Consider the following 57,671-nt stretch of genomic DNA (forward strand, 5'->3'; position numbering starts at 1 on the left):
TCTTTCCACGCTTAAAATTTTAAAAATCGTGTCTTGACAAAGGGGTCCACCTTAAAGGTCCGGGTTATTGAGAGGGCCCTCGAGCTACATAAACCCGATCCCCGGGACCCCATAGATGTTTTGGCCAAAGTAGGTGGATTTGAAATCGGCGGGATAGCAGGACTCATCTTAGGGGCGGCGTACCACCGGGTACCGGTGGTTATAGATGGGTTTATATCTTCTGCAGGGGCTCTCCTTGCTCAAGGGTTAGCCCCTTCTTGCGTGGATTACATGTTCGCCGGGCATCTCTCTAAAGAGCCGGGGCATAAGTTTATGCTGCAGAGATTAGGCCTTAAGCCCCTCCTCGACCTTAACTTAAGGTTGGGAGAAGGTACCGGTGCTGCCCTGGCTATGAATATTATAGAAGCCGCTGCCCAGGTGATAGGTAAGATGCTCACCTTCGAGGAAGCAGGGGTGTCGAGAAGCAAATAAAGGGAAGGAGGAGTCTTTACAAATATGTCATATACTTCTTGGAGTGCTCGGAGAATAGCCTATATAGCCATGTTTGTAGCCCTCTCGGCGGTAGGTGCCTACCTAAAGGTGCCCAGCTTTATCGGGACTCCGGCTCTAGATTCCTTCCCCGGTTTCCTCGGTGCCCTATTGCTCGGTCCTCGTGATGGAGCCCTCATAGCCTTTTTAGGGCATCTATTTACCGCACTGACGGCCGGATTTCCCCTGACCCCGCCCCTCCACCTATTTATTGCGGCTGGCATGGCTGTCATCACAGCCCTTTTTGCTTTCCTTGCTTCCTATTCCGTTCCTGTCGGTGCGGTAACGGCCATATTTTTAAACAGCGTTCTCTTGCCAGCTTTATTTATTCCTTTGCCAGGGTTCGGGAAGGGCTTTCTTATCGCCGTTTTAGTTCCCCTTTTAGTGGCTTCTACCCTTAATATTGTTGTGGCTCTATTTATTTTTACCAGCCTGCGGTCTGTATTCCCCAACAGTTGGGTGTTGTTGCGACGGCGGAAGGAGAGTAGGCATGAGCATAAGGAAATACCGGGATCTCACTTTGATAGATCTTAGCGATGATAAAGTCTTAGTAATAGCTTGCGATTCTTGCGGAGCAGTAGGGCCTAAGGAGGGGGATGTGGTAAAGGTTCCCGGGTATGTAGTAGGCCGTTTTACCAGTCGTGTAGCCCTGATGGAAGTCCTGGCTGCTGGGGCATGGCCGATCTGCGTTGTGGATACCTTGTGTGTAGAACCCTTCCCTACCGGAGCTGACGTACAGCGCGGAATTATAGATGAATTGCGGTTTTTAAGGGTGGATCCAGAGGCTTTGCTTACTGGAAGCACAGAGAAGAATATACCCACTTCCCAATCAGGAGTAGGAGTAACCGTTATCGGCATAGCTTCTAAAGAACAGTTGCGGATCGGCCGCTTGAGGGCCGGAGATTCCCTTGCGCTTTTCGGATTACCCAAGGTAGGAACTGAGGTTTCTCTGGGCGATCCGGAGATAGCGGACTTATCGACAATAATGCTCTTACTTTCCAGTAACCAAGTAAGAGAGATAGTCCCGGTCGGCTCGCGGGGCATAAAAGCCGAAGCTGAAACATTAGCTCTACTCAACGACCTGGAGCTTGTATGGTACGGAATCTCGGATGAAGTAGACCTTTACAAATCGGCCGGTCCTGCCACCTGTCTATTGGCGGCCGGGGAGGAGGCTACTTTAAAAGTTCTGGGAGAGAAAGCTAAAAAGCCCTTTCTTTTGTTAGGTAATTTGATTCCCAATTCTAAAGTCTAGCCTCTCACCAATACTACATGAAGACCTTCTATGTCAATAGGGGGACTGGCCGGGTATGAGCGAAGATGCTGTAGTTCAAATCAAGCGTCAGGTAATAGAGCCTTTAGAGAAGGAGGATCCAGGCGCCTGGCTTAAGGCGGGGATACCGCTACCACTTCCCACTTGGAGTTGACACTAACCCTGTCAAAGCTTTAACCTTGACGGCCCTGAAAAGAGAGGATATAATAAACCCATGGGCGATGTCCTAGACCGCATGACACGGATAGGCAGGCTGTACGATTTTTATGGACCTTTGCTTACTCCCAAGCAGCGGCAGTGGCTTGAGCTGCATTACCATCATGATCTCTCTTTAGGAGAGATCGCTGCGGAGTGCCGGGTAAGCCGTCAGGCCGTCCATGATGGCCTACAACGTGCGGAAAAAGCCTTAGAAGATTACGAAGCCCGCCTGGGCTATTTAGAAAGATATTTAAGGGAAAGGAAGAAGTTAGAAGAAATAAGACGTGAGCTACATAACTTCCGTGAGAAAGGATCCTGGGAAAACTTCAATAAGGCCTTGGAATTGCTGGAACAGCTTCTTGGATGGCCAGCAGGCGGGGGTACCCCGGAGCAAAAGGAGGGATCATGATGGCAATATTTACTTCACTGGCCGAAAAGCTGCAAAATACTCTACGGAAACTTAAAAGTAAGGGAAAGCTAAGTGAAACGGACGTAAACGAAGCTTTAAGGGAAATAAGGCTAGCCCTCCTCGAGGCAGATGTTAACTTCAAGGTGGTAAAGGAATTCTTAGCTAAGGTCAAGGAACGTGCTGTGGGGCAAGAGGTTCTCGGGAGCCTCACACCGGGCCAGCAAGTTGTAAAGATAGTGTACGAAGAACTGACGAATTTAATGGGAAGCGAAGGGAATAAGCTTAATTGGGCAAGCCGTCCGCCCACAGTTATTGTACTGGCTGGTCTTCAAGGTTCTGGAAAAACTACTACAGCGGCTAAACTTGCCTACTTTTGTCAGAAGCAAGGCCGGCATCCGTTGCTGGTGGCTGCCGATGTTTATCGTCCGGCCGCAATAGAGCAGCTAAAAGTGCTGGGACAGCAGTACCGGCTTTCTGTGTTTAGTATGGAGGGAAGACATGATCCGGTGGATATTAGCCGCCTGAGCGTGGAGCAGGCGGTAAGTTCGGGGTATGACACGGTAATAGTGGATACGGCGGGACGCCTTCACATTGATGAAGAGATGATGGGTGAACTTAAGGCTATAAAGGAGGCTGTCCAGCCCCATGAGGTATTGTTGGTTTTGGATGCCATGACCGGGCAGGATGCAGTGAAAGTGGCGGAGGCCTTCCACCAGCAGGTTGGACTAACGGGGATAATTTTAACCAAGCTAGATGGCGATGCCCGGGGCGGTGCGGCCCTTTCTGTACGCGCCGTTACCGGTTGCCCTATAAAATTTATCGGCGTGGGAGAAAAGGTGGAAGCTTTAGAGCCCTTCCACCCGGACCGTATAGCGGGCAGGATCTTGGGAATGGGAGATGTTTTAACTATAATTGAAAAGGCTCAAGCTGCCTTTGACCAGTCTCAGGCCCGCGAGTTTCAGCGCAAGATCCGGCAAAAGGAGTTTACGCTGGAGGATTTTCTGGCGCAGTTAAAGCAAATAAAGAAGATGGGCTCTTTAGACGAGCTTGTAAGTTTATTTCCGGGGAGCGGCCCCTTCAAACAGTTAAAGGACCTTCAATTTGATGAGCGCGAGCTCCTCCATATGGAAGCTATAATCCAGTCTATGACGCCTGAAGAAAGACGTAATCCCTCTATCATTAACGCAAGCCGGAAAAGGCGTATCGCTGCAGGAAGCGGAACTAGCGTGCAAGATGTAAATCGGCTGCTCCGCCAGTTTGGTGAAGCCCAGAAGTTAATTGAGCGCTTGGGCGAGGTTAGCTCGAGTAAAAGGTTTAAGGGGAAGGGATTGTTTCCCTTTTTAAGTTAAACTTACAAAGCTAAAAATCGGGGCAGTACCGGTTTACAGCTTAAAATAGCTTAAACTTTGTAAGGAGGTGAAAAGGAGGAGTGGCCACCCGGATAAGGCTTAAGAGGATGGGTGCTAAGAAATCTCCCTTTTACCGGCTAGTAGTAGCTGATGCGCGTGCTCCGCGGGATGGCCGGGTCATAGAAGAGCTTGGATACTACAATCCTGTGTGCGAACCAGAGGAAATAAAGGTGGATGAAGAGAAAGCTCTCCGGTGGCTTAGAGTGGGAGCCCAGCCCTCAGAGACAGCCCGAGCACTTTTGGAGAAGGCAGGGGTATGGCAGAAATTCCTGGCTTCTAAACAGGCTAAGTAGTTAACTCATAGGAGGTGCCAACAGGTGAAGGAACTAGTGGAAACTTTGGCTAAGGCTTTGGTTGACAATCCAGACCAAGTAAGTGTAACTCAGATTGAAGGGGAAAAATCGGTGATTTTAGAATTGAGGGTGGCGCCCTCAGATATGGGAAAGGTTATAGGTAAGCAGGGTCGGATCGCCAGGGCTATCCGTACCGTGGTTAAGGCAGCGGCTGCCCGGGAGGGCAAACGGGTAGTGGTGGAGATTATTTAACGTTATGGATACAAAACGTGTAGCAGTGGGAAAAATATTGACAACCCACGGCCACCGTGGTGAAGTTAAAATCTGGCCGTGGACGGACTTCCCGCAGCGGTTCCGGCCGGGTACCAAGTTGTGGTTACGTTCCCGCCAAGGGAGCGAGCGGGTAACGATAACCAGCAGCCGTCCCCACGGCAGGCACCTTATTCTTAAGTTTGCAGAGATACCTGATATGGCGGCAGCAGAAAGATTGCGTAATGCTATTCTGGAGGTAGATCCGTGGGAGGTAGAACCTCTACCACCCGGCCGGTATTATGTTTTTCAGCTTATCGACTGCGAGGTATTTACGGTAGAGGGAGAGTTCTTGGGTAAGCTTAAAGATGTCCAGAAAACAGGTGCAAATGATGTATTTGTGGTAGTTACTCGAGAGGGTAGGGAGATTTTGCTTCCTGCCTTAAAAAAAGTGGTAAAAGAGATAGATATACACAAAAAAATTATCAAGGTTAAGCTGCTACCCGGGCTTCTGGATTGAGGGGGAAAGCTAGAGTGCGGGTGGATGTTCTAACCATTTTCCCCCGTATGTTTACAGGCCCCCTGGATGAAAGTATTATCAAGCGCGCACGGGAAAGGGGTATACTGGAAGTAAATCTAATAGACATACGGGATTTTTCCTTGGATAAGCACCGTACAGTAGATGATTATCCCTATGGCGGGGGGCCGGGGATGATCCTCCGGCCGGAGCCAGTCTTCCGCGCAGTGGAATCACTCCTTGAGAAGGAGCCCGGGAAAAAACCGCCCATAATCCTTTTATCCCCGCAAGGGGAAGTGTTTAACCAAGCCATGGCCCAGGAGCTGGCCAAGGAAGAATGGCTTATCCTCATATGTGGGCATTACGAGGGAGTAGACGAAAGGATAAGGGCTTATCTTGCCACCCGAGAAATATCGATAGGGGATTACGTCCTAACGGGCGGAGAGCTACCGGCCATGGTTTTGATAGACGCCATAACGCGGCTGTTACCCGGAGCAGTAGGAGCTGAGGATGGGCTTAACGAGGATTCTTTTTCCTGGGGTATTTTGGAATATCCACAGTATACCCGTCCCCGTTCATTCCGGGGATTAGAGGTACCTGAGGTTCTCCTTTCAGGCGATCACGAAAAAATAAGGGTCTGGCGCCGTAAGAAGGCTTTAGAGAGGACCTTGCTCAAAAGGCCGGATCTTTTAGAAAAGGTTTCATTAACGGAGGAAGATCGCCGTTTGTTGGAGGAGATTGTAAAAGAGAATCGAGGAATGATATAATACGGAAGGAGGGTAAGGTATGAACTTATTAGAAAGTGTCGAAAGAGAACAAATGCGGCAGGATATCCCCCCTTTCAAACCTGGGGATACGGTCCGAGTACATGTAAAAGTAATTGAAGGAAACCGCGAGCGTACTCAGGTATTTGAAGGAGTAGTCATCAGTCGCAGGGGGAAAGGGTCGCAGGAAACTTTTACTGTACGGCGGATATCTTACGGTGTGGCAGTGGAGAGGATTTTCCTTTTACATTCTCCACGTATCGAGCGGATTGAAGTAGTACGGCGAGGAGATGTGCGCAGGGCCAAGCTTTATTACCTGCGTGAACGCAAAGGCAAAGCAGCGCGGATAAGAGAGGAAAAATAGCGTAAAGGAACAAGGGGTGGAGAAAGTTACCCCTTGTTTGGTTTTAAAGAGGTGGCGAGGATGAGCGTGGTGGAAGAAAAGAAGGGGGGTTTTTTAACTGAAGTTCTACAGGCCCTCATAACGGCTGCTATATTAGCCTTTATAATCAGGATGTTTTTAATAACTCCCTTTTATATTCCTTCCCGGTCCATGGAGCCGACCCTTTATCCAGGAGACCGGATTCTGGTCAACCGCCTCGCCTATCGCTTTGGCGAACCTCAGAGGGGAGATGTACTGGTTTTCCGCTATCCGTTGGATCCTAGCCGGGATTATGTGAAGAGGGTTATTGCCGTGGGCGGTGACACTATCGAAGCTAAACAAAATAAGATTTATGTTAACGGGCAAGCACTGGAGGAAAGTTATGTCCCTCCAGGGGTGGTATACAACGATTTTGGCCCCATCAAGCTGCCCCCCAACACTTATTTTATGATGGGCGACAACCGTAACATAAGTGCGGACAGCCGGGTTTGGGGGCCTTTGGAAAGAAGGCTTATTATCGGTAAGGCTGTATTGATTTACTGGCCTTTAAATCGTTTGGGGTTTATTAAGTAAAGATGCTTACGTCCTTCGATATTAAGCGTTACTTGAAAATAGTAGACGTAGTCTTGGAAGTAGTGGAGGCCCGTTTACCTGCCTCCAGCCGGCCCTCTGAGCTGGCAAGCGTGCTTAAAGCGAAGGAAGCCATACTGGTCTTGAACAAAGCAGATCTTGCCAATCCCCTGGCTACCAGGCGCTGGCTGGATTATTATAGGGCGCAGGGACAGTTAGCGGTAGATATGAATTCTCAAACAGGAGAGGGTTTGCCCGGACTGAGGCAACTTTTACAGAAGTTAGCGAACGATAAAAAGGAGAAACTCAGCCGGCGGGGCATTTTACACTCACCTCTAAGGGTAATGGTAGTAGGTATTCCTAACGTAGGTAAATCTTCTCTGCTGAACCGTCTCGTAGGTCGAGCAGTGGCGAGGACAGGGGACCGGCCCGGTATCACCCGGGGTCCCCAGTGGGTACGAAAGTTTCAAGAGTGGGAGGTTTTGGATACCCCCGGGATCCTGGGTATTTCCCAAAAACACGAAAGAATAACTCTCCTCCTTTATGCATTAGGCTGCATCCCCGGCCGGGAAGCTCCTCCGGAGAAGGTAGCAGAAGAGTTAATTTATGTTTTACAAGAGCAGGGCTGGCGGAGGCAAGAGGGTTTTGAAGAGATTCTAGATAGCCTGGGAAGAGAACGCGGTTTTTTAAAGCCCGGAGGAGAGGTGGACCGTGTAAAAGCAGCACAGCTTCTCCTCCGGGAATTCCGGCAGGGGAAACTAGGAAGGTTTACCTTGGAGTGGCCGCCTTAGGTATAGTTTGTTTTGTGAAGAGAGGCGGTGAGGGCTCCGGTGAAGGAAAAAATAACGGTTTTGATTGCAGATGATCACCCTTTGATGCGGGAAGGGATAAGGAAGATTCTTTCTTTGGAGCCTCGCATAGTAATTGTTGGTGAGGCTACAGATGGCCGTGCGGTTATAGAACTGGCCAGGGAGCTTAGGCCCCGCATCATCCTGATGGATATAAATCTACCTGTGCTGAACGGACTGGAGGCTGCTAAAGTTATACGCCGCGAGGTGCCCCAGGCGGAAATTATAGTCCTTACCATTCACGAAGAAGAAGAGTACATAATGGAACTTTTTAGAGCCGGTGTGGCGGGGTACCTACTCAAAGACATAAGTGCAGAGGGATTGATCGAGGCCGTATTGCAGGTGGCTCAAGGAGTACCCGTCATTCATCCAGGAGTGACCAGGAAGATGGTACGTCTCCTTACGGAAGTTTCCCAGGCAGGCCGGACAACCCCGGAAACAACCCTTACCCGGAGGGAACGGGAAATTTTAGCCTGCGTGGTGAGGGGGGAATCCAATAAAGATATAGCTAAACGCTTGTTCATTAGTGAAAAAACTGTTAAGAACCATCTGACCCGCATCTTTCGTAAAATTGGAGTACAGGACCGTACGCAGGCAGCGATTTACGCCTTGAAACACGGGCTGACTGATGGTACTCTAGAGTAAGGTGGGTACCGTTGGGAGAGGAGCTCTATCTGTGGGAACAAAGATTGGTAGCCCGGGGTATAAGGTACATAGCCGGCGTGGATGAAGCAGGCCGCGGGCCCTTAGCGGGTCCGGTGGCCGCAGGCGCCGTGATATTACCCCCGGGTTTATTTTTGCCTGGGCTTAAGGACTCCAAGAAGCTTTCACCGCGGGAGCGAGAAGTCTTAGCAGCGGAGATTAAAGCGAAAAGCCTTGCCTGGGCTATAGGCTGGGCTTCGGTGATAGAAATAGATTGCTTGAACATTGCGGTGGCGTCTCGTTTGGCTATGCAGCGAGCAGTGGCTGCTTTAAAGCTGGAGCCCGAACATATTTTAGTAGATGCTTTTACCCTCCCGGGCATACGGATAGCCCAGACGCCTCTTATCAAAGGAGACGCTTTAAGCGCCTCCATAGCTGCGGCTGCCATTTTGGCTAAAGTGGCCAGGGATAAACTGATGGAGAGTTATGACAGGGTTTTTCCGGGCTACGGGTTTGGGAGGCATAAGGGTTATCCTACTATGGAACATCGGGCTGCCTTAGCTGCTTACGGCCCCACACCTATTCATCGGAAAAGTTTCAAATTGGACTGGTAGTTAAGAAGAAGGAATTTACCCGGAAATAGCGAATACATAATACGGTCTTATTTCTATCCGGCTTGGGGAGGTGTTCAAAAATACTATACCAGTACTTGACCGTTGTTGTTTTCCTTGTGGGAGCAGCGGTTGTGGCCTGGGCAGCGTTGGCCGTAAACTGGCTGTTGCGCCCCAAACGGCCGCAGGTTGGTGACCAGAGAGAAACCTATGAATGCGGGCTTAAAACCCAAGGACCGACCTGGGTTCAGTTTAGAATCGGGTATTTTCTCTACGCCCTGATCTTCTTACTTTTTGACGTAGAAACCATTTTTCTTTATCCTTGGGCTGTTAAATTTCAGGTCTTGGGATTGTTCGCTTTCATAGAAATGCTTATTTTTATAGGGATTCTGATCCTTGGCTTATGGTACGCTTGGAAGGAGGGGGGCTTAGAGTGGCTGTAATAAGGCTTAAGCCCCAGGAGCCGGAAGTTCCCCAGAATATTATTTTTGCTTCAGTAGAAAAGCTCTTAAATTATTGCCGGGCACACTCCTTTTGGCCCCTTACCTTCGGCTTGGCCTGCTGCGCCATTGAGATGATGGCTGCAGGTTCAGCCCGTTACGACATTGCAAGATTTGGATATGAAGTATTCCGTCCTTCACCGCGGCATGCCGATCTCATGATCGTGGCCGGAACGGTGACTAAGAAAATGGCTCCGTTAGTAAGACGCTTGTACGACCAGATGCCGGCGCCTAAGTGGGTTTTGGCTATGGGTAGCTGTGCCATCAGCGGAGGGCCTTTTGTTGACTCTTATAATGTAGTCCCTGGAGTGGATACTATCGTTCCCGTAGATGTTTACGTTCCAGGATGTCCTCCGCGGCCGGAAGCTTTAATCTACGGGCTACTAAAACTAAGGGATAAAGTAAAAAATCCTAAACTAGCGCTGGTGAAGCCAAGATGAGAGAAGGACTTAATGTAAAGGATTTAGAAAAGTTGAAGGAGCGTTTCCCCGGCGTAGAAGTTACGGAAGGTATCGATATGAGTACCCTTTGGGTACCGGTAGGACGATTGGTAGAAGTTATGCAGGTTCTGAAGGAAGATTACGGGTTTAACTTTTTAGCTGACCTTACAGGAGTAGATGTGCCGGCAGAAGAGGCGATAATTTTGGTATACCATTTGATGTCCGTGCCAAGCGCTCGGGAAACTAGGGTTAAGGTGAAGCTCCCGCGTAGCGAACCGCGTGCGCCCTCGCTGGTCAGCCTGTGGCCCGCGGCGGAAGTTCAGGAGAGGGAGGCTTTTGATCTTCTGGGGATCATTTTTGAAGGGCACCCCAATTTAAAGCGTATCCTTTGCCCGGATGATTTTGAGGGACATCCCTTGCGTAAGGATTTTACCTTACCCAAGGAAGCCGGTTGGGATCGGAATGGAGGGGACGGCCGCAGCTATCCCCAAACAGAGGGGTTCTGTCAGGGTAGAGCAGAAAGGGGGGAGAGTTAATGAAGCCTAATACTTCGCTGGTTACAGAGGAAATAACGCTTAATATGGGCCCCCAGCACCCCAGCACTCACGGTGTCTACCGCGCGGTTCTTACTCTGGATGGGGAAAAGGTGGTGGGAGTAGAAAACGTCATAGGGTATCTCCACCGGGGTATCGAGAAGTTGGCTGAAGACAGAACCTATACTCAATTCATCCCCTATACCGACCGGTTGGATTATCTGGCCGCCATGCTGAATAATTTAGGTTACGTCCAGGCCGTGGAGAAGTTGATGGGGATTGAGGTGCCGGAACGAGCAGAATATTTACGGATTATCATGGCAGAGCTTTCCCGTATAGCCAGTCACTATGTTATGTTAGCCTCCATGGCTTTGGACCTTTCGGGTTGGACTGCATGGTTTATACCTTTCCGTGATCGTGAGCGGATTTTGGACCTCTTTGAAATGGTGTGCGGCTCCCGTCTGACTTTAAGTTATATGCGCATTGGAGGGGTGGCTGCAGATATACCGCCCGAGTTTGTACCGGCCTTAAAGAGTTTTCTAGCTGAACTTCCCCGAGGACTAGAGGAATTTAATGGTCTGATTACTAATAATGAAATCTTTAAGGCCCGCTGCCAGGGGGTGGGCCGGATAGATCTTGAAACGGCTCTGGCTTACGGCATTACAGGACCCAATTTGAGGGCTTGCGGGCTGCCCTTCGATTTGCGCAAAGTAAAGCCCTACGGGATTTATGATCGCTTCGATTTTGAAGTCCCTGTCCGCCATAATGGCGATACCTACGACCGTTTTGTTATCCGGGTGCTGGAGATAGAGCAGAGCGCGAGGATAATTGAGCAGGCCCTAAGGGATCTGCCAGAGGGTCCTATTATGGCCAAAGTTCCCAGGGTTATAAAACCTCCGCAGGGAGAAGTTTATCACCAGATTGAAGGGGCTAAAGGTATCTTGGGATTTTACGTAGTAAGTGATGGTTCGTCCAAGCCCTATAGAATCCACATCCATAGCCCGTCTTTTGTAAATTTAGGGGCTTTCCCTGTCATGGCCAAAGGAGGCACCATCCAGGACGCTGTAGCTACGCTGGCTTCTATAGATATAGTTCTAGGTGAAGTGGATAGGTAGGCCGCAGTGCCTGAGACGGGATGGAGGTTGAAAGAATATGCTGGATGCTCTTCTTTCAAGTTGGGGATTACCCCTGTGGGCGGTAACTACCATAAGGGCACTCGTATATCTACTGGGGGTTTTAGCTTTTGTCTTTCTTAATGCCATTTATCTAATCTATTTGGAGCGAAAAATCAGCGCTTATATGCAGCAGCGCCTCGGGCCTAACCGTGTTGGTCCTCGCGGTATATTTCAGTCTGTGGCAGACGCCATTAAGCTGTTATGCAAAGAAGATATAATTCCCCGGGAAGCGGACAAGTGGGTATTCCTTGTGGCACCTATAGTCATTTTTATTCCGGCTATAATGGTCTACGCTATTATTCCTTTTGGTCCGGGTATGATCGCTGCCGACCTGAATATAGGAGTGTTTTACTTTCTTGCCGTGGCTTCTACTACAACTATAGCCATACTCATGGGTGGCTGGGCGGGAAACAATAAATATTCTCTTTTGGGGGCCATGAGAACGGTAGCCCAGATGGTAAGTTACGAGATACCTCTGGTGTTCTCTATCTTAGGAGTAGTCATGCTTGTTGGCTCCTTAAAAACCTCGGATATTGTAGCGGCCCAGAAGGAAATTTGGTTCATCTTATTGCAACCGGTAGCGTTTCTTATCTACTTTATAGCTGCAACAGCGGAAGTAAACCGTGGACCTTTTGATCTGGTGGAAGGGGAGCAAGAGATCATAGCGGGCCCCTTCACTGAATTTACCGCTATGCGTTACGCCCTCTTCTACCTGTCAGAGTATACCAATCTTCTCAGCGTCTCGGCTTTGGCAGTGACGCTTTTCTTAGGTGGGTGGCAAGGGCCCTGGTTGCCTCCGTGGTTGTGGTTTATCATTAAGGTTTATATAATGATCCTCCTTTTTATGTGGGTAAGATGGACTTTCCCACGCATCCGGATAGATCATCTCCTGCAGTTTAACTGGAAATTTCTACTACCACTTTCTTTAGTTAATATCTTGGGCACTGGTATAGGTATCAAAGTATACCAGGCCTTGATGACAGGCGGGTGGTAAAATTGTTCGGGCAGGGGCTCCTTAAGGGTTTAAGTATAACATGGCGCTTAGGCTTCGGTAAGGCCATTACCGAACAGTATCCAGAATGGCGCCCTAAGCTTCCGCCCCGTTCACACGGTTCCTTTGTTTTGGAAAAAGAAAAGTGCACGGCTTGTGGAGTATGCGCCGATGCTTGTCCCAATAATGTGATATCTATAGAAAGCCAGCGGGCGGAGAAAAAGCGCCGCCTGACTAAGTACACCATGAAGCTCTGCCAGTGTCTTTTTTGCGGCCTGTGTGTCGAAAGCTGCCCGAGCGGAGCGTTGCGCTTTCGTCCGGATTTTGAACTAGCCTGCTATAATTTTGAGGACACTATTCATGTGCTGGCGGAGGAGGTTGCCTTAGAAGGGGAAGGGGCGAGTGGGGAACCTTCTAGTGTTAAGGAAGCTGGCGTATCTTAAGGTCTTTGGAGGTGGAAAAAGGAGTGGGGGAATATGGGTAGTACCTTGACCTTAGTGGCCTTCTGGATATTGTTCGTTCTGGTGGTGGCCTCGGCCTTAGCCGTTGTTTTACTTCGTAATATCGTACACAGCGCGCTTTATCTGGTTTTAAGTTTTGTCGGAGTAGCAGGCATTTATATACTGCTGGAGGCGGAGTTTTTGGCTGCAGTGCAGATTCTAGTTTATGTGGGAGCAGTCTCTGTTTTGTTAATCTTCGGTGTGATGCTTACAAGGCGCGGAAATATTAGGCAAAGCAACCTTTTTAACGCATTTAGTTTAGCGGCTGGGGTTGTGTCTTTAGCTCTGTGCGTTTTGATAATTTTAGCCTTGGCTCGCACCCCGGCCAGCCTACCCCTTGGTTCCTGGCCGGTGGATACCGTAGGGGCTTTGGCTGAAGCCTTCCTGGGGCCCTTTGTAGTTCCCTTCGAGGTAGCAGCTATTTTGTTGCTAGTAGGGATAGTGGGGGCTATATTGATCGCCAGAGAGGTGAAGGAGGACAAGTGATTACTTTAAATCATTATTTGATGCTTGGCGGAGTCTTGTTTGTTATCGGCCTTTTCGGTGCCTTGGCCAAAAAGAATGCGATAGCTGTGTTGATGGGGATCGAGCTTATGCTTAATGCGGTAAATATTAACCTGGCGGCTTTCAACCGTTTCTTAAATCCGGATAAAGTGGTAGGATTAGTTTTTGCCATCTTTGTTATTGTTGTGGCAGCGGTAGAGGTAGCAGTAGGGCTGGCTATTGTTATTAACTTGTACAGGCAAAGGCTTAATACTAGCGTAGATGAGGCCGACTGGCTTAAATGGTAATTAACTATGCTTGTCGAAATAAGTGAGGTAGGTGGAAGAGGTCATGATCCGATATGCTTGGCTGGTACCTCTTTTTCCGGCCCTTGCTTTTCCAGTGATAGCTTTTATTACCCGCAGGCTTAGAACCCTTAGCGCCCTGGTGGGTATAGGAGCTATAGCAGCATCCTTTGTGCTATCCCTTGGTATTCTATGGGAGACATTAACCTCAGGTGTGACCATGGAAAAGCCTGTAGAATATGCCCTGAGTTGGTTAGCCCTTCCGGGAGCTAAAGATTGGGTTCTTAAAATCGAGGCCGGAGTTTTAGTAGATCCCCTCTCGGCAGTTATGCTATTGGTGGTTACCCTAGTAGCCCTGCTGGTTGAGATTTATTCCGTAGGTTATATGCACGGTGACCCAGGTTTTAGCGTGTTCTTTGGATATTTATCTCTTTTCAGCGCATCGATGCTGGGCTTAGTTTTAGCGAATAACTTCTTTATGATGTTTTTCTTCTGGGAACTGGTGGGGTTGTGTTCCTACCTTCTCATAGGCTTTTATTTTCACAAACCCGAAGCAGCGCGTGCCAGCCTTAAGGCCTTTGTGGTCAATAGGGTGGCCGATTTCGGGTTCATGCTGGGTTTCTTTTACCTCTTCCTTATGTTTAAGACCTTTAACTTCCGGGAGCTTGCTGAAGCCCTTCCGCATGCTCCCCATATGGGCCTTTTGGCCGTGGCCGCTACACTGATTTTTGCAGGACCCATAGGGAAGTCGGCCCAGTTCCCCTTACATGTGTGGCTGCCTGATGCCATGGAAGGGCCTACGCCCGTCAGCGCTTTGATTCATGCGGCTACCATGGTGGCAGCAGGTGTCTACCTCTTGGCGAGAGCCTTTGTATTGTTCGCCAGCATACCTGAAGTCTCTTTGCTTGTGGCTTATGTGGGCGGGTTTACAGCCCTTTTTGCTGCTACCATAGCGTTAACGCAGCGGGATATCAAGCGTATTCTGGCTTACTCCACCATGAGCCAGTTGGGTTACATGATAATGGCTATGGGTGTAGGAAGCATGACGGCTGGAATGTTCCATCTTACTACCCACGCTATTTTTAAAGCCTTGCTTTTCCTGGGAGCGGGCAGTGTCATACACGCGCTACACGAGCAGGATATCTTCCGCATGGGTGGATTGGCCAAAGACATGAAAGTTACTACAGCAACCTTTGTCTTGGGTGCCCTGGCCTTGGCAGGCATTCCGCCCTTAGCCGGCTTTTGGAGCAAGGATGAGATACTCCTAGCTGCTTACTCCAACGGATATACAGGTCTTTATATCCTGGGTACGGTAGTGGCTTTCTTAACGTCGTTCTACATGTTCAGGCTCATATTTGTAGCCTTTTTTGGCAGGCGCCGGGCTGGTCTCCATGGTCACGAATCTCCTAAATGTATGACCGTGCCGCTTATTATCTTAGCTACATTAACTGTGGTAGCCGGCTTCATAGGGGCTCCCTTTGTGCCCCACGGTTTTAGTTCATGGGTTTACTTCGGAGAACCCCATCACTTAGAACCCAATTATTTCGTAATGGTAACATCTACTTTAGTGGCTATTCTGGGGATTTACCTTGCCTGGCTTATCTACGGCAAAGAAGTTATTTCTGCGGAAGCCTTGGCCCAGAGGTGGCGGAGTATCCATACCGTGCTTTATAACAAGTACTATATAGACGAGGCATATCTCTGGTTCTTCCGGCGTGTGGTGCTGGGATTGGCCGAAGCCTTCCACTGGCATGACCGCCATGTAGTGGATGGAATTTTTGATGGGGTAGGGGATACGGTGCGCTGGTCGGGTTATAGGTTGCGCTACCTGCACTCCGGAAGCCTCCCCGTTTACGCCCTAGTATTTTTCGCCGCGGTAGTAGTGTTCGTCCTCTGGGTAGCAACTCCGGTGATAGGAGGGATAAGATGAGCTTTCCGCTTTTGACAGCTATACTCCTTGCTCCTGTAATAGGGATTATACTCATACTCTTTATACCCGAAAGGGAGCAGCTTACCATAAAGATTACGGCAGCAGTAGCCACCTTTATATCTTTAGTACTTTCTATCTATGTTTATGTAGCTTATGATCAGGCAGCCGGCGGCCTACAGTTTTTGGAGGACAGATCCTGGATACCTGCCTTAGGCGTTAATTACTCTGTAGGAGTGGACGGGATAAGTCTTCCGATGGTTTTACTTACCGCCCTGGTGATTTTTACCGGGGTATTCGCCTCCTGGGATATGACCCACAGGGTAAAAGAGTTCTTCCTTTTCCTGCTCATGCTTGTGACGGGAGTGTTCGGGGTATTCATCTCCCGGGATCTCTTCTTTTTCTATCTCTTCTTTGAGGTGGCCGTCATTCCCATGTACCTCCTCATCGGTATATGGGGTAGTACAAGGAAAGAGTACGCAGCTATGAAACTAACCCTTTACCTCTTAGTAGGTAGTGCCTTCGCGCTAATCGGGATAATCGCCCTCTACCTTTACGCTGCCCGCCAACTCGGATACCTTACCTTTGATATACAGACCTTAGCCACTGTACAGTACGATATAGCTTTCCAGAAGTTTGTGTTCTTCCTTTTCCTCATAGGCTTTGGTGTACTGGTACCCATCTGGCCCCTGCACTTGTGGTCTCCAGACGGTCACGTAGCGGCGCCTACTGCGGTAAGTATGCTACACGCAGGTGTACTTATGAAGCTGGGTGCCTACGGCTTGATACGGGTAGGGGTTTTCTTCCTTCCGGAAGGGGCTAAATTCTGGGCTCCCTTGATCGCTGTGCTTTGTATAGTTAATGTGGTCTACGGTGCCATGATAGCCATGGTCCAACGGGATCTTAAGTTTGTCATTGGCTACAGCAGTGTCAGCCACATGGGTTACGTCCTCTTAGGTATAGCCGCACTTAATACTTTAAGCCTAAGCGGAGCTGTAACCCAGATGTTTGCCCACGGCATTATGACGGCCCTCTTCTTTGCCTTAGTGGGAAATATATACCATAAGGCGCATACCAGGGAGATTGCGCGCTTTGGCGGGCTGGCCCATCAGATGCCCCGGGTGGCGGCGGGGTTCTTAATTGGGGGTTTGGCTTCCTTGGGATTACCAGGTCTGCATAACTTTGTGGCCGAATTTCTGATTTTCCTTGGGGCCTTTACCAGAGAACAGGGACTTTTTGGAGGACTTTTGACCTACCGGACCTTGGCTATACTGGCTATCTTAGGAATAGTTATTACGGCCACCTATGTCCTCCGGGTGGTACAGCGGACTTTCTTTGGGCCCAGGAAGGAAGCCTGGGACCATTTGGAGGATGCCCGTGGAGTTGAGATGGTGCCCATTGTGGTGTTATGTGCTACTCTTATACTGTTTGGTCTTTTCCCGTCGCTCATGGGAGACCTAATATATAGCGGTGTGGCTCCCCTAGTAGCTAAGATCGAGGCCGCCGGGACCGTAGGAGGGATCTTCTGATGCCTGTCTGGGAACTTTTGAGTGTGGAACTTCTGACGGCCTTCTTAGGGCTTGGGCTCCTAGTTTTGGGACTTTTGGTACCTAAAGGGCAAAAACGTGGTCTTGGATATCTGGCCGCGCTGGGGTTAGTGGGCATAGCTGCTTTAGCCTTTGCCTTACGGGAAGCCCAAGGTGTGGTCTGGGAAGGGTATATCATTGATCCCTTCGGGACCTATTTTAAGCTTTTGTTTCTGTTTGCAGCTATTCTTACCTGTGTATCATCGTTTGAATATATTGGTCGGCTGGGCAACGGAGAAGGAGAATATTACGCTTTGATCATATTGTCCACGCTGGGCATGATGATTTTGGCCTCGGCGGGCGAACTTATTACCCTGTATCTGGGTCTAGAGCTTATGACCATAAGCTTTTGCATTTTGGCAACCTACCGTAGAGGGGATATGAAATCGGCCGAAGCCGGTATTAAATATATAATACTCGGGGCCCTATCCTCAGCGATTCTACTGTACGGGCTAAGTCTCCTTTACGGGAGCACGGGCAGTACCCTTATCAAGGACATAAGTTTAGTAGTAAATAGTGGTGGCGTCACACCCCTTATGGTAGTAGGGATGATTTTCTTGTTGGGTGGCTTCGCCTTTAAAATGGCTGCCGTACCCTTCCATATGTGGGCGCCGGATGTGTATGAAGGTGCACCCACCCCGGTTACAGCCTTCCTTTCTGTAGCTTCCAAGGCCGCAGCCTTTGCCGCATTTTTGAGGGTGTTCTTCGTGGCGTTGGGTGATAGCCATCCCCTCTGGGCAGAGGTTATAGTAGCTCTAACCATCTTAAGCGTAGTGGTCGGAAATTTGGTAGCCATACCGCAGAAGAATATAAAGAGGCTTTTGGCGTATTCTAGTATTTCCCAAGCGGGCTACCTTTTGCTAGGGATAGTCGCTTTTTCTACCCTGGGCGTAGGAGCGATATTATATCATTCAATGTTATATGTTTTCGCCAATATGGGCGCCTTTATGGTGGCGACCGTCTTCTATAATGCGGACAAAAGTGACGAGATCCAGGATTATGCCGGGCTGGCTCGACGTTCGCCCCTTCTTGCGGCGGTTATGCTTTTCTCACTTTTATCCCTGGCCGGGATACCCCCCCTGGCCGGGTTTGTTAGTAAATTTTATTTGTTCATGGCCGTAATCGACCAGGGTTATATCTGGTTAGCTATTTTAGCTGTACTGATGAGCATGGTATCGGTATATTACTACCTGCAGGTGGTTAAAGTAATGTACTTGGGAGATCCTCCCCCAGGAAGGCCGGCTATTGAGGTACCGTTAGGGGTTCAGATAGCCTTAGCCTGTTCCTTGGCGGTACTATTCCTTTTCGGCATATACCCCACACCACTCACTAATTACGCGTTTAGTAGCGCGGCAGCCTTCTTTCATTAGGGGGTAATCTTATTGAGATGCGCAAGGCGGCGAAAAGGCTGGGAGGGTGAGGAGATAGCGGCCACTTTTCTTAAAGCACAGGGATATTACGTTAGGGAGCGAAATTTCCGCTGCCCCTTGGGTGAGATAGATATTGTGGCTGAGGAAGGCGGGGAGATTGTATTCGTAGAGGTGAAGGCCCGCTCTTCCTCCGCCTTTGGATTTCCTCAAGAATCTGTTGATATGCGTAAACAGGAACGTCTGCGGCGTGTAGCCAGTTTCTATCTTAAGGAAAGGAAGTTGTTCGGGCGTCCTTGCCGTTTCGATGTAGTAGGAGTATGGTTGAACGGCCGGGGGGATGTCGTCAATTTGGAACTTATACGCGGAGCCTTTTAGGAGGGACACGCTATTTAGCCAAACCTTTTACTTGTAGCAAGTAGAGGGAGTTTTTATCTTCTGAGGAGGGTATCGTTCTCCCGGTCCTGTAAAAAGATGGCGGTGTATTTCTTAATATCAGCCCGCCTGTAAAGATTTTCTCCTTCCTCCCTGCAGCGCTTGCAGGTTTTGCGGGGGAGAAAGACGGCCAAAATGTGCTCCCCGCGGTCGGAATAGGAATCTATAAAGGTGAGACCTGGGCATTCGTCACATACTAAAGTTGTTTCTTTCTGAAACTCTAACAAGCCTACCGTATCATAGTAGATGTGGCGCTGCCGCGTAACTTCTTTTTTTCCTCGTACAAGTCTCGCCCGGATGTCTTCGCGGTTTCGCCAGGCTGCGTAGGTCTCTTTACAAAGGCGGGCAATATATTCGCTGATTTCCTTCGGCTGGGAAACCCGGACGGAGCTATAATCGGGTTCACGCACGTAAGAATAATCCAACCCTGCTAGAGCCAGTATTATACCTACATTAACGTAAGGCAGCGCCCCCTCTATAGAGTAGCCCCCTTCCAAGACGGCAATATCCGGTTTTAAGAGTTCGTTCAGCCGCGCGTAACCCTGGGCTGAAAAACGCATATTTGTAATGGGATCGGTGTAATGATTATCCTGCCCGGCAGAATTTATAATGAGGTCGGGCTTGAATTCTTCTAGGACGGGAAGGACTAGATTTTCGATAACGTAAAGGAAACCTTCTTCACCTGTTTCGGGCGGCAAGGGGATATTCAAGGTATACCCGCAGGCGTTAGGGCCGCCAAATTCATTTAAGAAACCTGTACCGGGGTAGAGGGTGCGCCCGTCCTGATGGAGGGATATGAACAAGGTGTCCCTGTAATGCCAGTAAATATCTTGAGTTCCGTCGCCGTGGTGGCAGTCGGTATCCACTATGGCTACTTTTTTAGGACCGTATTTTTGGCGGATGTATTCTATCATTATGGCTTCATTGTTTATGTTACAGAAGCCCCTGTTAGCATATACGATACGGTGAGCGTGGTGGCCGGGAGGCCTGATTATCGCAAAGGCCCGCTCTACCTCCCCCTGGAGGACGGCTTCGGCAGCAGTCATGGCCCCGCCGGCGGCAATGAGGTCCGATTGGGTTACACGGCTTTCTAAATCGGGCACGCAGATATGCACGCGTTCCACATCCCGAGGGCTGGCTAGCTGGGGGCGGTATTCCACGATACCTTCAATGTCCAATATACCCTCTTCCCATATCTGATCTTGGGTGTAAAGAAGGCGCTCCTCGCGCTCTGGATGGGTAGGAGAGATGGCCCAATCATAGGCCGGGAAAAATACTAGACCAACGCGGCGGGGAGCTTTAAGCATCGTGTTTATTCCTCCTTAGGAGGCCTTTTTAATGCGCTTGCTTTGGGTGTATGTTAGACTGGACTAGGTCCTTTAAGGTCTGTGGTAAGGGAGCCCACCAGGCTCATCGGTAATGGTTTATTTTGAACTTTAAGCCGTATATTTTTGCCCACGGTATTAAACCCCCTTACCACATTGAAGACTTGCTCCTCTATCACTTCGAGTTCAGGCTCCGGCTCCGTGTAGCCTATCTCCTTAAGCCGCCTTCTTAAAAACTGAAAGGCCAGGACCTTTGCCTTCTCTACGGTAAAGTGCGCAGGAATACTTTCCTCCCACCCTATCTCGGGGATAAGAACTCTACGTTGTTGAGTATCAGCAAAGACGGTGAGGCTGGCTGTCGGACGGCTTAAGGCCGCACCTATAGCATTGGCTACTCCGGCAAGCTCAGGAACTTCTACTGAAATCCCTAATGCTTTAGACAGAAAAGGCTTAAAGAAGCGTGCAGGTGTCCCGACCACTATGGCCTTGGCAGGCTGTAGTTTGCGCCCCATTAAAATTTCCCTTAGTGTGTAGACAGGCTTTTGGTTAAGCTGGTGAACAAGGTCGCCTACTACCTGAGCTATTCGTTTTGTGAATTCGCTTAGTACAGCTTCTGCAGCAGAATCTATGGATAGGTTAAGGCTATTGGCTACACTCTTTAAGGCCTTACGCGATAGTTCAGCATTCCCAAGGTGAAGAAGACCCAGAACTACTAGGGCATCCGTGGGTGTAGGTGCAGGTCCTCCTAGACAAGCCGGAGGGCCTAATCGTTCCGGACCTATATACAACTGCCCTTCCTTCACTTGAATGCAGCTGTCGCCCCCCAAACCTACAGAATAGGCCAGGAGGGAGCGAACCAGGGTGAGGTGTGGGCCTATTTTGATGCCCTGGGGCTCCAGTAAAGGTAAGCCTTCCATACAGAAGGATATATCTGTGGTAGTGCCTCCTATGTCTAATATCACGGCATCTTCTTCAGTAGGAAGCAGGGCGAGCGCTCCCATTATACTGGCTGCCGGGCCGGAAAGAATAGTTTCTACGGGGACATTTTTAGCTACGGAGAGGGCCAGCGTACCTCCGTCGGCTTTAAGTATAAAAGGCTCTGTGACTAAACCTTTCTTGGCCAGATAGGCTTGTACAGCATCAGCAAACCGGCTAAAGACGCGCCAAACAGCGCTGTTTAAATAAGCGGTGTAGACGCGCCTCGGGAAGCCTAGCCGTCCAGACAGGCGATGTCCTAAGGTGACGAAATCATAATCTCCTTCCAAGAAACGGGCTATACGTAGCTCATGAGTGGGGTTACGGGTGGAAAATTTACCAACAACAGCCAGTGAACGTAAACCCGTAGCCCTGAGCTGTTGTTTAACCCAGTTTAATTCTTGCTCGTTTAATGGGGAGGTTTCACGTCCTCGGTGATCTATGCTACCTTGGATAATAAAATTAAGCTGGCCGCATTGCAAAAAGGACGGATTAAGCCCTGGACCTGGTACTATTATCAAACCTACGGGCTCCGTTTTACCTTCGACAATGGCATTGGTGCATACTGTAGTACTTAAGTTTACCCTATCTATCCCCGAAGTATGGATGCCGTCTAACAGCTCTTCTAAAGCCTCTTCTATGGAAGCTAAAAAGTCGTGACGGGTCGGCTTTTTTACGTAACGCAATACACCATCTTGCGGAGATACGAGCACGGCATCAGTGTGGGTGCCTCCCATATCCAGGCCGACGAACATGATTTTTTTCCTCCCAGTCTATTTTACTTCTTAGGGAGAAAAGGTGGCAAGGGTTGGGCAACCGGACTGGCTGGGGCTAGGCAGTGGGGACGGGATCACGTATAATTAGGGGAGGTAAATTCGCATACAGATGGGGGTGGCTTAGTTTTGCAGCACAAGGTGACTCTGATCCCGGGAGATGGGATTGGGCCGGAGGTTGTTTCTGCGGCTCGGCGGGTACTGGAGGCAAGCGGCGTAAACTTAGAGTGGGAAGTAGTAGAAGCCGGAGAGACGGCCCTTAAAAAGTGTGGAGAGGTATTGCCTCAGGAGGTAATTGAATCTATACGACGTAACAAAGTAGCCCTGAAAGGTCCTATTACTACACCGGTGGGCACGGGTTTCCGAAGTGTAAACGTAGCCTTGCGCCAGGAGCTTGAACTCTATGCCAACGTCCGTCCTTTTCGTAATTGGCCCAACGTCCCTTCCAGGTACCAAGGAGTGGACCTGGTAATATTCCGCGAAAACACGGAGGATCTTTACGCGGGCATAGAACATATGGTAGGCGAGGATGCTGCGGAAAGCATAAAAATTATAACTCGCAAGGGTTCGCAAAGAATAGCTAGAGCTGCCTTCGAATATGCCCGGAAGAACGGGCGCCGCCGGGTTACGGCCGGGCATAAGGCGAATATAATGAAACTTACAGACGGGCTTTTCCTCCGCTGTTTTTATGAAATAGCCCAGGAGTATCCGGAAATAGAAGCTGACGACCGTATTATTGATAACTTAGCTTTACAGCTTGTACAGAAACCCGAACAGTACGATGTGCTGGTGCTTCCCAACCTTTACGGAGATATACTTTCGGATCTCTGTGCCGGACTTGTTGGCGGCCTGGGCGTGGCTCCGGGGGCTAACTTAGGGGAGGATGTGGCGGTGTTTGAGCCCATCCACGGTAGCGCTCCCAAGTACGCAGGTCAAAACAAGGTCAACCCCCTGGCCACTATTCTTTCCGGTGTAATGATGCTGGAATATCTAGGGGAAAAAGAAGCAGCCGAGCGCATACGCCAAGCTATCGTTCAAGTTTTACAGGATGGGCGGTACCTTACCTACGATCTAGGTGGAAACGCAAGCACTCAGGAGATGGCAGACGCCATTGTAAAACAGCTAACCTCGATGTAGTAAAAGGCAAGGAGACCGAAAGGGCGAGAAACAAAGATGGCTCTTTACGCCCTTGGAGACCTTCACCTAGGGAAGGATATGTCCATTTTTGGACCGGAATGGGAAGATCACGAGCAGAGGATTGTAGAAGAATGGGAAAAACGGGTTGGGCCGGAAGACACCGTGTACTTGCTCGGCGATCTCAGTTGGGCTATGAAACTGGAAGAGGCTTTGCCTCATTTAAGATTAATAAAGAGCCTGCCCGGACGAAAGAGGCTGCTTAAGGGTAATCACGATTATTGGTGGCAGACAGAGAAAAAAATGCGGGCCGCTATCCTTGACGAGGAGTTCTCCCTTCTTAAACCAGAAGTGGTAGAGGGCATGGCTATTTGCGGGACCCGGGGCTGGCTAGTTCCGGAGCACCCTCTATTTAACCATGAGACCGATGAAAGGGTTTATCGCCGCGAGCTTATAAGGTTGGAGCGTGCTCTAACGGAGTTGCTCCGTATTCGCCGGCAGGGGGAGCCTATCGTTGTAATGCTCCATTTCCCGCCGGCCCTTTCCGGGGGAATGACCGGTTTCGTAGAGATTATGCTAAAGTACGGTGTAAGCCGGTGCTATTACGCTCATCTTCACGGACCGGACCGGCGGAAGGCCCTAGAAGGTTCTCATTGGGGGATTGAATTTCATTTGGTGTCCGGTGACCATGTCGCCTTTCGCCCGGTGCCAGTTACTTAAGCGTACTGCAATTAAAAGAGGTCCCTTGAAGGAGGGACCTCTTTTAACTAGGGCGATCGAAATAGATATTTTTGCCGGTGGCCGAGAGGGGAATACCTACAGCTACTTCCGCATCTATCAATTTCAGGCGCCGTGCTACAACTCCTATACGGTACATGATGCGGTTGTCTACATTTAAGATGCTGGCCGTTTTAACGGCCGAACCTATGGCTATACCTAAGTCTAAAAGCCGCCATGCACATAATGGGCCTGCAAACTCAGGTCCTTCTTTAAGTTCATCAAGTTCGGCGCAGCGTGAGGCTCCGCAGGCTCCACAGTCAAGGCTGGCCTTTTGGGCATTTTTTAGTCCTATAAGGAGGACGGCTGCAGAGCGCCGTACGTTGTCACCGTCCCGGTCAAAGTTTTTGCGGCCTGTTTGGCGACCGTACTCTACCATGGCATCGGCTAGTTTATCCAGATCTTTACCTTCTAGTATCTCTAGGACAACGAAATCTTTGCCCGCCGCCTTGGGGGCCGTACGGGCGGCTAAAGCCATGAGTTCAGCGGCTGTACGTAGAATATTGGACATGGACCCGCCTCCTTTTTTGAAATGGTTTAAACGGTTTTTTAGAAGGTTTTTCGACAGCGGTTTGCGAAAATCCTCTACGCGGACCTAATGGTTCTGGTATAATTATCCTCGTAGAAAAGGGGCCTTAAGTGCTATGAGCGTTTTTCTGACCTTCTACGATGGAGTGGATAGTATAGGAGGTAACAAGATACTCTTAGAAGATAACGGTACAGCCGTATTGCTTGATTTTGGAACTAACTTTAAAGTTGAAGGCATGTACTTTGATGAATATCTTTTCCCGCGCCTCATTTTCGGCTTCGCCGATCTCCTGGCCTTAGGGATCCTGCCGCCCTTGCAAGGAGCGTATCGTCCGGATTTAGAGTACCCGGGTATTTGGGAAAAATTCAGCTCACATCCGGCTTATAGAAAAATAGAGATTCAAGGGGTACTTGTCTCCCATGCCCACTGGGACCACTGCGGGTATCTTCCCTATATAAGGGCAGACATTCCTATTTATACCAGCTTAACCTCCAGCCTGATTTTAAAAGCTCTCCAAGATACAAGTAGTAGCGGTAGGCTGCAAGAGGTATGTTTTATTACTCCGCGCGAGCTCAAAGACGGTCTCCTCAGGGCCACAGATTACCGCCGGGTTCCCGGGAAGCAGAGGCCCTTCGTAGTGTGGGAAAGGCAGGGATTGCCGGATGCTGCTCAAGCTTTTTGGTCGCGCTGCGAAGGTTCACGTAAGCTGGTAAGTTGTCCTTTAAAAAGTTGGGCGGAACAGGCGGAAGTAGGGGGGATAGGATTACGCTTTTGGCCCGTGGATCATTCCATACCCGGGGCGGGGGCCTTCGGGCTAAAAACTTCCGCAGGCTGGATTATCTATACTGGGGATTTTCGTTTACATGGTAAGCAGGGGGAATTGAGCCGGAAGTTTATCCAGGAAGCAGCAAATTTAAAACCGGTAGTGCTGATCTGCGAAGGAACCCATCCGGCCACTGAAAGACCCGTTACGGAAGAAGAAGTGTTAAATAATTGCCGTAAAGTAATACCCCGGGGTTCTACTTTGGTGGTGGCAGATTTCGGCCCTCGTAATATAGAGCGGTTGCTCTCATTTTTACAAATAGCTAGAGAAAAAGGGAGGCAGTTGGTTCTTACACCTAAGGATATACACCTTTTGGAAGCGTTATTCGTCAGTGGGGAACCCGGTATACCCGACCCGTATGGTGAACATGATATCGTCTTGTATGTTAGGCCTAAAGCTCAGCGCACAAGGTGGGAGGAGAACGTGCTGGATAGGTTCCGTAAGAAAGCCCAGGGGCGCATGGTAGAGGCAAAGGATATCCGGCGGGATCCTGGTAGTTACATACTTTGTTTTTCATATTATGATTTTCATGCTTTATTGGACCTGGAAGTCCGCCGAGGTATCTATATTTATTCATCCAGTGAGGCTTTTGATGAAGAGATGCTCATTGACCAGGAACGGATTAAGAATTGGATCGATTTTTTCGGTTTCGAACTGTACGGGAATCTAGGAAGAGAGCGGGAAAAATCAGGTTTTCACGCGAGCGGTCATGTCCACGGGCCGGGGCTAGAAGAGATAGTGGAAACGATCCGGCCCGAAGTACTCATACCTGTCCATACAGAAGATAAAGGTTTCTTCCAGAGGTTTAAAAGTATGTGCCGGGTCGTTTTTCCCAGTAAAGGCCAAGCCTTAGCTATAGGTTAAGTGAGAGCGTCGTTTGGGTAAGGCTTAAGTTTCTGATAGAAAAAGCAGGAAGTACTTTGTCTTTGGCGAATAGCAGTGTCTAAGGAGAAACTACCAGGGGGTTTGCAGGTGTTAGCTATTGTTAATTCTGTGGTATTGCTCGGCTTGGAGGGCCACCAGGTAAGGGTTGAAGTAGATATAAGTAACGGTTTACCGTTATTTGCTATAGTAGGACTTCCGGACACCTCGGTAAAGGAGGCCAGGGAGAGGGTAAGGGCAGCTATTAAAAATAGCGGTTTTGAATTTCCTTTGCGGCGGATAACTGTAAATCTTGCTCCTGCGGATGTAAAGAAAGAGGGGCCTATCTATGATTTACCCATAGCCGTAGGAGTCTTAGCGGCTTCGGGACAGCTTCAGGGGGGTCACTTGCCTGACAACCTCTTCATGGTAGGCGAACTTTCTTTAGAAGGTAGTTTGCGGCCCGTACCAGGTGCTTTACCCATGGCTTTAGCCTTACAGGAATCACACCCGGGTTCTACCCTGATTGTACCGGCGGGTAATGCTCAAGCTGCAGCTTTGGCTACTGGTATCCGTGTCCTGGCTGCTAGTAGTCTTTCCCAGGTGCTGGAGTTTCTTAAAGGACATGAAGAGTTACCCCGCGTATTACCGGAGCAGGGGCTTAATTTTTCTGAACCTAAAGCAGCGGTAGATTTAGCTGATATCAAGGGACAAGACCAGGCTAAGCGAGCCTTGGAGATTGCGGCTGCAGGAGGGCATAATATTCTTCTTATAGGTCCTCCAGGAACAGGTAAGACAATGCTGGCCCGCAGCTTAGCGGGATTGTTACCTGCACTTACTTATGAGGAAGCACTGGAGATTACTAAAATTTACAGCGCGGCCGGTTTGTTACCTGCAGGCCAGGGCTTGATAAGGGAGCGGCCTTTCCGCTCACCACATCACACTGCTACATTGGCGAGCATGGTAGGGGGTGGACGGATACCGCGGCCCGGGGAGGTCAGCCTGGCTAGCAACGGTATCCTTTTTCTGGATGAAATAGTTGAATTTCGCCGGGAAGTGCTGGAAGCTCTACGCCAGCCCTTAGAGGAACGGGTTGTTACTGTAGCTCGGGCTCAAGCAGCCGTCACTTACCCGGCTAACTTTTTGTTGGTCGGGAGTATGAATCCTTGCCCGTGCGGCTATTTAGGGGATGCGGTAAGATCCTGCCAGTGTACTCAATACCAAGTAGCGCAATACCGTAAACGCTTATCCGGACCTTTACTGGATAGAATAGATTTGGTAGTAGAGGTACCCCGGCTGGAGTATCGGCAAGTAGAGAGGGTTCAGCCTGGGGAGACTTCCAAACAGGTCAGGGAAAGGATAGAAAGGGCGCGCGGAAAGCAAAGAGAGAGGCTGGCCGGGGAAGGATTACGATGTAACGCAGAGATGCAAGGTCCCCAGGTAAGAAGATACTGCCTGCTTTCTCCCCCTGCCAGGAAACTTTTGCAAAGTGCTTATAACAGGCTAGCCCTTTCTTTACGGGCTTATGACCGGGTGTTAAAGGTAGCCCGGACCATAGCCGATCTAGAAGGGGCTGACGAGATAAAAGAACAACATTTGGCAGAAGCCTTGCAATATCGCCTCGTTTTTTAAGTTGAATTTTAAGGTTAAACGGTAACGGTTAAGGAAAAACTGGAGGGCGTGCGGGTATAGAACAACGTGTTTAGGTTGGAGGTTCTTCCCAAAGGGGCAGGTAAAGCAGATGAAAGGAAAACAAATGGGTTTGGCTAGTTGGGCCGTAATAATAACTGTAGCATCTTTCCTTTCTCGTATCTTAGGCTTTGTGCGCAATATGGTCATTTCAACTCTTTTTGGCCAAAATCGTTCCACGGACATGCTAAACGCCTCTTTTGTCGTACCTGATACCTTATACCTTATCCTGGTGGGGGGCGGCATAAGCTCGGCTTTCGTTCCGGTCCTTTCGGGCTATTTAGCGGAAAAGAAGGAGAAAGAAGCCGGGGAAATAATAAGCATTGCTTTTAATCTGGTTTTAGTGGTAGTTGGCGTCGCAGTAATTTTAAGCATGTTCTTTTCCCCGTTGCTTGTGCGCTTAGTTGCACCGGGCTTTAATAGTGAGGAAATCAATTATACAGCCTATTTGACCAGGATTGTACTGATGGCCATCTTGTTTCATTGTCTTAACGGCGTTCTCATGGGCACAGAGTATGCTTACCAATCGTTTCTTGGTACTACCATCGGCCCTCTGGTGTATAACGCGGCTATTATAGTTTTCGGCACTATTTTGGCCAGCCGTTTAGGAATTGCTGCTTTTGCCTGGTCCACCTTGATAGGCGCCTTCTTTAATTTTTTGGTACAGGTGTGGGGGGTGTTTCGCCTCCGCATACCTTATGTATTATCTTGGAACTTCCGGCATCCCGCTATCAGGCGAATAGGGAAGCTCATGTTACCCGTAACCATCGGATTATCCATCGCCCAGATAAATCTCTTCTTAAATCAAACGTTGATAGCTTCCTTTTTACCCCCTGGCTCCATTAACGCTTTAACCTTGGCTAGCCGGGTGGTTTTAGTTCCCATGCTTTTTGCACCTTCTTTAGGTGTTACTTTGCTTCCGACCTTGACCAGATTAGCCGTAAATAAGGAACGGGAATCCTTTAACCGTTATCTCGTAATGTCCTTAACGACTATCCTTTTCATAGCCCTTCCGGCTACCGCAGGATTTGTAGTGCTGGGTGAACAAGTCATAAAGGTATTATTTGAGCATGGTCGTTTTACAAGGCAGGATACTCTAGCTACCGCCAGTGCGCTAAAATATTACTCCTTAGGTATGGCGGCGTATGGGGCTTATGAGATGTTGAGCCGGGCTTTTTATGCCTTACAGGATACCAAGACTCCCTTAAAAGTGGGGCTGGCCACCATAGGGGTGGGTACTTTTCTTAACCTCGTGTTAGGCCCGCTTTGGGGCGTGAAAGGCTTAGCGTTAGCCTATTCCTTAGCAGGATGGTTCAATGTTTCCTTGCTCTTTTATCTTCTTAGACGGCGAGGTATAATTTCTGGTAGTTATAAGGCACTAGGGGTTACTCTGGGTAAGGGCCTGGTTGGGGCTATTGTTATGGGAGGATGTTTAAAATTTATTATAAGTGAGTTTGGATTATTTGTTTTAGAAGGCGGGATGTGGGTAGAAAGCTTTAAGCTTCTTATATCCATCGCTTTTGGGGGGGCTTTATATTTTACGATAGCTTGGTTCTTGAAGATGGAAGAGTTGGGATTTCTAACTCAGGTATTTAAGCGCCCCTTTCGACGCCGGACTGAAATATCAGAGGACGTTGGATAAGTTGAAGAGGTTATTTCCAAAGGCGGGGGTAGAGTACTTGAAGGCTCTAAAAACGTTAAGGCAACTTGATTTAATGGCTTTTTTCAGGTTTAAAATAGCTCTTTATTTGGGATGTTTAGCTGGCCTGGTATGTCGGCTTTTAGGCCGCGAGGGAACTTCTTTGCCGGGATGGATAGCTTTGCGGCTGTACCCCAATCTTTTAAGGGATCTGGCTCGAAGCATAGATAAGGTAATAATTATAACCGGCACTAATGGGAAAACCACCACTGCTAATCTTCTAGCACGTATCTTAAAGGAGAGGGCGGGCTTTGAAGTGGTCCACAACAAGGAAGGAGCTAATATGCCGGCAGGGGTGGCCGCTGCTTTGATGGCTTCGGTTTTCCGGGCTTGCGGCGCGTCAAAAAGAGTGGCCGTCCTGGAAGTGGATGAAGGTAGCCTGGGTTATATCTTGAAGCAAATTCCCGCAAATCTTATAGTGGTAACGAACATTTTGCGTGATCAGCTAGACCGCTACCATGAGTTAGAACAAACGCTGAATTATATCCGGCAAAGTTTAGCCTTCGCGCCCCAAGCTGAGCTATTGTTGAACGCGGACGATCCTTTGGTGGCTTCCTTGGGAGGGAGCCTTAGTGAAAGGTTTGTTTATTATTTCGGATTGGAGCGTACTCCCTACATACGTTTGGATGGAGGAGATGTGCAAGAAGGGCATATCTGTCCTGGGTGCCGCGGGTTATTAGTTTTTGCTTATTATCACTATAGCCACTTAGGGCACTATACTTGCCCCCGGTGTGGCTGGGGACGACCCTTCCCCCATTTTAGGGTTAAGGATCTGCAAAAACGAGAGAGAGGCTATAACTTTACTTTTGTATATCCCGGTGGAGAGGAAGAAATTTTTACCTCCCTACCCGGGCTTTATAACTGTTACAATATTTTAGCAGCCCTGGCCGCAGGTTGGGTATCAGGAGTTAATCCCAAGGAAGCGGCAGAGTTAGTGGCCGCTTTTAAACCAGGTCGGGGTAGAGCGGAAACTTTCCGGTTGAAGGGTAAGAGGTTTACTTTGTTATTAGTTAAGAACCCTACCGGGTTAAGCGAAGCTTTGCGGGCAGTGATCGAAACAAGACCAGGCGTTTATCTATTGGCCATCAATGATTTAGCTGCGGATGGCCGAGATGTATCGTGGCTGTGGGATGTGGATTGGGAACCGCTTGTTGGCTATCCGGGCAAACGTATAATTTGTTCGGGGCTTCGGGCCTGGGATATGGCGGTTTGTTTGAGATACCAGGGTATTGACCTTTCCCTGGTTAAAATTGTCCCCCAACAAGCAAAAAGCCTTAAGGAAGCTTTAAAGGAGGAAGCTGATGAAATACTGATATTATGTACTTATACCAATTTATCCTTGTACCGACGCCTTCTTATTAGGATGGGTGGCCAAAGTGAGGTTAAGGATCTGTCACCTCTACCCCGAACTGCTTAATTTATACGGAGACCGGGGGAACCTCCTGGTTCTTCAGCGCCGGGCTGAATGGCGCGGTATCGCGGTGGAGATAAACCGTATTTCCCTAGGAGATACTTTGGCTCCGGACAAATACGACCTGTTTTTCCTGGGGGGAGGCTCTGATGAGGACCAGGGGATAGTAGCGCGGGATCTGTTAATTAAAGGACCCTACCTCCAAGAAGCGTTGGCTCGAGGGGCTGCTCTCCTGGCCATTTGCGGCGGATACCAGCTTCTAGGTCGTTACTACCAGACGAGAACCAATGAAGTATTTGAAGGAGTAGGATTGTTTCCTGTTTTTACTATAGCAGGAGATAAGCGTTTAAAAGGTAATATAGCTATTGAAGTGGAAGTTTTGTCTACTCCTCTCCCTGTAGTAGGATTCGAAAACCACATAGGTAAAACTTACCCGGAAAGACCTCGGGAAGGCTTTCGCCCTTTAGGCCGCATTCTTTTTGGCTATGGGAACAATGGGGAGGACGGGACAGAGGGTTGCGTATATGGCCGGGCTATAGGAACCTATCTACATGGGCCTTTACTGGCCAAAAACCCCCATCTGGCTGATTATATTTTAACCTTGGCTTTGGAAGCCCGTTACGGGAAGGTGGAGTTAAGGCCCCTTCCTGGTGATGAGATAGAATGGAAGGCTCACGAAGCTTTTCTTCGTCGATTTTCTAAAGAAAGAAGGAGGTAATTTTTGATGGTGAAATTTGGGTTAGCTCTGGCAGGTATGATCCTTCAGCTTTTCGCATTTTACCTCCTGCTTTTAGTCATAGGGGACAAGAAGGGATAAACTAACTGGACATGAATACCTGATAAAAGGGGCAGCCAAAATTGAATAATAAGGGATCGGAACACGGCTATTGGGTGGCTTTGCAGCAGGTCCCGGGTCTGGGCTCCCAGCGGCTTCTTAAGTTAGTGGAGCATTTTGGCAGCGCTAAGGCTGCCTGGGAGGCTAAGGAAAAAGAGCTTTTAATTCTACCCTGGATGGGTAAAGTAGCCCAGGAGCTGGTAGCTTGGCGGAAAAAGGTAGAGCCACGCAGGCTTGAAGAGGAGTTATTACGTTCAAAGGTAGGGGTTTTGGTTTTTACAGATCCGTGCTATCCCCAGGAGCTAAAGAACATCTATAATCCCCCGTCGGTGTTATACTACTTAGGCGATTTGACAGCCCTGGAAGGAATTAAGGTGGCCGTGGTGGGCACGCGCCGTCCCACACCCTATGGGCTTAAAGTTGCCCAAGTCCTGGCCCGGGGTTTGGCCGAGGCGGGTATAGTTGTGGTAAGCGGTATGGCGGCAGGGATAGACGCTGCTGCCCATAGGGGAGCCCTTCAGGGGAAGGGGAAGACCATAGCTGTATTGGGAAGCGGAGTGGATGTAGTATACCCCCGGGAAAATGCCCGGTTGTATCAGGAGATAGCCGGGGAGGGGTTGATACTTTCCGAGCTTCCTCCCGGAACACCCCCTGAACGGCACCACTTCCCGGCTAGGAACCGTATAATAAGCGGCTTGGCTCGGGGAACCATAGTGGTGGAGGCGGGTGAAAAGAGCGGCGCTTTGATAACAGCCGATTTGGCCCTAGAGCAAGGGCGTGATGTTTTTGCGGTGCCGGGACCTATCACGAGTTTCCAGAGCAGGGGAACAAATAATTTGCTCAAACAAGGGGCCAAGGTAGTCACCGGGGTGGAAGATATCCTTGAGGAGTATTTTTCAGGAGAAGTCCAGGGTCCGGCCCGGAAACAGGGAGTAAGGAACACCCCGGGCCTTAAACTTTCTCCTGTAGAAGAAAAGGTCCTGGCCGCGGTAGCATCTTCTCCTTTATCCCTGGAGGAGCTCGGAGAGGCGACGGGACTTTCTATTCGAGAAATAAATATCGCGCTGACCTTTTTGGAGTTACAGGGTTTGGTTTCAAGGCTTCCAGGCGGTCTTTATGTAGGCTCCCTCCCGGACGATTAGCGCCTTAAAGATGCTTTCGGGGGTGAAATTTAGTTGGCCAAGACGTTGGTTATAGTAGAATCTCCGGCCAAGGCTAAAACCATTAGTAAATTTTTGGGCCGCGATTACTTAGTAAAATCCTCTATGGGCCATGTTAGAGACTTGCCTAAGAGCCAGTTCGGGGTAGATATAGAGCGTGGTTTTGAACCCTATTATATCACTATACGAGGCAAGGGGGAAATAGTCAGGGAATTACGGGAGGCGGCCCAAAAAACGGAGCGGGTCCTTCTGGCCCCCGACCCGGACCGTGAGGGGGAAGCCATCGCCTGGCACTTACAGCACCTTTTGGGGCTACCTGATGGAAAGTGCCGTATAGAATTTAATGAGATAACAAAACAGGCTGTACTGGAGGCTCTTAAGAACCCCCGGCCTATAAATATGGACCGGGTAGCGGCCCAGCAGGCCCGCAGGGTTTTAGACCGCTTGGTAGGATATAAACTCAGCCCTTTACTCTGGCGGAAAATAAAGAAAGGTTTAAGTGCCGGCAGGGTACAGTCAGTAGCTGTGAGGTTGATCGTAGACCGTGAGAGGGAGATCGCAAATTTTTGCCCGGAAGAGTACTGGACCTTAACGGCTTACCTTGAACCCCCCGGAGAAGGGTCTGCTTTTGCTGCCAAGCTATATAAGTTTCGAGGGGAGCCGGTCAATGTTAAAAGTAAGGAATCCATGGATGAGATTTTAGCTTCCCTTAAGGGCGCCTCTTTTCAGGTCGTGGAAGTTAAAAGAAGGGAGCGGCGGAAGAAACCCCCGGAGCCTTTTACTACCAGTACCCTACAACAGGAGGCTTACCGGCGTTTGAATTTTACCACCAGGCGTACTATGCAGGTTGCTCAAGAGCTCTATGAAGGAATAGATCTGGGACCAGAAATGGGCCGGGTGGGGCTGGTTACTTATATCCGCACGGATTCTACCCGGATAGCTCAGGTGGCCCAGCAGGAAGCACGGGAATATCTTCTTAAGCATTTTGGGCCTCTTTATATTCCGTCAGGAATACGTCGGCAGGGCGGACGCAAAGAACATGTTCAGGATGCCCATGAGGCCATAAGGCCTACTTCGGTTTGGCGGGAGCCTGATAGCATCAAAGCGGCTTTGACCCGGGACCAGTACAGGTTGTATTCCTTGATTTGGGAACGATTCCTGGCCAGCCAGATGGAGGCCGCGGTTTTGGATACCGTTACTGTGGATATTGCCGCGGGTGAGTTTCTTTTTAGGGCTACGGGATCGGTTATTAAATTTCCCGGGTTTCTTAAGGTCTTTAAAGGGGAGCGGGAACAGGAAGACTGGGAGAAAGAGGAAATGTTACCCGAGGTATATGAAGGCCAAATATTAACCTTGATATCCTTAGAACCCAAGCAACATTTTACTCAGCCTCCCCCCCGGTACACGGAAGCGACCCTTGTTAAAACTATGGAAGAATTAGGGATAGGTAGGCCCAGTACTTATGCTCCTACCATTGAAACTATTTTAAGCCGGGGGTATGTAGTAAGGGAGCAGAAACATCTTGTACCCACGGAGTTGGGTTGTATAGTGGTAGATTTACTAAAGGAATACTTTCCAGACATTATAGATGTAGAGTTTACTGCCCATATGGAAGCTAAACTGGATCAAGTGGAGGCGGGAAAGCTTTCCTGGCGGAAAGTAGTAGAGGATTTCTATGTTCCCTTTAGCAAGGTTTTAGAGCAGGCTGAGGCTAAGATAGGGGTTATTGAGCTTCCGGAAGAAATGACAGAAGAAAAATGTGAAGTCTGCGGCCGGAACCTCGTAGTAAAACAGGGGCGCTACGGCAAGTTTCTGGCCTGCCCAGGTTTTCCCGATTGCCGTTTCACTAAGCCCCTTCTTACGGGTATAGGAGTAGAGTGCCCCTACTGCGGCCAGGAGATTGTGGAGAGGAGGAGCAAGCGCGGGCGCAAGTTCTATACCTGCAAGAATTATCCAGAGTGTAATTATCTCTCCTGGGATAAACCCGCGCAAGCCTTTTGCCCGGAATGTGGCAGCCGTTTGGTGGAAAAGGGTGGCCGGCGCTCGCTGCGCTTAGTCTGTCCGAACAAAGACTGCGGTTATCAAGAAGAAGTAAGGAGGCAGGGAGAGGCCTGAAAGATGAAAGAGAAGTTAATTGTAATTGGCGGAGGTTTAGCAGGAAGCGAAGCCGCCTGGCAGGCAGCCCAAAGGGGTATAAAGGTAGAACTTTGGGAGATGCGACCTTACCAGACCACCCCGGCCCACCGGACTGGTTACTTGGCTGAGCTGGTCTGCTCCAATTCTTTGCGCTCCAATGAGTTAGAGAATGCCGCGGGGCTTCTTAAAGAGGAGATGCGCCGGGTAGGTTCATTAATTATAGAAGTAGCAGAAAAACACCGGGTCCCGGCGGGCAAAGCCTTAGCTGTGGATAGAGACGCCTTCAGCCAGGAAGTAACCTCCAGAATAGAAAACCACCCCTTGATTACCGTAGTACGGGAGGAGGCAAAAGGAATTCCGTCAGAAGGGGTGGTGATTATTGCTTCCGGCCCTTTAACATCTCCCGCCTTAACTGAAGCCCTAAAGGAGCTTACAGGAGAAGAATACCTTTACTTTTACGACGCAGCAGCCCCCATCGTTACGGCAGAATCCTTGGACTGGTCGAAGCTTTTCCGTGGTGGGCGTTATGGCAAGGGGGAAGAAGATTACTTGAACTGCCCCCTGACAGAGGAAGAGTATTATACTTTTTACCAGGCCTTAGTAAATGCGGAGCGCCACATCCCGCATTCTTTTGAAAAGGAGATATACTTTGAAGGCTGCATGCCGGTGGAGGAGATGGCTAGAAGGGGACCGGACACTTTACGGTATGGCCCTATGAGACCCACCGGTTTAATCGATCCTTCTACAGGTAAAAGGCCTTTTGCAGTAGTACAATTGCGCCAGGACAACAAAGAGGGCACCCTGTATAACCTGGTAGGCTTTCAAACCAGCTTAAAATGGGGAGAACAAGACCGGGTGTTTCGCCTTATCCCTGCCCTGCGGAACGCAGAATTTGTGCGTTATGGGGTTATGCACCGTAATACATATATAAACTCGCCGCGTTTACTTTTACCTACCCTCCAGTTGAAAGAGCGGCCGGAAATTTTCTTAGCCGGACAGATCACAGGTGTGGAGGGGTATATAGAGTCTGCGGCTATGGGGATACTGGCCGGTGTTAATGCTGCCCGGCTGCTTAAGGGGTTAAGACCTGTTGTACCCCCCCGGGAGACTGCTCACGGAGCCCTGGTCCATTATATTACAGAAGCTCGTTCCGAGAACTTCCAACCCATGAATATCAATTTTGGATTGCTTCCTCCGCTAGAGCGACGAGTACGTTCCCGCCGCCAGCGCAATCTACTTCTGTCTCAGAGAGCCTTGTCCATTTGGGAACAAGTTCTCGGTGAATTTTCACTCAATTGACTTGCTCTTTTTTCGACAATCTGATAAGATATAAAAACTGATAAGGCTTTTGGGTTCAGATGAATGGGGAGGTTGATCTTAATCAATCCGGAGTTTAAGAAGGCTTTGGAGGATTTTGCTTCCTACTTGATAGCGGAGAAAAACCTGGCTTCCGCTACAGTTGTAGCTTATCTAACTGATTTAAAGCAGTTTGCCGTTTATGTCGAGAAGACCTTAGGAGCGAAGGCAAGACCTGAAGATGTAGACCGGACCCTAGTACGGCGGTTTTTGGGCTGGCTTAATGTGTTACGGGAAAAAAGGACTACTGTAGCCCGGAAACTGGTGGCTTTGCGTGTATTTTATCGTTATCTTTTGCGCGAAGGCCGGGTAGAGATTAATCCGGTGGAACTCATAAGATCTCCTCGGCAGGAGAAAAGGTTGCCCAAATATCTCCCTTATAACGAAATAGTAAAGATCTTGGAGGCTCCTCCTCCCACTCCTTTAGGCCTGCGGGACCGGGCGCTGTGGGAGACGCTTTATGCTTCAGGCCTCAGGGTAGGAGAGCTAGTAAGCCTTAACCTAGAGGATGTAGATTTAAGTCGTGGGGAGATAAGGGTAAGGGGGAAGGGAGGACGTGAACGCTTAGCTCCCTTGGGGAGGATGGCTATAGCGGCCATTAAGGATTATTTGGCTTGCGGAAGGCCGGTACTTGCGACTAGAGGTAACCCCGGGGAGAAGGCTCTTTTTTTAAACCACCTGGGAAGTCGGTTGACGAGCCGCGGGGTAAGGCAGCGGCTAGATTATTACGTCAAAAAGACGGTAGTTGCCGCAGGTATTTCACCTCATGTTTTGCGGCATTGCTTTGCTACCCACATGTTGGAAAGAGGAGCTGACTTGCGTGCTGTCCAGGAACTCCTTGGTCATGTACGCTTGAGCAGTACACAAGTGTACACTCATGTTACCCCGGAACACCTGCGTGCGGTATACCAAAAAGCCCATCCTAGAGCCCAGCTCGCCAGAACAACGGTGGAGGAGAGAAGTAAAGATGCTTGGCAGAAATAAGGGCGTGGAGGCCACAATACATAGTACCACTGTTATTGCGGTAAAGAGGGGTGGCCAGGTAGCTATGGCCAGCGATGGTCAGGTTACTCTGGGTAACACAGTACTTAAACACCAAGCTCGTAAAGTACGCCGCCTTTACCAGGGGAATGTTCTGGCCGGTTTTGCAGGTAGCGTGGCCGACGCGTTTACCCTGTTTGAAAAATTTGAAGCCAAGTTAGATGAATACAAGGGGAACCTGCAGCGAGCTGCCGTTGAGCTCGGAAAGGAGTGGCGTACGGATAGGTTGCTGAGGCGGCTAGAGGCCCTGCTGGTGGTAGCAGACCGGGAGAGGTTACTTCTTATCTCGGGTAGCGGGGAGATTATAGAGCCCGATGACGGTATATTGGCTGTAGGTTCGGGAGGCCCTTATGCCCTGGCTGCAGCGAGGGCTTTAATAAAACATACGGATCTGAGTGCTCGAGAGATCGCCAGGGAAGCTTTACAGGTAGCAGCTTCTATCTGCATATATACCAACGAAAGCATTGTGGTGGAGGAGCTATAAGACTTGAATCGCTATAGTGAAGAGTTATAATAAAATAAGCTATAGGTAAAAACCCAGGAATTTTAATCTTTACTTAACGTAGTTTTAATCTATACTTAACGAGCTAATCTTATAAATAAATAGGAGTGTGACCAAGTGGAACTCCTTACACCACGCCAGATCGTTCAGGAGCTGGATAAATATATAGTAGGTCAAGAAGAAGCCAAAAAGTGCGTGGCTATAGCTTTGCGTAACAGGTACCGCAGGCAAAAACTACCTCCAGAACTTAAAGAAGAAGTCCTACCTAAAAACATTCTCATGATCGGTCCTACAGGGGTAGGTAAAACCGAGATAGCCCGGCGTTTAGCACGGTTGGTGGGGGCGCCCTTCCTTAAGGTGGAGGCCACCCGATTCACTGAAGTGGGGTATGTAGGCCGGGACGTAGAATCCATGGTACGCGAACTGGTGGAGAATGCGGTAAGGATGGTAAAGGCCGAAAAACAAGCGGCAGTAGAAAACGAAGCCTTAAAGCTTGCGGAAAAGAGACTGTTGGACCTTATCGTACCCCGAACTAGACGTAAGAGGGAAGGGCGGAACCCGTGGGAAGCCTTTTGGAGCGGGTTTATGGAAGGCGAGACAGATACAGAACTTGAAGATGACGAAGGGGATAAACGGGCAATATTTTGGGAAAAGTTAAGAAGGAAAGAGTTGGAAGACATGATGGTGGAGATCGAAGTAGAGGAGACCACCATGCCGGGAGTGATGTTCGGTACTTTAGGCCTAGAGGAATTGGGGCTTAATCTTCAAGATATGCTGAGTAACATATTTCCGCGGCGCAAGCGCAAAAGAAGGGTAACGGTAGCCGAAGCACGTAAGATATTGGCCCAGGAAGAGGCCGAAAAGCTTATAGATATGGACGAGGTGGCCAGAGAAGCTGTACAAAGGGTAGAACAAAATGGTATCATATTTATCGACGAAATCGATAAAATTGCGGCAAGAAACGGCGGAGTAGGGCCTGATGTTTCCCGGGAAGGGGTACAAAGAGACATATTACCTATAGTAGAGGGAACTACCGTTCAGACCAAGTACGGTCCGGTGAAAACCGACCATATATTGTTCATCGCAGCGGGTGCTTTTCATATAGCCAAGCCTTCAGATCTGATTCCTGAGCTCCAAGGACGGTTTCCTATAAGGGTGGAACTTAAAAGTCTTACACGCGAAGACTTTCAAAGGATCTTGACAGAGCCTCAAAATTCTTTACTTCGCCAGTACAAGGCATTGCTAGCTACCGAAGGTTTAGAAATTGAATTTACAGGAGATGCTATTGCGGAAATTGCCGATATTGCTTATACTGTAAATACTCAGGGAGAAGACATCGGCGCTCGCCGTCTCCATACTATTATGGAAAAAGTACTGCAGGATCTCTTATTTTTAGCTCCTGAGATGGAGAATACCCGCGTGGTCATCGACCGGAATTACGTGCGGGAAAAGCTGGGAGATGTGCTTCAAAAGACCGATCTTCGGGCGTATATCTTGTAAAAACCTTTAGGAAGGGAGGAAAATGCTTTGCAGACCTTGTTAGAAAAAACCCGGACCATAAATCGGCTTCTTCAAAGGACGGCAGGCAATCCCGTGGATTTTCAGGAGATGGCTGGTGTACTCCGGGATGTCCTGGAGGCCAATACCTATATAGTTGGTCGCCATGGGCGCGTCCTGGGATATGCTTTTGTAGAGGGTTTCACTTGTGAGATTATGGAGGAGATTGTCTTCCAATCAGAACGGTTCCCTGAGAAATATAACGAACAGCTCCTCCGTATTGACGAAACCCAGGCCAACTTCTGTCAAGTAGGGAATGCCTGTGTGTTTGACCCCGAAAAACGGTGTGTATTCAGCAACAAATTGACCACTGTGGTACCCATAGTCAGCGGTGGCCAGCGCCTGGGTTCCCTGGTGCTGTCCAAGTTTAACATCCGGTTTACAGATGAAGACCTGATCCTTGCAGAATACGGGGCTACAGTGGTCGGCATGGAGATCCTGCGGTCGAAATCCGAAAAAATCGAAGAGGAGGCGCGTAAGCGGGCGGCGGTGCAGGTGGCTCTGGCTACCTTATCCTACTCAGAATTGGAAGCCGTGGAGCACATTTTTGCTGAGCTCGACGGCGACGAAGGAATATTGGTAGCCAGCAAGATAGCCGACAGGGCGGGTATTACCCGCTCAGTTATCGTCAACGCCTTAAGGAAGTTTGAAAGCGCCGGTGTCATAGAATCCAAGTCTCTGGGTATGAAGGGGACCTATATCCGCGTGTTAAATGACAACCTCCTTGAAGAACTTCAGAAGCTCCGGAGCAGGGCTTAGAAGTTTTAAGGCCAGGGAGAAAGAAATTTACCCCTGGCCCTATTTTATTGCTCTTAAACTTGCGGGAAGGTAAACTTTGTGCTATACTTTCGCTGGTGTGCCATTACACACGCGGCCTGACCTGCAGGACGGTGCCTTTTTACGGGTCTCCTGCAAGGATGAGGGAGCGGAGGAAAAAACCGTAGGGGAGGTATCCTTAAATGGCTGTCGTTTCCATGAAACAGTTATTGGAGGCAGGGGTTCATTTCGGACATCAGACTAGGCGCTGGAACCCTAAGATGGCCCCTTATATTTTTACCGAGCGGAACGGTATTTACATTATCGATCTCCAGCGCACGGTTAAGAAATTAGAGGAGGCCTATAACTTTGTCCGGGATGTAGCCAAAGAAGGCGGCAAGATACTCTTTGTAGGCACGAAGAAACAGGCTCAAGAGACCGTTAAAGAAGAAGCTGAACGCTGTGGTATGTTTTACGTTAATGTACGCTGGTTGGGCGGAACCCTCACCAATTTTCAGACCATCCGCCGGCGTATTGAACGCTTAAAAGAACTGGAACAGATGGAGGAAGAAGGAACGCTAGAGCTCCTTCCTAAGAAGGAAGTCATGGCTTTAAGGAAGGAGAAGGAGAAGCTTGAGCGCTTTCTGGGTGGCATTAAAAACATGAAGCAATTGCCGGACGCTCTATTTGTAGTGGACCCACGAAAAGAACGTATTGCAGTAGCGGAGGCCCGCCGTTTGGGTATTCCCATTGTCGCCATTGTGGATACCAATTGCGATCCCGATGAGATAGATTATGTAATTCCAGGTAATGATGACGCCATCAGGGCGGTTAAGCTAATAACTAGTAAAATTGCTGATGCGGTTTTGGAAGGATTGCAGGGCGAAGACCAGCCCGAGGCTGTAGGCGAGTAAAGGGGGAACTGTGGATGGTTTCGGCTGAAGTTATAAAAGAGCTGCGTAACCGCACCGGAGCCGGAATGATGGATTGTAAGCGGGCTTTAGAAGAAACTGGCGGTGATATAGAAAGGGCTATTGAAGTATTACGCATGAAGGGCTTGGCTGCAGCTGCTAAAAAGGCAGGACGGGTGGCCAAGGAAGGTCTGGTGCATGCTTACATCCATGGCGGTGGCAGGATAGGGGTGCTTATCGAGGTAAATTGCGAGACAGACTTTGTAGCTAGAACAGAGGAATTTCGGGATTTGGTTCATAACTTGGCTATGCAGGTGGCTGCCTCCCGGCCGGAGTATATAAAGAGGGAAGATGTTCCGGAAGAGGTACTAGAAAGAGAAAAAAGCATCCTTCGAGCTCAAGCCCTTAACGAGGGTAAGCCCGAGAAGGTTGTAGAAAAGATTGTATCGGGCCGCTTGGAAAAGTTCTTCCAAGAAAGTTGCTTGTTGGAGCAACCTTATATAAAAGATCCGGACCGTAAAGTCAAAGACCTTATCGCGGAAAAGATCGCCAAGTTAGGGGAAAATATCGAGGTGCGTCGTTTTGTCCGGTTTGAAGTAGGTGAGGCTGTTGACCAACAGACTTGAAAAAGAGCAGTGAGGTGCTCTTTTTTTCTTATGAGGCGAAAGGAATTTTAATAAGTTTGTAGAAAAATTATGGGGAGTCACGGGGGTACTGCGAAATGCAGAAACCCAAGTATAAGAGGGTAGTTTTAAAGTTAAGCGGAGAGGCCCTGGCCGGTAACCAAGGGTTTGGTATCGATCCCGATGTTATCAATTCTATCGCCGAACAGATCAAGGAAGTACGAGATCTCGGGGTTGATGTGGCAGTAGTGGTAGGAGGCGGTAATATCTGGCGGGGGGTAAAGGGAAGCGCCCAAGGAATGGATAGGGCAACAGCAGATTACATGGGGATGTTAGCTACGGTAATAAATTCCCTTGCCCTCCAGGATGCCCTGGAGCGTTTAGGAGTCGATACAAGGGTGCAGTCTGCTATTGAAATGCGCCAGATTGCGGAACCTTACATTCGGCGCCGGGCCATTAGACATTTAGAAAAGGGAAGGGTAGTTATTTTTGCCGGGGGTACCGGGAATCCCTATTTTTCTACAGACACTACCGCTGCGTTGCGGGCTGCTGAAATCGAAGCGGAAGTGATACTCATGGCCAAGCGGGTGGACGGAGTATATGACGCAGATCCCGAACAGAATCCCCAGGCTAAGCGCTACAAAGGGCTTGATTATCTGGATGTACTGAACAGTAATTTAGGTGTCATGGATTCGACTGCTACCTCCCTATGTATGGATAATAATATCCCCCTTATAGTTTTTGGAATTAAGGAAAAGGGTAACATATTGAAGGCGGTCATGGGTGAAGAAATCGGCACCTATGTAGGAGGTAAAAGGGGATGATAGAAGGAATTTTAAAGGAAGCGGAAAACAAGATGCAGAAAGCGCTCGAAAACTTGCGTAAAGAGCTGGCCACTGTCAGGGCAGGGAGGGCTACTCCTGCACTACTGGAAAAGGTTTACGTTAATTATTATGGGACTCCTACGCCGGTAAATCAATTAGCTACTATTTCCGCTCCGGAACCCCGCTTACTCGTTGTTCAACCCTGGGATCGCTCCATGGTTGGGGAGATAGAGAAGGCTATTCTTAAATCAGATCTGGGCCTTACTCCTACCAGCGACGGTACCGTGATCCGTATTGTTCTTCCTCAACTAACGGAAGAGCGAAGGGCCGAACTGGTTAAACTGGTGAGGAAAAAGGCAGAAGAATTCCGGGTAGTGGTACGGAACATCCGGCGGGAGGCTAACGATAAGCTAAAGGCCCAGGAAAAGAGTGGCGAAATCTCAGAGGATGAAGCCCGAAGGGCTCAAGATAAGGTCCAGAAGCTGACCGATACTTACATCCAGGCCATTGACAAAGCTTTGGCTACTAAAGAGGCCGAGATTATGGAGGTTTAGAGGAGTTGCTTCCGGACTGCCTGGGCTTATCTCTGGATGAGGCCTGCCACCTCCTTCAAGGGGCCGGCTACCAGGTGGTGAATATTCTTGTAACCGGTAGTGGTGCTTTAACCAGGCAAGAGATGACAACCCGGGTTGTGAGGGTGCGGGTGGTGGGAGCTGGCCAGGTAGAGCTGGTCGCGGCTCCTGTCATAAATTTGTGGCCACCAGGGAAAGGAGGTGCAGGAGCCCATGCCCCATCGGATCACTGAAGAATGTTTGGCGTGTGGGGTGTGTGCGGACGAATGCCCCAATGGTGCGATTTCCGAGGGAGACAACATTTATGTGATCGATCCTGAATTATGTACTGATTGCGGCACTTGTCGAGAGGCATGTCCCAATGAAGCCATCGTGGAAGAGTAATGGCGCTGCCCCCTCCGCTGGAGGGGGTTTGTTTTGTATATATTTTTATCAGGAGGGTCAAAAGGGTTGCCCGAGGTTTTTTTTCCCCGGCTGCAAAAATGTGGAGTACCTGTAAAACCCGAACTTCCCCCACGCGAACTTTTGCCCCGACACCTGGCTATTATAATGGACGGTAACGGCCGTTGGGCAGTAAAACGGGGTTTACCCAGGGTAGTAGGCCACCGGGCAGGGGTAGAAACCTTGCGGGAGATAGTTAAAGCCTGCCTGGAATGGGGTATTGAGATCCTTACAGTTTATGCCTTCTCCACAGAGAATTGGAAAAGACCAAGAGAAGAAGTGGACACCTTAATGGAACTGTTGGTGGAATATCTACAAAAGGAGGCCGATGAACTCCATCGTCAAGGGGTAAAGATAGGTGCTATTGGCCGGCTTTATGAACTACCCGAAAAAGCCCAAAGGGAACTCATGCGAGCCAAGGAGCTAACGGCGAGGAATCGAAAACTTTTACTTAATTTAGCTTTAAACTACGGAGGAAGGGCAGAACTGGTAGATGCCTGCTGTGCAGTGGTTCGGGATGTACTCCGGGGGAAGCTTAGAGTTGAGGACATTGATGAAAGGGTTTTAAATAGTTACCTGTATACCGCTGGCCTTCCCGACCCTGATCTCCTCATCCGTACAGCAGGGGAAATGCGTTTCAGCAATTTTCTTTTGTGGCAGTCGGCTTATACTGAGCTTTGGGTTACCCCCGTACTTTGGCCAGACTTTCGCCGAGAGGATTTGTTAGCTGCCCTCCATGATTATGCCCGGAGGGAAAGACGCTTCGGGGGGATAAAATAAGGAAATGCTCTGGGCAAGACTTCTTGTAGCGGTGGCAGGTATACCCCTCTTATTATGGGTTGCTTATTTAGGCAGTTTGTGGTTACTGGGAGCGGTGGGTATAATATCCCTTTTGGGGTTCAGGGAGTATTGCCATCTAGTTAGACGGTGGGGGTTGAAACCTCCTGTTTTACTAGGTTATTTGGGAGTACTAACTACAGTAGCGGTTGTTTACTGGCAGAGGGAGTTTTCCCCTTATGTTACTTTTATTTTGCTTTGGATTTTTTTGGGCGGTTTTCTTCTACAGTTTCCCTACTATTCTTTGGCCGATATAGCGGTCACTTTCCTAGGTTGTTTGTATGTTAGTGGTTCCCTGGTTCATCTTTTCTTACTACGGGCTGGTTCAGGTGGAAGTTTCGGCCTTTTACTATACACCTTCGTTCTTACCTGGATTAGCGATACATCAGCGTATTTTATCGGACAGGGCTTAGGTTTTAGAAGATTGTGCCCAGTATTAAGCCCGCATAAAACTTGGGAAGGTGCTGTAGGAGCAGGATTCGTTACCTTGGTAGCCGGGGCTTTGCTGGGCTTTTACCTCTTTTCTTTAGAGTGGCGGGCTGTGGTAATAAGTCTTCTTGCAGCCCTAGCGGCCCAAGTAGGGGATCTGATAGAATCAGGGATGAAGCGTATGGCCCAGGTTAAGGACAGTGGCCATCTTTTGCCGGGACACGGTGGCATTTTAGACCGTTTTGACAGTATGATGCTGGTCGCGCCGGTGGTATACTATGTCTGGAAATTGTTGGGTTAAAGTTTAGGGGTGAGTAAAAGAAATGCCCGAACGATTATCCCGGGCGTTACAAGGGTTGTTGGTACTCTTATTAGCATGTGTGGTGGCGTTTTTACTTTTGTACTACATTATTCCTGCCGTAGTAAGGATTATAAATGCCTTGCTACCTGTTGTATTGCCTTTTTTTGTGGCAGCTTTGCTGGCTGCCTTATTAGACCCGCTGGTTAATTTTATTCAAACTCATACAAGGGTTAACCGGACAGCCGCCGTATTGGTTACTATGTTTTTATTCTTAGGGTTGGCTTCTTGGGGGCTTTTTTATCTTATTTCCAACCTTATCATAGAGCTAGAGGGTCTAGTAGCTAGCCTACCAACCCAAGCTAGGCGGTTAGGAATTTTACTACAGGAAATCTTTCAGCGGCTTCAGGCCTTTTACTTTTCCGGAGCCCTTCCACCAGACTTTTTGAGCTCCCTTCAAAATCTCCTTGATACGGCTATGGTGGCCTTGAAGGGTTTGCTTACTTCCGTAATGCAGGTCTTAATAAATTTTTTGAGTTCCTTGCCCGAGCTTTTTATAGTAGTTATTATAACTTTAGTAGCCACTTTTTTCTTTAGCCGGGATAAAGAAGCCATAATAGGTACTCTTTACCGGTTTTTACCCCTAGGTTGGGCTAAGAATATGGAAAATATTGTCTCCTCTGTCGGTAGAGCCATCATCGGTGTTTTACGGGCGGAGATTCTTTTGATAAGCTTGCAGATCACCCAGACCGTAATAGGACTGTTGATGTTGAATGTAGATTATGCCTTAACTTTAGCTTTCTTGATCGGATTAGCAGATATTCTCCCCATCGTAGGACCGGGCACCATTTATATACCTTGGGCGGTTTGGGAGTTCATCCAAGGGAAATACGGATTAGGTGTAGCTCTTCTGGTCCTATACAGTTTTATCATACTACTTCGCCAGATTTTACAGCCCAAACTGATAGCTGTAAATTTAGGGTTACATCCTTTAACCGCCCTCATAGCTCTATATGCTGGGCTTAAGCTTTTAGGTATAGCAGGGCTTATTATAGGGCCGTTAACAGTAGTGGTGTTTAAGGCCTATATGGCTGCAGCTATGGGGAAGCGATGAAAATAACGAGAAGGATGGGCTTAGATGGGAAAGGGCATAGCTATCCTGGGTTCAACAGGTTGTATAGGACGCCAAGCCTTGCAGGTTATCGAAAGCTTAGGGGAACGTTTTCAGGTGTTAGCCTTAGCGGCAGGACGAAATATAGACCTGCTTGAAGAACAGGTCCGCCGTTATCATCCACGCTTGGCAGTAGTCCTGGATGAAGATAAAGCGAGAAGGTTAAAGGAAAGGTTAAGCGGGTTGAGGGTAGAGGTGGCTGCTGGGGAAGCTGGGCTTATAAGGGCCGCTACTTTTCAGGGGGTTGACCTTGTATTTGCGGCTATGGTGGGTGTTAAAAGCTTGCCGGCGGTACTGGCTGCCATCCAGGAAGGGAAGAATATAGCTCTGGCTAATAAAGAAATTTTGGTAGCGGCGGGAACCCTGGTTATGGAAGAGGCCCGCAAACATGGAGTACATATAATTCCTGTGGATAGTGAACACTCGGCCATATTCCAGTGCCTCGGCCAGGGTGGTAAGGTTAAAAAGATTACTATAACCGCTTCCGGCGGCCCCTTTAGGGAATTATCCAGGGAAGAGATGGATAAGGTTACTCCTGAAATGGCTTTAGCTCACCCCAACTGGAGGATGGGCCGTAGAATAAGTATAGATTCAGCTACTCTTATGAATAAAGGATTTGAGGTTATTGAGGCCAGGCATCTTTTTGATTTAGATTATGAGCAAATTGAAGTATTGGTCCATCCGCAGAGCGTAATACACGGTTTGGTTACCTATGCGGACGGCAGCACCTTCGCCCACTTGAGCTACCCGGACATGCGCTTGCCTATCCAGTATGCCTTTACCTGGCCAGAAAGGCTGGATAATCCGGCTGTTCCCTTTTTAGAACTTGCTACTTTGGGCCAGCTTACCTTTGAAAGGCCGGATGGGCAGCGTTTCCCCTGTTTGGGAATGGCTTTAGAGGCTGGCCGTCAAGGGGGGACGTTGCCGGCCGTACTAAATGCTGCAGATGAGGTGGCCGTGGAGTTATTCTTGCAAGGGAGGATAAAATTTACCGCTATACCTCGCTTAATTGAGGAAACCTTAGATCGTCACGAGAAGGTAAAAGATCCTACTTTGGAGGATATTTGGGAGGCTGACGCCTGGGCTCGGCGCCAGGTGTGGTCCTTGGTAGAAGGCAAGAAGGGGTAGATTAAAGGTGAGCATCCTTTGGTCTTTGCTGGTATTCAGCTTGCTCATTTTGGTACACGAGTTAGGCCATTTTCTCGTGGCTAAAAAGGTGGGCATACGGGTTGAAGAGTTTGCTTTAGGTATGGGACCGGTAATAGCCAAGGTTAAACGGGGAGAGACGGTCTATTCTCTAAGGGCCTTACCTTTAGGGGGATTTAATCGCATGGCTGGCATGGAGGAGAAGGATGTCGACGATCCCCGGGGATTTAACCGACAGCCTGTCCTGGCGCGTATGGCAGTTATCGCTGCCGGATCGGGCATGAATTTTTTGCTGGCGGTTTTCTTATTTATTTTTGTGTTTATGGTTATAGGTATTCCTGTAGATAAAAACATAGTGGGGCGAGTTGAACCCGGCCGACCAGCTGCACTAGCGGGGATTAAGACGGGAGATAAGATAGTAAGCATAGATGGGGTAACCGTAAACTCCTGGTCGGATATAGTGCAGGAGATTTACCGGCGCCCAGAACAGGATATAGTTTTAGAAATAGAACGCCAAGGAGAACGTTTTAAAGTGGTGGTGCGGAGCGAGAAGGATCCTCAGTCCGGAGTGGGTCTCATAGGTATAGGACCTTCTTGGGAACGGCAAGGTTTTTTTAAATCTATTCGGCTCGGCTTTTCTCAAGCCGTAGCGATTACAGGTATGATTGTAGTGAGCTTATTGGAGATGGTTACCGGACGGGCGGCTCCGGAGATAGTGGGGCCAGTAGGCATCGTACAGCTGGTAAGCCAGGCTGCTTCTTTTGGATGGATTAACCTCCTCAGCTTCACGGCAGTTTTAAGCCTGGACTTGGGTTTAATAAACCTTCTACCCGTTCCGGCCCTGGACGGAAGCCGGTTAGTGTTCTTGATTTGGGAAGGGTTACGGGGACGACCTATTGACCCAGCGAAAGAAAACTTCATTCATTTGATTGGATTCGCTTTGCTTATGGGCTTGCTCTTGCTTATTACTTACCAGGATCTAGTACGACTTCTGGGGTAAACAGGGGCGGAAGAAAATGGGCGTTATTCGGCGCAGGATTTCCAGAAGAATCTATGTAGGTTCGGTACCTATTGGAGGCGGAGCTCCCATTGCGGTCCAGTCTATGACTAATACCGACACCCGGGATGTAGATGCCACTGTAAACCAGATCCGGCGGCTAGAAGAGGCAGGTTGTGAAATCGTACGGGTGGCTGTACCGGACCGCGAGGCTGCCCGGGCTATAAAAAAGATAAAAGAACAAATCCGGCTACCCCTCATTGCAGATATTCATTTTGATTACCGGTTAGCCTTAGAAGCGCTGGACTCTGGTGTTGACGGCCTGCGGATAAATCCGGGCAATATCGGAGGACCTCAAGCCTTAAGGGCCGTAGCCCGGCGGGCCTCCGAGCTTGGGGTGCCCATCCGGGTGGGAGTTAATGCAGGCTCCCTAGACAAAAAGATAGTGGATGCCTATGGCGGTATTACACCTGAAGCAATGGTAGCCAGCGCTCTTGAGACTATTCGCCTTCTAGAAGACCAGGGTTTCCATGACCTTAAGGTTTCCCTTAAGGCCTCGGAAGTGCCGCTCATGGTGGAAGCTTACCGGTTGCTGGCGGAAAAGGTGGATTACCCTTTCCACCTGGGAGTAACCGAAGCCGGCCCGCCTCTGGTGGGGGCTGTTAAATCTGCTGTGGGTATAGGGATTTTGTTAAACCAGGGCATAGGAGATACCATCCGGGTATCCTTGACGGGTGATCCTGTATTGGAGGTTGAGGTGGCTTATCACATCCTTCGCTCATTAGGTTTGCGCCAGCGAGGGATCGAGCTTATATCTTGCCCTACTTGCGGGCGCTGCCAGATAGACCTGCAAAATTTGGTGGTGGAAGTAGAAAAGAAGACGAAAAATCTACGCTATCCTTTGAAGGTGGCAGTGATGGGCTGTGCAGTAAACGGCCCAGGTGAAGCTAGCCAGGCCGATGTAGGTATAGCAGGGGGAAGGGGATGGGGCTTGCTCTTCCGAAAAGGCCACCCTATAAGGAGGGTTCCCGAGTCTCAGTTAGTCGATGCTCTTATGGAGGAAATAGACAAGATTACTCAAGAACGGGAGGGAGAAAATGCGCGCTAGCCAACTTTTTGCTCCTACTTTGAAAGAAACACCGGCGGAGGCCGAAGTAATAAGTCACCAACTGCTTCTACGTGCAGGTTTTATAAGAAAAGCGGCTGCGGGGATTTATACTTTTCTCCCCCTAGGTTGGCGGGTACTAAAGAAAATTGAAAACATTGTACGGGAAGAGATGGACCGGGCCGGAGCCCAGGAGCTCGTACTACCTATCCTTCAGCCTGCAGAAGTTTGGCAAGAGAGCGGGCGCTGGGAACTTTATGGAGAAGAAATGTTCCGACTAAAAGACCGCCATGGTCGCTCCTTTTGTTTGGGCCCCACCCATGAGGAGATAATTACGGCTCTGGTGCGTAACGAAGTTAATTCTTACAAGCAGCTACCCCTTCTGCTTTACCAGATTCAAAACAAATACAGGGATGAGCGTCGCCCCCGTTTTGGCCTCTTGCGGGGTCGCGAATTCATAATGAAAGATCTTTACTCTTTTGACCGCGACGAAGCCGGGTTGGAGGAAAGCTATTGGAAGATGTATACTGCCTACTCGAATGTTTTTCGGCGTTGCGGATTAAAATTCCGGGCGGTGGAGGCGGATACAGGAGCCATCGGGGGTAATTTCAGCCACGAATTTATGGTGCTGGCCGATACAGGTGAGGCGCGGGTGGTCTTTTGTCCCTCCTGCGATTATGCTGCTAATGTCGAAATAGCTCAGAGTGTCCCCCAGCCCTTGCATACTCCAGATGAACAGCTACCTCTTAAAAAAGTGTCCACTCCGGGAAAGCGTACCGTAGAGGAGGTTTGTGCCTACCTCGGGGTTGTGCCTCAGCGGCTTATAAAAACCCTACTATATGAAGCCGATGGTCAACTGGTGGCTGCACTAGTGAGGGGCGACCGGGAATTAAACGAAATTAAATTGCAAAATGCTTTAGGATGCCAGAAGCTAAAGTTGGCCGAACCGGAACAAATTAGAAAAATCTTTGGAGTAAGCGTGGGTTATGTTGGGCCGGTGGGGTTGGAAGGCATCCCTATCTACGCCGACCTGGAGATCCCTTACTTGGTTAATGCGGTGGCCGGGGCTAACGCAGACGATTACCACTGGGTGAATGTTAACCCCGGAAGGGATTTCCTACCGGCTAATGTGGTGGACTTGCGGGAAGTGAGGGTAGGGGAGCCATGCCCGCGGTGCGGGCACCCGCTAGAAGGCTGCCGGGGGATTGAGGTGGGGCAGATTTTTAAACTGGGGACCAAGTACAGCGAAGCTCTCAGAGCCACTTACGTAGATGAAAAAGGTAAGGAGCGTCCTATAGTCATGGGTTGCTACGGCATAGGAATAAGCCGGACCATGGCTGCAGCCGTAGAGCAGCATCATGACGAAAAGGGTATTATATGGCCTGTGTCTATTGCGCCCTACCAGGTGGTAGTGATACCCGTCTCCGTTAAGGACCCTCTGCTAAGGGAGGAAGCGGAGCGACTTTATAAGGAACTTGAGGCGGAAGGCGTGGAAGCCGTCTTGGATGATAGAGATGAGAGGGCAGGGGTGAAGTTCGTGGAGGCCGATCTCATAGGTTACCCTTTGCGGCTTACCTTAGGTAATAGGACTTTATCCCAGGGAACAGTAGATTGGAAGTGGAGGAAAAATCAGGAGGAAGAAGCCGTTCCCAGGGAAGGCTTGGGACGGCGGGTGAAAGAGGCTATACAGAAATCCCTCGAGGAGCTAAATGCACCTGGCACTTAAGTTTAGAGCCTTGCTAGCAAGTATAGAGTGCTTTTCCGGGATGCTTTAGGGGGAAGTCTTATGGCCGTGGACCCTAAAGTGATATGCAAAATAGAAGTCTTTCGCCGCCAGGGCCTGTGCCGTGTTTGGTTGGGAGAAGAGGGTTTGGACCCAAAGGAAGAGGAAGCCTGGCTAAAATTTTGGAAGGAAGAGTTTCCAGGTTTGGAAATTGAACTGGAAAGGGTTGTTCGGGCAGAAGACCGTGAAAAGTCGTGGGAGGAGCAGGTTTTAGAAGAAGTAGCCCTCCATCTAAACAGAAGTGCAAGACCGTGGTTGGTCGGAGCACGGCTAATGGGCCGAGGAGACCGCTGGGAGCTTGTACTTCCCGGCCGCCTGGCCCACGAAATTTTAAATGAGGCAGGTTGCCGCACCATCCTTAAGAACATCCTCAGCGGTAAGCTGGGCTATCCTGTAGAAGTGCAAGTGAAATCTGATGACGAGTATAACCGGGAGCTGATGAGGGTTTCTCGGGAGAAGGAGATTAGAGAGATTCAAAGGGTTATACAGGCTGCGCAAAACCAGAACATTAAGCATAACGATGGTGGAAGTTCGGCGAATGCAGTACTTTTAGGCAAGAAAATTAAAGGGCAGGAGCGCCCCTTGAAAGATATCCTGGATGAGGAACGGCAGGTAGTAGTAAAAGGTGAGGTAATGAATTTTTCTAGCCGGCTCCTAAAAAGTGGGAGAATGGTGCTCACCTTTGATCTTACGGACCGCACCGATAGTATAACGGTAAAAGCTTTTGTGTCCGATGGGCCTTTAAAAGAGAGAGGGTTGCAGGTTGGCGACTGGGTCTTAGTGCGGGGCGACGTACGGTATGACACGCATGCAGGTGAGCTTACGTTAATAGCTAAAGATATAGAGCTTACTCACCCCCGCCAGCGCCAAGACCTAGCTCCAGAAAAGAGGGTGGAGCTACACTTGCATACAAAAATGAGTGCTATGGATGGAGTGGCGGAGGTGGAGGAGGCCGTACGGTTGGCTGCCCTTTGGCAGCACGGTGCGGTGGCTATTACTGATCACGGGGTGGTCCAGGCTTTCCCTGCGGCTGCCGAGGCAGCACAAAAGTACGGGGTTAAGGTGATATATGGAATGGAAGGTTACCTTTATGATGACGAGCCAGGGCTGCCGCCTGATAAACAGAAAAGCTATCATATAGTCATCCTGGCCAAAAACCAGCAGGGGCTCTATAATCTTTACCGCCTAGTTTCCAAATCACACCTGGAATTTTTTTACCGCAAACCCCGCATACCCAGAAGACTTCTTAACGAATACCGGGAAGGTCTTCTGCTGGGTACAGCTTGCGAGGCGGGGGAGCTGGTACAGCATTACCTGGCAGGTGCAGGGGAAGAAGAACTGGCCAGTATCGCGTCTTTTTACGATTATCTAGAAATCCAGCCCCTCTCCAACAACGAATTTTTGGTCCGGGAAGGGAAGCTTCCTGATGTGGAAGCCCTAAAAGAAATGAATAAGAGAATAGTAGAATTAGGCCGGAAGCTCAATAAGCCTGTAGTGGCTACAGGGGATGTGCACTTTTTAGAACCTGAAGATGCTATATTCCGTCAGATACTCCTTGCCGGTCAAGGTTATGAAGACGAAGTTCAGGCGCCCCTGTTCTACCGGACAACTGAGGAGATGTTGGAGGAATTTAGCTATTTGGGAGAGGAAATAGCAAAGGAGGTAGTTATAGATAACCCTCGGGCTATAGCGGAATGTATCGAGGAAGTTAAGCCTGTGCCTAGCGAGTTTTACCCGCCCGAGATCCCTGGAGCAGAGGAAGAACTGGTCCGCCTTGTCCAGGAGCAAGCCAGGGCATGGTATGGCGACCCTCTACCCCCTGTTGTACAGGCCCGCCTGGACAAAGAGTTAAATGCCATTATCAATCATGGTTTTGCCGTATTATACTTGATAGCTCACAAATTAGTAAAGAAGTCTAATGAAGATGGTTATATGGTGGGCTCACGGGGCTCCGTAGGTTCTTCCTTGGTGGCTACCTTAGCGGGCATTACAGAGGTTAACCCTCTGCCCCCCCATTACCGCTGCCCGAATTGCTGTTACAGCGAGTTCATAGAGGACGGAAGTTTCGCTTCTGGTGCTGACCTACCGGACAAATCATGCCCCCGCTGCGGTGGCAAGTTGGAGAAGGATGGTCATGATATTCCCTTTGAGGTTTTTCTTGGTTTTAAAGGTGATAAGGTCCCGGATATCGATCTCAATTTTTCAGGGGAATATCAGGCCCGCGCACACAGGTATGCTGAGGAGATGTTTGGTAAAGAGTGCGTTTTTCGGGCCGGCACTATCGCTACTTTGGCTGAGCGAACTGCCTTTGGTTTTGTGCAGAAGTTTTTAGAGGAACGCGGGCTAAACTTAAGGAAGGCTGAGATTAATAGATTAGTGCGAGGTTGTAGCGGAGTAAAGCGTACTACAGGACAGCACCCAGGGGGCCTTATGGTTGTTCCCAAGGGACTAGATGTACACCTGTTTACTCCGCTGCAGCATCCGGCAGATGACCAGGACAGCGAAGTGATAACTACCCACTTTGATTACGAAGCCTTGAGTGAGCGGCTGGTAAAATTAGACCTTTTGGGCCACGATGATCCTACCGTACTTAAAATGTTAGAAGACCTGACTGGAGTACCGCCCAAGAGTATCCCTTTAGATGAAAAGAAAACCCTTTCCCTGTTTTCTAGTGTGGAGGCTTTAGGAGTTAGACCTGAAGATATAGGCTCGCAAGTAGGGACTATAGGCATTCCGGAATTTGGTACCCGCTTCGTCCGACAGATGTTGGAGGAAACAAGACCCAAGACTTTTTCTGAGCTTGTTCGCATCAGCGGGTTTTCCCATGGGACGGATGTTTGGTTAAACAATGCGCAGGAGTTGATTAGGGAAGGCATAGCCAAGTTAGGCGAGGCTATTTCTACCCGGGATGATATAATGAACTTCTTAATTCAGAGGGGAGTAGCACCTGAGATTGCCTTCCGGGTTATGGAGGACGTTCGGAAGGGTAAAGGGGTAAAAGCAGAGTATGAAGAAGCCATGAGGGACGCGGGTGTTCCGGAATGGTTCATTAATTCCTGCAAAAAGATTACTTATCTCTTCCCTAAGGCCCATGCTGTAGCCTATGTTATGATGGCCTTCCGGATCGCTTTTTATAAGGTATATTACCCTGAGGCCTTCTATGCAGCCTTCTTTAGCGTAAGGGCCGAGGAATTCGACGCTGACATCATCTGTCAAGGACCGGAACGGATCCGCCAGGAGATCGAAATCTTAGAGCGGAAAGGTAGTGAAGCAACGGCCAGAGACAAAAACTTTCTTACCATTTTAGAGGTAGCCCGGGAGATGTTTTGCCGAGGTATAAAGCTAAAGAGGGTAGACATTGCGAGGTCAGATGCTACGCGCTTTCTTGTTGCACCTGGTGAGCTTTTACCTCCCTTGGCTGCTTTAGCTGGAGTAGGGAAGGCGGCTGCAGAGGCTATCGTGCGAGCCCGGCAGGAGAAACCTTTTACTTCTGTAGAAGACCTTCAGCGGCGGGCCCGGGTTAATCGGGCAGTCCTAGAGGTTTTGGAAAGGCATGGCTGCCTGTCCGGCCTTCCGGCCACAGATCAACTGGTGCTTTTTTAGATGTTGTTTTATTAGGTTTGTTTGGCGTGTTAAACAGTTCAATGGTATTTTGTTTAAGTAGAGCGCTCCTTAGAAAGGAAGCGCTCTACTTAAATTAAAAAACGCAGCTAAAAAGAAGGAAACATTGTAGTTATTGGCGAATAAAAAGGCATTTGAGTTTTGACCTGAAGCTCTTCAGAAGGGGGGTAGACTTTAGAATTAATAGGGAGCTTAGATGTAATTAAGTTCAGATACCTAGATACTTGATTTATCGAATTACATTGAAGCTGGTTCTTGGAGGAAGGAGGAACGGGTTCCTTATGCTTCTAAAGAGGATAAAAAAAGGCAGATTTATTCTACTGAGCTTGTTTGTGGCCGTTGCTCTTGCTTTAACAGGTTGTAGCGGTAAAACCGCCCAGACAAATACGGGAGAAAAGACCATAAAGATTGGATTTATGGGGCCCCTTACGGGCGACGCAAAAACATTCGGGGAATCTACGAGAAACGCTTTCCTTCTGGCGCTGGAACAGGCGGGGATGAAAGCAGGAGAATATAAAATTGAGCACGTGATCACCGATGATCGCAACGATGCTACGGAAGCTGTAAACGTGGTCGACAAACTTATATCCCAAGATAAAGTCCAGGCTATTGTCGGTTCCGTAACTTCCAGGACTACTATTGCTGTCTCGGAGATCGCCAACAGTAAAAAGGTGGTTCTGATTAGTCCTACCGCAACAGCCGAGAAAGTTACTGTGGATAATAACCAGCGCAAAGAGTTTGTCTTCCGGGCATGCTTCTTGGATCCCTTCCAAGGGGAGATAGCAGCCCGGTTTGCCCGGGAAAATCTTAATGCCCAGACGGCTGCTATTCTTTACGACCAAGGAAACGACTATAGCAAAGGGTTGGCTGAAGCCTTCAGAAAGAGCTTTGAAGCCCTTGGAGGACAAATAGTAGCTTCTGAGGCTTACTCCAAGGACGACCAAGATTTTTCGGCTGTGTTAACCAACATCGCGCAGAAAAACCCCGATATACTTTACCTTCCAGATTATTACGGGAAAGTTTCTTTAATTGGTAAGCAAGCGCGAAATAAAGGTATTAAAGCTGTGTTCCTTGGCGGGGACGGCTGGGATTCTCCTGAACTGGACTTTGCAGCCATGGAGGGCGGTTACTTTACCAATCACTATTCTCCTGATGATCCGCGTTCTGAAGTCCAAAAATGGATCCAGGATTATAAATCAAAATATGGTGCTGTACCGGATGCTTTCGCCACTTTAGCCTATGATGCCACCAATCTCCTGCTAAATGCTATTAAGACGGCTAACAGCAATGACCCCGTTAAAATCAAAGAAGCCCTCCAGGCTACCCGGGATTTTCCCGGGGTTACGGGTAAGATTACCTTCAACGCTAACGGAGACCCCGTTAAACCTGCTCATATTATACAGATCAAAGGTGGAAAGCAAGTTTACGTGACCACGATAAATCCGTAGTTTAATAAACTACATGGAGGGGCGCTGGCGCCCCTCCCCTTTAAGTTAGAGGGAGGGGGTAAAGGCCTTTGGAACGCTTGCTGGAGCAAATCATTAACGGCCTTCAATTGGGTTTCGTGTATGCTTTAATTGCCTTAGGGTATACCATGGTGTACGGAATAATTAAGCTCATTAACTTTGCGCATGGCGATGTTTTCATGATTGGCGCGTTCATCGGGTACTTCGCTTATACCTTTTGGGGATTTTCCCTCTGGGGAGCCGTACTTATAGCTATGATTCTGTGCGCGGTGCTGGGGGTTCTTATAGAACGTATAGCTTACCGCCCTTTAAGATATGCCCCGCGCATAGCCGCCCTTATAAGCGCTTTAGGCGTCTCTCTTTTTTTGGAGTATTTTTGTAGTCTTAAATTCGTCTTCGGGCCCAACTTTCGGGTAGTACAGCCCCCTGTAAAGCAAATACATTGGAATTTGGGTGGTATACCTATCACTAATATTCAGATCATAATTGTGGCCGTGGTGATCCTGCTGCTCCTTGTTTTACAGTATCTTGTCTACCGGACCAAGATAGGTACAGCTATGCGGGCGGTTTCCTTTGACCATGATGCTGCGCGTTTAATGGGGATAAACGTGGACTTTATAATTGCCTTTACCTTCGCCTTGGGTTCAGCTTTGGCTGCAGCAGGGGGAGTGTTGTATACTTTAGCATATCCCCAGATTCATCCCTTTATGGGTATCATGCCCGGCTTGAAAGCTTTTACAGCAGCGGTCTTGGGCGGCATAGGGATCATCCCCGGGGCGGTCCTCGGTTCCCTCATTATGGGCCAGGTGGAAACCCTTACAGCAGCCTACCTTACTTCTCAGATGAGGGATGCTATAGCCTTTTTAATTCTTATCATTGTGCTCCTGGTCCGGCCTTCAGGTATTCTGGGGCGTGGCGGGCCCGAAAAAGTGTAATGCTAGGACGGAGGGTGTGAGGTATTTTGGAAAGGTATTTTTGCACGCTTTTACGTAGACGAGAACGCGTGCGTTTAGCACTTTTAGGAGGCTTGCTGGCTTCCCTGTACGGGGCTTTGAAACTATTGAGCCTAGCAGGGCTGATAAATGAGTACTGGCAAAGAGTACTGGATCAAGCATTGATTACTACCATAGGAGCCCTAGGATTAAGTATTATTTATGGCTTTGCTGGACAGTTCTC

At 49.2% G+C, this 57,671-nt stretch carries 60 protein-coding genes (1 of these 60 running past the window's edge); 57 read left to right on the plus strand and 3 right to left on the minus strand.

Translation table 11 applies throughout. The features are described 5' to 3' along the window. Positions 1-33 precede the first annotated feature (33 nt). From L5656_RS01480 to L5656_RS01605, 26 genes are all read left to right on the plus strand, one after another. On the plus strand, positions 34-471 hold the full coding sequence (locus L5656_RS01480; protein ID WP_297197988.1) for a nicotinate-nucleotide--dimethylbenzimidazole phosphoribosyltransferase: 438 nt from the start codon (positions 34-36) through the stop codon (positions 469-471). 24 nt (positions 472-495) lie between these two features. Further along, the gene (locus L5656_RS01485) at positions 496-1,062 is read left to right on the plus strand and encodes an ECF transporter S component (protein WP_297197990.1); all 567 of its coding nucleotides are present in this window, start codon (positions 496-498) and stop codon (positions 1,060-1,062) included. Further along, the gene (locus L5656_RS01490; protein ID WP_297197992.1) at positions 1,019-1,780 is read left to right on the plus strand and encodes an AIR synthase related protein; all 762 of its coding nucleotides are present in this window, start codon (positions 1,019-1,021) and stop codon (positions 1,778-1,780) included. The genes L5656_RS01485 and L5656_RS01490 overlap by 44 nt, the downstream gene beginning before the upstream one ends. Positions 1,781-2,012: 232 nt before the next feature. Beyond that, positions 2,013-2,405: a YlxM family DNA-binding protein gene (gene ylxM, locus L5656_RS01495; RefSeq protein ID WP_297197993.1), complete on the plus strand. Its 393-nt coding sequence runs from the start codon at positions 2,013-2,015 to the stop codon at positions 2,403-2,405. Beyond that, positions 2,405-3,754 carry a signal recognition particle protein gene (gene ffh / locus L5656_RS01500; protein ID WP_297197995.1) on the plus strand — a complete coding sequence of 450 codons (1,350 nt, stop codon included), beginning with the start codon at positions 2,405-2,407 and terminating at the stop codon, positions 3,752-3,754. Before ylxM ends, ffh begins: the two co-directional genes overlap by 1 nt. 80 nt (positions 3,755-3,834) lie before the next feature. Continuing rightward, entirely contained in the window at positions 3,835-4,107 is a 273-nt protein-coding gene (rpsP, locus tag L5656_RS01505; protein ID WP_297197997.1) for a 30S ribosomal protein S16, read from the plus strand. Positions 4,108-4,131: 24 nt separating this feature from the next. Next, positions 4,132-4,359 carry a KH domain-containing protein gene (locus L5656_RS01510; RefSeq protein WP_084664800.1) on the plus strand — a complete coding sequence of 76 codons (228 nt, stop codon included), beginning with the start codon at positions 4,132-4,134 and terminating at the stop codon, positions 4,357-4,359. Positions 4,360-4,363: 4 nt separating this feature from the next. Then, entirely contained in the window at positions 4,364-4,876 is a 513-nt protein-coding gene (rimM, locus tag L5656_RS01515) for a ribosome maturation factor RimM (protein ID WP_297198004.1), read from the plus strand. Between the two features lie 14 nt (positions 4,877-4,890). Further along, on the plus strand, positions 4,891-5,640 hold the full coding sequence (gene trmD, locus L5656_RS01520; RefSeq protein WP_297198007.1) for a tRNA (guanosine(37)-N1)-methyltransferase TrmD: 750 nt from the start codon (positions 4,891-4,893) through the stop codon (positions 5,638-5,640). A gap of 19 nt (positions 5,641-5,659) precedes the next feature. Further along, positions 5,660-6,001, plus strand: coding sequence for a 50S ribosomal protein L19 (gene rplS, locus L5656_RS01525; RefSeq protein ID WP_297198011.1), 342 nt, complete (start codon positions 5,660-5,662; stop codon positions 5,999-6,001). A 60-nt stretch (positions 6,002-6,061) separates the two neighbouring features. Further along, complete coding sequence (gene lepB, locus L5656_RS01530) at positions 6,062-6,592, plus strand: signal peptidase I (RefSeq protein WP_297198014.1); 531 nt, start codon at positions 6,062-6,064, stop codon at positions 6,590-6,592. Positions 6,593-6,594: 2 nt separating this feature from the next. Continuing rightward, positions 6,595-7,380 (plus strand): ribosome biogenesis GTPase YlqF, encoded by a 786-nt coding sequence (gene ylqF, locus L5656_RS01535; protein WP_297198017.1) that lies wholly within the window; start codon positions 6,595-6,597, stop codon positions 7,378-7,380. A gap of 39 nt (positions 7,381-7,419) precedes the next feature. Next, positions 7,420-8,082, plus strand: coding sequence for a response regulator (locus L5656_RS01540; RefSeq protein WP_297198020.1), 663 nt, complete (start codon positions 7,420-7,422; stop codon positions 8,080-8,082). Between the two features lie 11 nt (positions 8,083-8,093). Further along, positions 8,094-8,693, plus strand: coding sequence for a ribonuclease HII (locus L5656_RS01545; protein ID WP_297198023.1), 600 nt, complete (start codon positions 8,094-8,096; stop codon positions 8,691-8,693). 80 nt (positions 8,694-8,773) lie between these two features. After that, positions 8,774-9,133: an NADH-quinone oxidoreductase subunit A gene (locus tag L5656_RS01550; RefSeq protein ID WP_428849291.1), complete on the plus strand. Its 360-nt coding sequence runs from the start codon at positions 8,774-8,776 to the stop codon at positions 9,131-9,133. Next, positions 9,094-9,630, plus strand: a complete 537-nt coding sequence (locus L5656_RS01555) for an NADH-quinone oxidoreductase subunit B (protein WP_428849289.1) — start codon at positions 9,094-9,096, stop codon at positions 9,628-9,630. Before L5656_RS01550 ends, L5656_RS01555 begins: the two co-directional genes overlap by 40 nt. Continuing rightward, a complete protein-coding gene (locus L5656_RS01560; RefSeq protein ID WP_297198028.1) occupies positions 9,627-10,166 on the plus strand; it encodes an NADH-quinone oxidoreductase subunit C in 540 nt (179 codons plus the stop codon). The genes L5656_RS01555 and L5656_RS01560 overlap by 4 nt, the downstream gene beginning before the upstream one ends. Beyond that, a complete protein-coding gene (locus L5656_RS01565; protein ID WP_297198033.1) occupies positions 10,166-11,278 on the plus strand; it encodes an NADH-quinone oxidoreductase subunit D in 1,113 nt (370 codons plus the stop codon). The genes L5656_RS01560 and L5656_RS01565 overlap by 1 nt, the downstream gene beginning before the upstream one ends. Positions 11,279-11,315: 37 nt before the next feature. Further along, entirely contained in the window at positions 11,316-12,332 is a 1,017-nt protein-coding gene (nuoH, locus tag L5656_RS01570; protein ID WP_297198036.1) for an NADH-quinone oxidoreductase subunit NuoH, read from the plus strand. Then, entirely contained in the window at positions 12,326-12,772 is a 447-nt protein-coding gene (locus L5656_RS01575) for a 4Fe-4S binding protein (RefSeq protein ID WP_428849290.1), read from the plus strand. Before nuoH ends, L5656_RS01575 begins: the two co-directional genes overlap by 7 nt. A gap of 33 nt (positions 12,773-12,805) precedes the next feature. Further along, complete coding sequence (locus L5656_RS01580) at positions 12,806-13,315, plus strand: NADH-quinone oxidoreductase subunit J family protein (protein ID WP_297198042.1); 510 nt, start codon at positions 12,806-12,808, stop codon at positions 13,313-13,315. Continuing rightward, the gene (gene nuoK, locus L5656_RS01585; protein WP_297198045.1) at positions 13,312-13,620 is read left to right on the plus strand and encodes an NADH-quinone oxidoreductase subunit NuoK; all 309 of its coding nucleotides are present in this window, start codon (positions 13,312-13,314) and stop codon (positions 13,618-13,620) included. The genes L5656_RS01580 and nuoK overlap by 4 nt, the downstream gene beginning before the upstream one ends. 43 nt (positions 13,621-13,663) lie before the next feature. Next, positions 13,664-15,547 carry an NADH-quinone oxidoreductase subunit L gene (gene nuoL, locus L5656_RS01590; protein ID WP_297198048.1) on the plus strand — a complete coding sequence of 628 codons (1,884 nt, stop codon included), beginning with the start codon at positions 13,664-13,666 and terminating at the stop codon, positions 15,545-15,547. Then, positions 15,544-17,073, plus strand: a complete 1,530-nt coding sequence (locus tag L5656_RS01595) for a complex I subunit 4 family protein (RefSeq protein WP_297198051.1) — start codon at positions 15,544-15,546, stop codon at positions 17,071-17,073. The genes nuoL and L5656_RS01595 overlap by 4 nt, the downstream gene beginning before the upstream one ends. After that, entirely contained in the window at positions 17,073-18,500 is a 1,428-nt protein-coding gene (locus L5656_RS01600; RefSeq protein ID WP_297198053.1) for an NADH-quinone oxidoreductase subunit N, read from the plus strand. The genes L5656_RS01595 and L5656_RS01600 overlap by 1 nt, the downstream gene beginning before the upstream one ends. Before the next feature lie 12 nt (positions 18,501-18,512). Then, the gene (locus tag L5656_RS01605) at positions 18,513-18,875 is read left to right on the plus strand and encodes a YraN family protein (protein WP_297198055.1); all 363 of its coding nucleotides are present in this window, start codon (positions 18,513-18,515) and stop codon (positions 18,873-18,875) included. A 53-nt stretch (positions 18,876-18,928) separates the two neighbouring features. Here L5656_RS01605 and L5656_RS01610 read toward each other — a convergent pair whose 3' ends face one another. Continuing rightward, a complete protein-coding gene (locus L5656_RS01610) occupies positions 18,929-20,239 on the minus strand; it encodes a histone deacetylase family protein (protein WP_297198058.1) in 1,311 nt (436 codons plus the stop codon). Positions 20,240-20,292: 53 nt separating this feature from the next. Next, positions 20,293-21,987 (minus strand): hydantoinase/oxoprolinase family protein, encoded by a 1,695-nt coding sequence (locus tag L5656_RS01615; protein WP_297198062.1) that lies wholly within the window; start codon positions 21,985-21,987, stop codon positions 20,293-20,295. 147 nt (positions 21,988-22,134) lie between these two features. On the opposite strand from L5656_RS01615, the gene L5656_RS01620 reads away from it, so the two are divergent. Beyond that, the gene (locus tag L5656_RS01620; protein WP_297198065.1) at positions 22,135-23,142 is read left to right on the plus strand and encodes an isocitrate/isopropylmalate dehydrogenase family protein; all 1,008 of its coding nucleotides are present in this window, start codon (positions 22,135-22,137) and stop codon (positions 23,140-23,142) included. A 36-nt stretch (positions 23,143-23,178) separates the two neighbouring features. Further along, positions 23,179-23,859, plus strand: coding sequence for a metallophosphoesterase (locus L5656_RS01625; protein WP_297198068.1), 681 nt, complete (start codon positions 23,179-23,181; stop codon positions 23,857-23,859). Positions 23,860-23,902: 43 nt separating this feature from the next. Here L5656_RS01625 and L5656_RS01630 read toward each other — a convergent pair whose 3' ends face one another. Then, positions 23,903-24,427 (minus strand): ferredoxin domain-containing protein, encoded by a 525-nt coding sequence (locus L5656_RS01630; RefSeq protein WP_297198071.1) that lies wholly within the window; start codon positions 24,425-24,427, stop codon positions 23,903-23,905. Positions 24,428-24,560: 133 nt separating this feature from the next. Here L5656_RS01630 and L5656_RS01635 point away from each other — a divergent pair, with 133 nt between their 5' ends. From L5656_RS01635 to L5656_RS01775, 29 genes are all read left to right on the plus strand, one after another. Continuing rightward, positions 24,561-26,132, plus strand: coding sequence for a hypothetical protein (locus L5656_RS01635; protein ID WP_297198074.1), 1,572 nt, complete (start codon positions 24,561-24,563; stop codon positions 26,130-26,132). 108 nt (positions 26,133-26,240) lie between these two features. Then, positions 26,241-27,761: a YifB family Mg chelatase-like AAA ATPase gene (locus L5656_RS01640; protein WP_297198077.1), complete on the plus strand. Its 1,521-nt coding sequence runs from the start codon at positions 26,241-26,243 to the stop codon at positions 27,759-27,761. Between the two features lie 109 nt (positions 27,762-27,870). After that, entirely contained in the window at positions 27,871-29,460 is a 1,590-nt protein-coding gene (gene murJ / locus L5656_RS01645) for a murein biosynthesis integral membrane protein MurJ (protein ID WP_297198079.1), read from the plus strand. Positions 29,461-29,497: 37 nt separating this feature from the next. Continuing rightward, entirely contained in the window at positions 29,498-30,934 is a 1,437-nt protein-coding gene (locus L5656_RS01650; protein ID WP_297198082.1) for a Mur ligase family protein, read from the plus strand. After that, complete coding sequence (locus tag L5656_RS01655; protein WP_297198085.1) at positions 30,894-31,646, plus strand: type 1 glutamine amidotransferase; 753 nt, start codon at positions 30,894-30,896, stop codon at positions 31,644-31,646. The genes L5656_RS01650 and L5656_RS01655 overlap by 41 nt, the downstream gene beginning before the upstream one ends. 140 nt (positions 31,647-31,786) lie before the next feature. Continuing rightward, a complete protein-coding gene (gene dprA, locus L5656_RS01660; RefSeq protein WP_297198088.1) occupies positions 31,787-32,905 on the plus strand; it encodes a DNA-processing protein DprA in 1,119 nt (372 codons plus the stop codon). Between the two features lie 33 nt (positions 32,906-32,938). After that, complete coding sequence (gene topA, locus L5656_RS01665; protein WP_297198090.1) at positions 32,939-35,038, plus strand: type I DNA topoisomerase; 2,100 nt, start codon at positions 32,939-32,941, stop codon at positions 35,036-35,038. Between the two features lie 3 nt (positions 35,039-35,041). Next, positions 35,042-36,358 carry a methylenetetrahydrofolate--tRNA-(uracil(54)-C(5))-methyltransferase (FADH(2)-oxidizing) TrmFO gene (gene trmFO / locus L5656_RS01670; RefSeq protein WP_297198092.1) on the plus strand — a complete coding sequence of 439 codons (1,317 nt, stop codon included), beginning with the start codon at positions 35,042-35,044 and terminating at the stop codon, positions 36,356-36,358. A 72-nt stretch (positions 36,359-36,430) separates the two neighbouring features. Then, positions 36,431-37,399, plus strand: coding sequence for a tyrosine recombinase XerC (locus L5656_RS01675; protein WP_297198094.1), 969 nt, complete (start codon positions 36,431-36,433; stop codon positions 37,397-37,399). After that, on the plus strand, positions 37,383-37,940 hold the full coding sequence (gene hslV / locus L5656_RS01680; protein ID WP_297198096.1) for an ATP-dependent protease subunit HslV: 558 nt from the start codon (positions 37,383-37,385) through the stop codon (positions 37,938-37,940). Before L5656_RS01675 ends, hslV begins: the two co-directional genes overlap by 17 nt. 135 nt (positions 37,941-38,075) lie before the next feature. After that, a complete protein-coding gene (gene hslU, locus L5656_RS01685) occupies positions 38,076-39,458 on the plus strand; it encodes an ATP-dependent protease ATPase subunit HslU (protein ID WP_297198099.1) in 1,383 nt (460 codons plus the stop codon). A 27-nt stretch (positions 39,459-39,485) separates the two neighbouring features. Next, on the plus strand, positions 39,486-40,274 hold the full coding sequence (gene codY, locus L5656_RS01690) for a GTP-sensing pleiotropic transcriptional regulator CodY (protein ID WP_297198101.1): 789 nt from the start codon (positions 39,486-39,488) through the stop codon (positions 40,272-40,274). Between the two features lie 200 nt (positions 40,275-40,474). Continuing rightward, positions 40,475-41,185, plus strand: a complete 711-nt coding sequence (gene rpsB, locus L5656_RS01695) for a 30S ribosomal protein S2 (protein ID WP_297198103.1) — start codon at positions 40,475-40,477, stop codon at positions 41,183-41,185. A gap of 14 nt (positions 41,186-41,199) precedes the next feature. Beyond that, the gene (gene tsf / locus L5656_RS01700) at positions 41,200-41,808 is read left to right on the plus strand and encodes a translation elongation factor Ts (protein ID WP_297198106.1); all 609 of its coding nucleotides are present in this window, start codon (positions 41,200-41,202) and stop codon (positions 41,806-41,808) included. 95 nt (positions 41,809-41,903) lie between these two features. After that, positions 41,904-42,629: a UMP kinase gene (gene pyrH / locus L5656_RS01705; RefSeq protein WP_297198110.1), complete on the plus strand. Its 726-nt coding sequence runs from the start codon at positions 41,904-41,906 to the stop codon at positions 42,627-42,629. Continuing rightward, entirely contained in the window at positions 42,626-43,183 is a 558-nt protein-coding gene (gene frr, locus L5656_RS01710; protein WP_297198112.1) for a ribosome recycling factor, read from the plus strand. The genes pyrH and frr overlap by 4 nt, the downstream gene beginning before the upstream one ends. Before the next feature lie 5 nt (positions 43,184-43,188). After that, positions 43,189-43,434: a hypothetical protein gene (locus L5656_RS01715; RefSeq protein WP_297198114.1), complete on the plus strand. Its 246-nt coding sequence runs from the start codon at positions 43,189-43,191 to the stop codon at positions 43,432-43,434. Continuing rightward, entirely contained in the window at positions 43,415-43,585 is a 171-nt protein-coding gene (locus tag L5656_RS01720; protein WP_297198116.1) for a DUF362 domain-containing protein, read from the plus strand. Before L5656_RS01715 ends, L5656_RS01720 begins: the two co-directional genes overlap by 20 nt. A 90-nt stretch (positions 43,586-43,675) precedes the next feature. Then, positions 43,676-44,422: an isoprenyl transferase gene (locus L5656_RS01725; protein ID WP_366017793.1), complete on the plus strand. Its 747-nt coding sequence runs from the start codon at positions 43,676-43,678 to the stop codon at positions 44,420-44,422. A gap of 4 nt (positions 44,423-44,426) precedes the next feature. Beyond that, complete coding sequence (locus L5656_RS01730; RefSeq protein ID WP_297198120.1) at positions 44,427-45,209, plus strand: phosphatidate cytidylyltransferase; 783 nt, start codon at positions 44,427-44,429, stop codon at positions 45,207-45,209. A 22-nt stretch (positions 45,210-45,231) separates the two neighbouring features. Then, a complete protein-coding gene (gene ytvI / locus L5656_RS01735; RefSeq protein WP_297198122.1) occupies positions 45,232-46,320 on the plus strand; it encodes a sporulation integral membrane protein YtvI in 1,089 nt (362 codons plus the stop codon). Between the two features lie 24 nt (positions 46,321-46,344). Then, entirely contained in the window at positions 46,345-47,505 is a 1,161-nt protein-coding gene (locus tag L5656_RS01740) for a 1-deoxy-D-xylulose-5-phosphate reductoisomerase (RefSeq protein WP_297198126.1), read from the plus strand. Between the two features lie 7 nt (positions 47,506-47,512). Next, the gene (rseP, locus tag L5656_RS01745; RefSeq protein ID WP_297198128.1) at positions 47,513-48,523 is read left to right on the plus strand and encodes an RIP metalloprotease RseP; all 1,011 of its coding nucleotides are present in this window, start codon (positions 47,513-47,515) and stop codon (positions 48,521-48,523) included. A 16-nt stretch (positions 48,524-48,539) separates the two neighbouring features. Further along, on the plus strand, positions 48,540-49,628 hold the full coding sequence (gene ispG, locus L5656_RS01750; protein WP_297198129.1) for a flavodoxin-dependent (E)-4-hydroxy-3-methylbut-2-enyl-diphosphate synthase: 1,089 nt from the start codon (positions 48,540-48,542) through the stop codon (positions 49,626-49,628). Beyond that, entirely contained in the window at positions 49,618-51,351 is a 1,734-nt protein-coding gene (locus L5656_RS01755; RefSeq protein WP_297198132.1) for a proline--tRNA ligase, read from the plus strand. Before ispG ends, L5656_RS01755 begins: the two co-directional genes overlap by 11 nt. A 60-nt stretch (positions 51,352-51,411) precedes the next feature. Next, positions 51,412-55,011 carry a PolC-type DNA polymerase III gene (locus tag L5656_RS01760; RefSeq protein ID WP_297198135.1) on the plus strand — a complete coding sequence of 1,200 codons (3,600 nt, stop codon included), beginning with the start codon at positions 51,412-51,414 and terminating at the stop codon, positions 55,009-55,011. Between the two features lie 299 nt (positions 55,012-55,310). Beyond that, entirely contained in the window at positions 55,311-56,477 is a 1,167-nt protein-coding gene (locus tag L5656_RS01765; RefSeq protein WP_297198139.1) for an ABC transporter substrate-binding protein, read from the plus strand. Between the two features lie 68 nt (positions 56,478-56,545). Next, entirely contained in the window at positions 56,546-57,430 is an 885-nt protein-coding gene (locus L5656_RS01770; RefSeq protein WP_297198141.1) for a branched-chain amino acid ABC transporter permease, read from the plus strand. A gap of 26 nt (positions 57,431-57,456) precedes the next feature. Beyond that, positions 57,457-57,671, plus strand: partial view of a branched-chain amino acid ABC transporter permease gene (locus tag L5656_RS01775; protein WP_297198144.1) — the 5' end (the start) only. The gene runs 826 nt beyond the window's last position; 215 of the gene's 1,041 nt are visible here — the first part of the coding sequence; it begins with the start codon at positions 57,457-57,459; its stop codon lies beyond the right edge, outside the window.

The organism is Thermanaeromonas sp. (assembly GCF_021890735.1).
Classification (GTDB): Bacteria; Bacillota; DSM-521; order Neomoorellales; family Neomoorellaceae; genus Thermanaeromonas.

Coding starts and splice junctions, on each gene's coding strand:
- L5656_RS01490 (WP_297197992.1), top strand. CDS start 1,019: ATGAGCATAAGGAAATACCGGGATCTCACTTTGATAGATCTTAGCGAT.
- L5656_RS01565 (WP_297198033.1), top strand. CDS start 10,166: ATGAAGCCTAATACTTCGCTGGTTACAGAGGAAATAACGCTTAATATG.
- ffh (WP_297197995.1), top strand. CDS start 2,405: ATGGCAATATTTACTTCACTGGCCGAAAAGCTGCAAAATACTCTACGG.
- ytvI (WP_297198122.1), top strand. CDS start 45,232: ATGCCCGAACGATTATCCCGGGCGTTACAAGGGTTGTTGGTACTCTTA.
- nuoL (WP_297198048.1), top strand. CDS start 13,664: ATGATCCGATATGCTTGGCTGGTACCTCTTTTTCCGGCCCTTGCTTTT.
- rimM (WP_297198004.1), top strand. CDS start 4,364: ATGGATACAAAACGTGTAGCAGTGGGAAAAATATTGACAACCCACGGC.
- L5656_RS01755 (WP_297198132.1), top strand. CDS start 49,618: ATGCGCGCTAGCCAACTTTTTGCTCCTACTTTGAAAGAAACACCGGCG.
- hslV (WP_297198096.1), top strand. CDS start 37,383: ATGCTTGGCAGAAATAAGGGCGTGGAGGCCACAATACATAGTACCACT.
- L5656_RS01580 (WP_297198042.1), top strand. CDS start 12,806: ATGGGTAGTACCTTGACCTTAGTGGCCTTCTGGATATTGTTCGTTCTG.
- L5656_RS01635 (WP_297198074.1), top strand. CDS start 24,561: ATGAGCGTTTTTCTGACCTTCTACGATGGAGTGGATAGTATAGGAGGT.
- frr (WP_297198112.1), top strand. CDS start 42,626: ATGATAGAAGGAATTTTAAAGGAAGCGGAAAACAAGATGCAGAAAGCG.
- L5656_RS01630 (WP_297198071.1), bottom strand. CDS start 24,427: ATGTCCAATATTCTACGTACAGCCGCTGAACTCATGGCTTTAGCCGCC.
- pyrH (WP_297198110.1), top strand. CDS start 41,904: ATGCAGAAACCCAAGTATAAGAGGGTAGTTTTAAAGTTAAGCGGAGAG.
- L5656_RS01615 (WP_297198062.1), bottom strand. CDS start 21,987: ATGTTCGTCGGCCTGGATATGGGAGGCACCCACACTGATGCCGTGCTC.
- L5656_RS01560 (WP_297198028.1), top strand. CDS start 9,627: ATGAGAGAAGGACTTAATGTAAAGGATTTAGAAAAGTTGAAGGAGCGT.
- L5656_RS01555 (WP_428849289.1), top strand. CDS start 9,094: ATGGTACGCTTGGAAGGAGGGGGGCTTAGAGTGGCTGTAATAAGGCTT.
- L5656_RS01760 (WP_297198135.1), top strand. CDS start 51,412: ATGGCCGTGGACCCTAAAGTGATATGCAAAATAGAAGTCTTTCGCCGC.
- L5656_RS01625 (WP_297198068.1), top strand. CDS start 23,179: ATGGCTCTTTACGCCCTTGGAGACCTTCACCTAGGGAAGGATATGTCC.
- L5656_RS01595 (WP_297198051.1), top strand. CDS start 15,544: ATGAGCTTTCCGCTTTTGACAGCTATACTCCTTGCTCCTGTAATAGGG.
- L5656_RS01730 (WP_297198120.1), top strand. CDS start 44,427: ATGCTCTGGGCAAGACTTCTTGTAGCGGTGGCAGGTATACCCCTCTTA.
- L5656_RS01720 (WP_297198116.1), top strand. CDS start 43,415: ATGCCCCATCGGATCACTGAAGAATGTTTGGCGTGTGGGGTGTGTGCG.
- ispG (WP_297198129.1), top strand. CDS start 48,540: ATGGGCGTTATTCGGCGCAGGATTTCCAGAAGAATCTATGTAGGTTCG.
- rpsB (WP_297198103.1), top strand. CDS start 40,475: ATGGCTGTCGTTTCCATGAAACAGTTATTGGAGGCAGGGGTTCATTTC.
- nuoH (WP_297198036.1), top strand. CDS start 11,316: ATGCTGGATGCTCTTCTTTCAAGTTGGGGATTACCCCTGTGGGCGGTA.
- trmFO (WP_297198092.1), top strand. CDS start 35,042: ATGAAAGAGAAGTTAATTGTAATTGGCGGAGGTTTAGCAGGAAGCGAA.
- tsf (WP_297198106.1), top strand. CDS start 41,200: ATGGTTTCGGCTGAAGTTATAAAAGAGCTGCGTAACCGCACCGGAGCC.
- L5656_RS01765 (WP_297198139.1), top strand. CDS start 55,311: ATGCTTCTAAAGAGGATAAAAAAAGGCAGATTTATTCTACTGAGCTTG.
- L5656_RS01600 (WP_297198053.1), top strand. CDS start 17,073: ATGCCTGTCTGGGAACTTTTGAGTGTGGAACTTCTGACGGCCTTCTTA.
- lepB (WP_297198014.1), top strand. CDS start 6,062: ATGAGCGTGGTGGAAGAAAAGAAGGGGGGTTTTTTAACTGAAGTTCTA.
- ylqF (WP_297198017.1), top strand. CDS start 6,595: ATGCTTACGTCCTTCGATATTAAGCGTTACTTGAAAATAGTAGACGTA.
- L5656_RS01485 (WP_297197990.1), top strand. CDS start 496: ATGTCATATACTTCTTGGAGTGCTCGGAGAATAGCCTATATAGCCATG.
- L5656_RS01610 (WP_297198058.1), bottom strand. CDS start 20,239: ATGCTTAAAGCTCCCCGCCGCGTTGGTCTAGTATTTTTCCCGGCCTAT.
- L5656_RS01740 (WP_297198126.1), top strand. CDS start 46,345: ATGGGAAAGGGCATAGCTATCCTGGGTTCAACAGGTTGTATAGGACGC.
- murJ (WP_297198079.1), top strand. CDS start 27,871: ATGAAAGGAAAACAAATGGGTTTGGCTAGTTGGGCCGTAATAATAACT.
- rplS (WP_297198011.1), top strand. CDS start 5,660: ATGAACTTATTAGAAAGTGTCGAAAGAGAACAAATGCGGCAGGATATC.
- ylxM (WP_297197993.1), top strand. CDS start 2,013: ATGGGCGATGTCCTAGACCGCATGACACGGATAGGCAGGCTGTACGAT.